Below are 57671 nucleotides of genomic sequence, written 5' to 3'. Positions count from 1 at the left end.
AACAGCCACCAGCAGGCTGCCTTCTATATAGAAGAAGAGGTAAAAGAAGCCTCTGTTGCGACTGCTCAGCAGGTTCAGGGTAAAGCCCTTTCCTATAACAACATTGCCGACACCGACGCCGCGCTGGAATGCGTGAAAGAGTTCAGCGAGCCAGCCTGCGTAATCGTTAAGCACGCCAACCCATGCGGCGTTGCCGTGAGCACCTCTATTCTGGATGCCTACGATCGCGCCTACAAAACCGACCCGACCTCTGCGTTCGGCGGCATTATCGCCTTCAACCGCGAGCTGGATGCTGAAACGGCTCAGGCCATCATCTCCCGCCAGTTCGTTGAAGTGATCATCGCGCCATCCGCATCCGAAGAGGCGCTGAAAATCACCGCCGCGAAACAGAACGTGCGCGTACTGGTTTGCGGCCAGTGGGCAGAACGCGTGCCGAGCCTGGACTTCAAGCGCGTGAACGGCGGCCTGCTGGTTCAGGACCGCGATCTGGGTATGGTGACAGAAGCCGACCTGCGCGTGGTGACCAAGCGTCAGCCGAGCGAACAGGAACTGCGTGATGCGCTGTTCTGCTGGAAGGTCGCCAAGTTCGTCAAATCCAACGCCATCGTCTACGCGAAAGAGAACATGACCATCGGAATAGGTGCAGGCCAGATGAGCCGCGTCTACTCCGCGAAAATCGCGGGTATTAAAGCAGGCGATGAAGGTCTGGAAGTCAAAGGCTCCGCCATGGCTTCTGACGCCTTCTTCCCGTTCCGTGACGGTATCGACGCGGCAGCCGCGGTAGGGATCACCTGCGTGATCCAGCCTGGCGGCTCAATCCGCGACGACGAAGTGATTGCCGCCGCCGACGAACACGGCATTGCGATGATCTTCACCGACATGCGCCACTTCCGCCATTAATTCCCGGAGCTGAAAATGAAAGTATTAGTAATTGGTAACGGCGGACGCGAGCACGCTCTGGCGTGGAAAGCGGCGCAGTCTCCGCTGGTGAAAACGGTCTTCGTGGCACCGGGCAACGCCGGTACTGCCCTGGAGCCGACGCTACAGAACGTCGCCATTGGCGTAACCGACATTCCGGCGCTGCTGAGCTTTGCCCAGAGCGAGAAAATCGACCTGACCATCGTCGGCCCGGAAGCGCCGCTGGTGATTGGCGTCGTTGATGCCTTCCGCGCTGCTGGCCTGACAATCTTCGGCCCAACGCAAGGTGCCGCGCAGCTGGAAGGCTCCAAAGCCTTCACCAAAGATTTCCTCGCGCGTCATAACATCCCGACGGCGGAATATCAGAACTTCACCGAAGTGGAGCCGGCCCTGGCCTATTTACGTGAAAAAGGCGCGCCGATTGTTATCAAGGCCGACGGTCTGGCAGCCGGTAAAGGCGTGATCGTGGCGATGACCCTCGAAGAAGCAGAAGCCGCGGTTCAGGATATGCTGGCGGGCAACGCCTTTGGCGATGCGGGCCACCGCATCGTGATCGAAGAGTTCCTCGACGGTGAAGAGGCCAGCTTTATCGTGATGGTCGACGGCGAGCACGTTCTGCCGATGGCCACCAGCCAGGACCACAAGCGCGTGGGTAATGGTGATTCCGGCCCGAATACCGGTGGGATGGGTGCCTACTCCCCTGCTCCGGTAGTGACTAACGAAGTACATCAGCGCACCATGGATCGCGTCATCTGGCCTACCGTGAAAGGGATGGCGGCGGAAGGCAACACCTACACCGGTTTCCTTTATGCAGGTCTGATGATCGACAAGCAGGGTAACCCTAAGGTTATCGAATTCAACTGCCGCTTTGGCGATCCGGAAACGCAGCCCATCATGCTGCGCATGAAATCTGACCTGGTGGATCTGTGCCTGGCGGCCTGCGAAGGCAAGCTCGACGAGAAAACCTCAGAGTGGGACGAGCGCGCGTCTCTGGGCGTGGTGATTGCTGCGGGTGGTTACCCGGGCAACTACAACACCGGGGATGAGATCCACGGACTGCCGCTGGAAGAGATTGACGGTGCGAAGGTGTTCCATGCCGGTACGAAGCTGGCTGAAGACGATCGCGTCCTCACCAACGGCGGACGCGTGCTGTGTGCGACCGCGCTGGGTCATACCGTGGCAGAGGCGCAGAAGCGCGCCTATGCGCTGATGGCGGATATTCACTGGAACGGCAGCTTTAGCCGTCAGGATATCGGTTATCGCGCGATTGCACGCGAGCAGGGCGAGTAAGGGAGCCGTCTGTTCCCCTCACCCTAACCCTCTCCCCTAAGGGGAGAGGGAACCGCTCGCGGCACAATTAGAAACTCTTCTCTGTCGGCTGCCAGGTGCAGAAGTCTTCGTTCGCCACCAGCAGCAGCTGAGAGCCTTCCGGCGCTTCCAGCCACGCCACACTCACCTCCACTGATGAATGACGCTGACGGCGTTGAATGTGTTCTGTTGCCCAGGATTCGAGCTCGGGCTTGACCGTCTGCCCTTCGCAGGTGGTTACCGTTCCATCGGCATGCCAGCGCCCCTGGCGCAGCACAACGCGGCCCAGACGAAGCGCATCGCTGGTCTGGCGGATTTGTTCGGCACGATAACGGTAGAGGGCGATTTGATCGCTGGAAAGCTGCTGTTTTTGACCGCTGACTTCACGCTGCATAAAGCTCAGCTCGCCATGGTCGTCAAAACGCACTTTCACGTGTTCGGGGGTCTTGCTGTAGACGTTCAGTTCAATCAGCGACAGGTCATCTCCCTGCCAGCGATATTCCGCCGTCGACGTATTGCCGTTATGCCACGGGCTGAAGGCAGAAAGCAGATGCACTTCGCCGCCGGAATCTTTGCGCCAGATCCTGACCGCACCCTGGTTGTCCGCGTAACCGCTGGCGGTAAACGGCGGCAGGGAGGTGTCGTGGCTGCAGGCGGACAGCAGCAGCATGCCTGCCAGCGCGAGCGTTCCACGCCAGAAAGACAAAAGGGGCGTTACCGCCCCTTCGCTAAAACTGTTCACTGCCACGCGTCTTACTTAACAGCGTCTTTCAGTGCTTTACCAGAAACAAATGCCGGCACGTTAGCTGCGGCGATTTTGATTTCTTTACCGGTCTGCGGGTTGCGGCCAGTACGCTCAGCGCGGTGGTTCACTTTGAAGGTACCGAAACCAACCAGTTGTACAGCATCGCCTTCTTTCAGAGACTCAGTAATAGCAGCCAGGGTAGATTCCAGAGCAGCTTTAGCCTGCACTTTAGACAGATCAGCCTTGTCCGCAATTACATCAATCAGTTGAGTCTTGTTCATAAGTTATCCTTTCAATGTGTTTATCGCTTGCTAAGCATCGAGTGCGACGAAAATGCCAAAAAAGCACTCTCCTGCATACACGCACCGATAGCCACTTTTTTTCGCCCCCCAAATGTAGACCAGACAAGGGGCGAAAGGGAAGAGTCGAGGAGCGACAAAACGGGCGTTATCTCAAGTTTTCTTATCTCATTGGTTAAAAATTATACCAATATTGCTCTCAGCAGCCTCTCGTAAGTCCGCGCGTAGCCCTTTTATCAGCTCGATATCGCGTTCTTCACACTCTGCCAGCAGGCGGAAAATTTCCCACTGAATGTCCCATTCTTGCTCAACTGCCGGGTTAGCACGCAGCTCTTCGTCGGTCATCTCGCGACCTTCCTGGGTCATTTCCAGCATCGCGACGGTCGTAATAGATGCCTTACTGACTTCAATAGCGTGCTCCAGCGTTTCACCGCTCAGACGGGAGTGAAGCAGTTCGCTTAACGCCACGCAGGCATCAATCGCCGGGTAGACACCGTACAGGTCAAAATCATCCGCAGCCGGAATCGCCTCTTCCAGCTTTTCCAGCTGGGAGTCGAAGTTCACCTTCGCGTCTTTCACCGTCAGCGTTTCCCAGATCAGATCCAGAATGCGGCGGTAGATATGGCCATCACCAAAGCCCGTCTCCTTACAGAACGCGGCATAGTTGGGATACATGCGCTCGCACAGGCAAGCCATAAACGTCACGTGCTGCCAGCTTTCAACTTTCTCAAGGCGCAGGTGAATCGGGTTTTGTAGCATGATGATCTCTCGAAACGAAAATTAGGCGCAGTTTACCTGAATCATCGCTGAATTTCCTGCCAACGAACAAAAGCCGGACGCGAAGATGCCACGGCGTCTGCCCAGCGCGTCGGCTCCGGCAAGCGGTAGCCCTTCATGCAGCGCTGCACCCACGCCAGGGCGCTGTCCATGCTCACCCGGTGCCCGGTAGCGATAAAGAGCGGATTACAGCGCGCCTTGCTGCGCCAAACCCACGCCAGCTGCTCGCCTTTATGGATAAGCGGCGCCAGCGCGCCCGGCTCGGCTGAAAGAGGTTCAAAGGCGCCGCACAGGCGTTTCTTGGCGACGCCAATGGTCGGCACATCCACCAGCAGCCCAAAGTGGCTGGCAACGCCTAAACGGCGCGGGTGTGAAATACCGTGTCCGTCGACAAACAGCAGGTCAGGTTTTTGCGAGAGTTGCTCCCACGCTGCCAGCAGCGCGGGATATTCGCGGAAGGAGAGAAAGCCCGGAATGTACGGCATGGTGGTCGCGATACGCGCAACCTTGTACTCCACCAGCTCAAGCGAAGGGTATTTCAGCACCACCATCGCCGCTCGCGTCACTTCTCCGCCCTGCTCGAACCCGACGTCTGCTCCGCCAATGTACTGCGGAGGATCTTTATCCAGACGATCCTCGCGGATCACCGATGAGGCCAGTTCGATTTGCTGAGCGCGTAGCGACGCGAGATCCATAATCACTCCTTACTTGTGATACTGGGCAGAAAGCCGATGCACCGCCTCCACAAATACGCCTGCGTGTTCTGGCGGCACATCCTGATGGATGCCGTGGCCGAGGTTAAAGACGTGGCCTTCCCCCTGGCCGAAACCAGACAGTATAGTCGACACTTCTTCTTCAATGCGGGCAGGCGGCGCATAGAGCATGGACGGGTCCATGTTGCCCTGCAGCGCCACTTTGTCGCCCACGCGGCGGCGGGCATCGGCAATATCGGTCGTCCAGTCGAGGCCCAGCGCGTCGCAGCCGGTTGCCGCCATCGCTTCCAGCCACTGACCGCCACCTTTGGTGAACAGCGTCACCGGCACGCGGCGACCTTCGTTTTCACGCAGCAGGCCGTCAACGATTTTGTGCATGTAGTACAGGGAGAACTGCTGATAATCGCGCCCGGTCAGCACGCCACCCCAGGTATCGAAAATCATCACCGACTGCGCACCGGCCTTAATCTGCGCGTTCAGATAGAGGGTAACGCTCTTTGCCAGCTTATCGAGCAGCGCATGCAGGGCCAGCGGCTCGGCGTACATCATCTTTTTAATCATGGTGAAGGCTTTGCTGCTGCCCCCTTCCACCATATAGGTCGCCAGCGTCCACGGGCTGCCGGAGAAGCCAATCAGCGGCACTTCACCTTTCAGCTCGCGGCGGATGGTGCGTACGGCGTTCATCACGTAGCCCAGCTCGCCTTCCGGATCGGGGATCGGCAGCTTATCCACGTCGGCTTTGCTTTTGATTGGGGAGGTGAAACGCGGACCTTCACCGGTTTCGAAGTACAGGCCAAGGCCCATTGCATCCGGAATGGTCAGAATATCCGAGAAGAGGATCGCAGCATCCAGCGGGAAACGGCGCAGCGGCTGGAGCGTGACTTCACAGGCCAGCTCGGCGTTTTTGCACAGCGACATAAAATCGCCCGCCTGCGCGCGCGTGGCTTTGTACTCTGGCAGATAGCGTCCCGCCTGGCGCATCATCCACACCGGGGTGACATCAACGGGCTGGCGCAGCAGCGCACGCAGATAACGATCGTTCTTCAGTTCGGTCATTTTTGCAGTTCCTTAAGCGTCATGGCCTCAGTGTAACACTACTCATACTCGGCCCGACACATCGCCACGGTATCTTCTATCAGCCGACGCGCCACGGTGCCCGGCGGAGGCAACAGCGGTAAATCGTCGTAGCGATACCAGTTCGCGTCCAGCAGCTCTTTCTGGTCAATAACGATCTCGCCGCTGTCGTATTCGGCCATAAATGCCGTCATCAGCGACTGCGGGAACGGCCACGGCTGGGAGGTGACGTAGCGCAGGTTCTTCACTTTGATCCCGCTCTCCTCCATCACCTCGCGCGCCACCGCCTGCTCCAGCGTTTCGCCCACTTCGACGAAGCCGGCCAGCACGGTGTGAATGCCGTTGCGATGGCGGGTATGCTGCGCCAGCAGGATGGAATCCTCCCGGCGGATAGCGACGATGATGCACGGCGCAATCTGCGGATAGTAGCGTTCGCGGCAGTGGCTGCAGAGCATCGCCCACTCGGTTTTGCTCGGGCGCATGGTATGACCGCAGTAGCCGCAGTATTTATGCGAGCGGTAAAACTCTGCCAGCTGCACGCCGCGCCCCGCCAGCTGGAACAGTCCCACGTCCAGATCCAGCACCTGGCGCACGGATCCCATATCCTGGCGGCGGGACTGTTGGATCAACCACACGGGCTCACCCTGCCACTCGCCGATCTGTAGCGCTGGCTGGCCAACAAGATCGAATGCCTCAGCTGCGCCATAGGGGATTTCCCCGGCAGGAAGCCATAATTTTTGTTCGTGACTGACGATCCACCAACCAAGATCTGATTTTTCAATAATACGATCCATATCTATTGCACTACCTTCGCTTCACTGACATGTTGTTAGCATTGTGGTTACATTCTGGATAAGCAGATTCAATCCTACATTTTGCGGAGTCGACCATGTTAAACCAGCTGGAAAGCCTGACTGAGCGCGTTAGAGGAAGTAACAAACTGGTGGATCGCTGGCTACATGTACGCAAGCATCTACTCGTGGCTTATTACAATCTGGTCGGTATTAAGCCTGGCAAAGAATCGTTTATGCGACTGAATGAAAAAGCGCTGGATGATTTTTGTCAGGGCCTGGTCGACTATCTGTCCGACGGCCATTTCAATATTTATGAACGCATTATCCGTGAAATGGAAGGGACAACACCCTATTTAGCGGCCAGCAAGCTCTATCCGCTGCTGGAAGCCAACACCCAGCAGATCATGGATTACTATGATTCCGCGCTCGAGAACGCCATCGATCACGATAACTATCTTGAGTTCCAGCGGGCGCTATCCGACCTCGGTGAAGCGCTGGAAGAGCGATTCACGCTGGAAGATAAGCTGATCGCCCTCGTGCTGGACAATGATGTGAACATCAGTAGCGAAGAGAACGTCGCGCGCCCTGCTTGAGTTCTTCATCGTTAACGAGTAATTTACAACCATTCGCCCCTCTCACGAGGGGGATTTTTCTTGTCGGAGTGCCCAGCGCCTGAAAGCGCGGGCTGAGACCGTTAATTCGGGATCCGCGGAACCTGATCAGGCTAATACCTGCGAAGGGAACAAGAGTCACACTGCTGTTGTATCGCCTGAGGGCGATCCTCTCTTGCTTCATCCGTCGTCTGACAAGCCATGTCCTTCACTTTTGGAATGAGCTATGTCTACTGCAAAACTGACCCGCCGCGAACAGCGCGCACAGGCCCAACACTTCATCGACACGCTGGAAGGCACCGCTTTCCCGAACTCGAAACGCATCTATATTTCCGGCTCGCAGGCCGATATCCGCGTCCCAATGCGCGAAATTCAGCTCAGCCCGACGCTTATCGGCGGCAGCAAAGATAACCCGCAGTATGAAGACAACGAAGCCGTGCCGGTATACGACACCTCCGGCCCGTACGGCGACCCTGATGTTGCCATCAACGTCCAGCAGGGTCTGGCGAAGCTGCGCCAGCCGTGGATTGATGCGCGCAACGACTGCGAAGAACTGAGCGTACTCAGCTCTGCCTACACCAAAGAGCGCCTGGCCGACGACGGTCTGGACGAGCTGCGCTTTACCGGCCTGCTGACGCCAAAACGCGCCAAAGCGGGCAAATGCGTGACCCAGCTGCACTACGCGCGCCAGGGCATCGTCACGCCGGAGATGGAGTTCATCGCCATCCGCGAAAACATGGGCCGCGAGCGCATCCGTAGCGAAGTGCTGCGCTATCAGCACCCAGGCGAGGGCTTTGGCGCTCGCCTGCCGGAGAACATCACGCCGGAGTTTGTGCGCGACGAAGTGGCCGCAGGCCGCGCGATTATCCCCGCCAACATCAACCATCCGGAGTCCGAGCCGATGATTATTGGCCGCAACTTCCTGGTGAAGGTCAACGCGAACATCGGTAACTCGGCCGTGACCTCCTCCATCGAAGAAGAGGTGGAAAAGCTGGTCTGGTCCACGCGCTGGGGTGCGGACACGGTGATGGACCTCTCCACCGGCCGCTATATTCACGAAACCCGCGAGTGGATCCTGCGTAACAGCCCGGTACCGATTGGCACCGTCCCGATTTATCAGGCGCTGGAGAAGGTCAACGGCATTGCCGAAGACCTCACCTGGGAAGCGTTCCGCGACACGCTGCTGGAGCAGGCTGAACAGGGCGTGGACTACTTCACCATTCACGCGGGCGTGCTGCTGCGCTACGTGCCGATGACGGCGAAGCGCCTGACCGGCATCGTCTCGCGCGGCGGTTCCATCATGGCGAAGTGGTGCCTGTCACATCATCAGGAAAACTTCCTCTACGAGCACTTCCGCGAGATCTGCGAAATCTGTGCCGCGTACGATGTCTCTCTGTCGTTGGGCGACGGCCTGCGTCCGGGCTCTATTCGCGACGCGAATGACGAAGCGCAGTTTGCCGAGCTGCACACGCTGGGTGAACTGACTAAAATCGCCTGGGAGTATGACGTGCAGGTGATGATTGAAGGTCCGGGACACGTGCCGATGCAGATGATCCGCCGCAACATGACCGAGGAGCTGGAGCACTGCCACGAAGCGCCGTTCTACACCCTCGGGCCGTTGACCACCGATATTGCGCCGGGCTATGACCACTTTACGTCAGGCATTGGGGCGGCGATGATCGGCTGGTTCGGCTGCGCCATGCTCTGCTACGTAACGCCGAAAGAACACCTCGGCCTGCCGAACAAAGAGGACGTGAAGCAGGGGCTGATCACCTACAAAATTGCTGCCCACGCGGCGGATCTGGCCAAAGGCCACCCGGGCGCGCAAATCCGCGATAACGCCATGTCGAAGGCGCGCTTCGAATTCCGCTGGGAAGACCAGTTCAACCTGGCGCTGGACCCGTTCACCGCCCGCGCCTATCACGACGAAACCCTGCCGCAGGAATCAGGCAAAGTCGCGCACTTCTGCTCTATGTGCGGGCCGAAGTTCTGCTCGATGAAAATTAGCCAGGAGGTGCGCGACTACGCCGCCGCGCAGACCATTGAAGTGGGGATGGCGGACATGTCCGAATCCTTCCGCGCCAGAGGCGGCGAAATCTACCTCAAAAAAGAGGAGGCGTAATGTATAAGCCCGATTTCCCGCCCGTCCCCTACCGTTTAGGGCTCTATCCGGTGGTGGACAGCGTGGCCTGGATAGAGCGCCTGTTGGGGGCAGGCGTTCGCACCCTCCAGCTGCGCATCAAGGATAAACGCGACGAAGAGGTGGAAGCGGATGTGGTTGCCGCCATCGCGCTTGGGCGTCGGCATAACGCCCGCCTGTTTATCAACGACTACTGGCGGCTGGCGGTTAAGCACCAGGCTTACGGCGTGCATCTGGGTCAGGAGGATCTGGAAACAACGGATCTGAGCGCTATCCGCGAAGCCGGGTTGCGTCTTGGCGTTTCAACACACGATGACATGGAGATCGACGTGGCGCTGGCGGCCCGTCCCTCTTACATCGCGCTGGGTCACGTCTTCCCGACGCAAACCAAGCAGATGCCCTCCGCACCGCAGGGTCTGACGCAGCTGGCGAGCCACGTTAAACGCCTTGCCGATTACCCTACCGTCGCCATCGGCGGAATCAGCCTTGAACGCGCCCCGGCGGTGCTGGAGACCGGCGTCGGCAGTATCGCCGTCGTCAGCGCCATCACCCAGGCCGCAGACTGGCGTCTCGCCACCGAACAGCTGTTACAGCTGGCAGGAGCGGGTGATGAACGATCGTGATTTTATGCGCTACAGCCGTCAGATCCTGCTGGAAGATATCGCCATCGACGGGCAGCAAAAACTGCTCGCCAGCCGGGTGCTGATTGTCGGTCTGGGCGGGTTAGGCGCGCCCGCCGCGCTTTATCTGGCTGGTGCGGGCATCGGTACGCTGGTGCTGGCCGACGACGACGAGGTTCACCTCAGCAACCTGCAGCGACAAATCCTCTTTACCACCGAGGATATCAACCAGCCGAAAGCGCAAATCACCCGGCAGCGCCTGAACCAGCTCAACCCGGATATCGAGCTGATTGCCCTGCAGGATCGGCTCAGCGGTGAAAGCCTGCGCCGTGAGGTCGCCCTTGCCGACGTGGTGCTGGACTGCACGGACAACATGGCGACGCGCCAGGCGATTAACGCCGCCTGCGTGGCAAGTAATACGCCGCTTATCACCGCCAGCGCGGTGGGTTTCGGCGGGCAGATGATGGTCCTGACCCCACCGTGGTCGCAGGGCTGCTATCGCTGCCTGTGGCCGGATGATGCAGAGCCGGCGCGCAACTGCCGTACGGCGGGCATTCTTGGTCCGGTGGTCGGCGTAATGGGCACAATGCAGGCGCTGGAAGCCATCAAGCTGCTCAGCGGCATGGAGACGGAACGCAATACGCTGCGGCTGTTTGATGCCCGCTCCAGCGGCTGGCGCCATCTGGCCTTACACCGCGCCAGCCGCTGCCCGGTATGCGGAGGTCGCGATGCGCATTCTGTTTAACGATGAACCGATGAGATGCGACGACGGGCTCACCGTTGCGGTACTGCTCGACAAGCTGCGTCAGCTCAGGCCGGGAACGGCGCTGGCGCTCAATCAACAGATCCTGCCGCGCGAGCAGTGGGAACATCAGCAGGTCAATGACGGCGACCAGATCCTGCTGTTTCAGGTTATCGCAGGGGGCTGAGATGTTACGTATTGCCGATAAAGTCTTTAATTCACATTTGTTTACCGGAACCGGAAAATTCGCCTCGCCGCAGCTGATGGTGGATGCCATTCGCGAAAGCGGCAGCCAGCTGGTGACGCTGGCGCTCAAGCGCGTGGATCTACGTCATCACAGCGATGCCATTCTCGCTCCTTTACTGGAGGCTGGCGTCACGCTGCTGCCCAACACCTCCGGTGCCAAAACGGCCGAAGAGGCAATTTTTGCCGCACAGCTGGCCCGCGAGGCGCTCGGCACCCGCTGGCTGAAGCTGGAAATTCATCCTGACGCCCGCTGGCTGCTGCCCGACCCTATCGAAACGCTGAAAGCGGCTGAAAAGCTGGTGCAGCAAGGGTTTATCGTCCTGCCTTACTGCGGCGCCGACCCTGTCCTGTGCAAACGGCTGGAAGAGGTCGGCTGCGCCGCCGTCATGCCGCTGGGCGCCCCTATTGGCTCCAACCAGGGGCTGGAAACCCGCGCGATGCTGGAAATCATCATCGAGCAGGCTACCGTACCGGTGGTGGTGGATGCGGGCATCGGTGTGCCCAGCCATGCCGCGCAGGCGCTGGAAATGGGCGCCGACGCGGTGCTGGTCAACACGGCCATCGCGGTTGCCGACGATCCGGTCATGATGGCACGTGCGTTCCGCATGGCCGTTGAGGCTGGCCTGCTGGCAAGGGAGTCCGGCCCCGGCTCGCGCAGTTTCCAGGCGCAGGCCACCAGCCCGCTGACCGGTTTTCTGGAGGCGATCTCATGAGCACGTTTACCGAGCGCTGGCGGCAGCTTAGCTGGGACGACATTGCCCTGCGCATCAACAGCAAAACGGCGGCTGACGTGGAGCGTGCGCTAAATGCCCGCCATCTGACCCGCGAGGATCTGATGGCCCTGCTCTCCCCGGCGGCCAGCGCGTACCTCGAACCGATGGCCCAGCGAGCGCAGCGGCTCACACGCCAGCGTTTTGGCAACACGGTGAGCTTCTACGTGCCGCTCTATCTCTCAAACCTGTGCGCCAATGACTGCACCTACTGCGGTTTTTCCATGAGCAACCGCATCAAGCGTAAAACGCTTGATGACGATGAGATTGCCCGGGAGTGTGCGGCCATTCGTGAAATGGGTTTTGAACATCTTCTGCTGGTCACGGGCGAACATCAGGGAAAAGTGGGAATGGACTATTTCCGTCACCACCTTCCCGCCATTCGTCGTCAGTTTGCGTCGCTGCAGATGGAAGTGCAGCCCCTGGAACAGGAGGAGTACGCGGAGCTCAAAACCCTCGGGCTGGACGGGGTCATGGTCTACCAGGAAACCTACCACGAGGCGACGTACGCCCGGCACCACCTGAAGGGCAAGAAACAGGATTTCTTTTTCCGCCTGGAAACGCCGGACAGGCTGGGTCGCGCGGGCATCGACAAAATCGGTCTGGGCGCGCTGATCGGGCTCTCTGACAGCTGGCGGGTGGATTGTTATATGGTGGCGGAACATTTGCTGTGGCTCCAGCAGCACTACTGGCAGAGCCGTTATTCCATCTCCTTCCCGCGCCTGAGACCTTGCGCGGGCGGGATTGAACCGGCTTCGCTGATGGATGAACGCCAGCTGGTGCAAACCATCTGCGCGTTTCGCCTGCTCGCCCCGGAAGTGGAATTATCGCTCTCAACGCGTGAGTCCCCGGCGTTTCGCGATCGCGTCATCCCGCTTGCGATTAACAACGTCAGCGCGTTTTCTAAAACGCAGCCTGGCGGCTACGCCGACGATCATCCTGAGCTTGAGCAGTTTGTGCCGCATGACGGACGACGTCCGGAAGCGGTCGCCGCAGCCCTGACGGCTCAGGGTCTTCAGCCTGTCTGGAAAGACTGGGACAGCTGGCTGGGAAGAACCTCGCAATGATGCTGAAACGCACTGCAACACCATAAAAAATTGTCGAGGCGCTACGAAAAGGCAAAACCGGATGATTGTCAGCGATCGTCCGGTTTTTTATTGTCACACGGTCAGCAACGGATGCTGACCAGGGCGAAAAGCTTCTTCCTCGTTTCGCCCTGCCTCTGGTTCATTGCACAAACGGCCTCAGCCAGTTGAATAAGTATTTTCTTAATGGTTCTTAAGATAAATCATCCCACCAGAAATCGGGTGCCGTATAATTCACCGCTAACCGCAGGACAGCGACTATGCTGAGAGGATATCGGCAGACGAAAAGTATTCACCATCAGGAACGATGTACAGCTCATGGCACTTCACAGCAAAAAGCTCTCTTTTACCCGGCCAATCATGCTCAGCTTCGCGGGGATCCTCTGCAGTTTTGCGGTGATCGCGATCGCGGTGACGCTTTCGCAACGAAAGGATTTTCTTGAGGATTATCACAAGATTAACAGCAATTTCACGCACAACCTGGCGGTGAACTACACCGAGTCGATCCTGCGTGAAAACGACTATATCCTGGGCCGTGCCGCGATGTACTTTTCGCGTAACGACAGGCTAAACGAGACGCTCAACGTCAACCCGACGCAAGGGCTGCAGATGGTGATGCATTTGCAGAACCTGATGCCGACCGTGTCCTCCATCTCGCTGGCAGATACGCAGGGGCATTATCTCCGCGCACCGGAAGTACTCCCCACGGAGAAGAGTAAAACCTTCGATCCCCGGACGCGGCCCTGGTTTGTCGCTCAGGCCGAAGCCAGTATCTTCAGCCACTATACTCGCCCTTACATGGACTACTTCACCGGCCATCCGACGGTCACGCTCTATAAACCCTTGATTTCACCGGAAGGCCGACTAAAAGGAACGATCGCGTTTCATCTCGATTTGACGTCAATGGGCTACACCCTGCGTCAGATGGTGGCGCCCGTTCAGGGGGAATTCTTCGTCGTCGAACGCGACGGCGCCGTTGTGCTTCACCCGGACACCGGCGCGCTCTTCAAACAGTACGTGAGCGAAGCGCTGATGGACAAAATGACCAGCGGCGAAGGCCACCTTTATGACAAGAAAAGCAACGCCTGGTATTACTACTACTCGTTTACCAATCCGGACTGGTTTGTCATCTACCGGGTCTCTGGCGAGACGCTCACCGATATCACCCGCCACGAAACGACGATTGTTGGCTGGGGGTTTGCGCTGGCGGCCATCATCATCATCCTCTTCGGCTTATACCTCCGCCACGCCTCGCGTAGCGTGCTGATGCACATTATCAATGCCATCAAAACCGGCGACGTCAGCGAGGCGCCGCGGCTGGAGGCGATGCTGAGCCACACTATCCAGTCCAATAAAGAGCGTGAGATGGCCTATGTGCGCCAGGCCACTCACGATGCGCTGACGGGCTGTAAAAACCGCCGCGCATTCGATAGTGATATCGCGGAGCTGCTGAATGCCCATCAGCCTTTCGCGCTGGCGCTGGTGGACATTGATAACTTCAAGTCGATTAACGACACGCTGGGCCACCTGACCGGTGATATCGTTCTGCGCAACGTGGCCCGCGAGGGGATCCAGATCATGCAGCCACATCACGTCTCGCTTTACCGTTACGGTGGAGAAGAGTTTGCGGTAATTTTCCAGGCTGAGCAGATGACGTCTGCGCTCTCATTGCTGGAGGCGTGGCGTATCGCTGTTGAAAAACGCGTCTGGCGAGAAGAAAACCTGCGGGTGACGTTCAGCGGCGGTCTTGGGGAGTGGCATTTTGAACCGCTGGATCAATTTGTCGGCAGCGTTGATAACGCCCTCTACAGCGCCAAGCAGCAGGGTAAAAACCGCATTAACCGAACGTCCATCAGCTAATCCCCCTCTTTCACCCTGCCCGTTTCGACGGGCCGGGTACCCGACAATGCAAAATTGTAACCGGTTTCAGAAAATCGCCGGTTTCTTTGTGATGCCTGACACACAATCGCGGTAAACCGGTTGTTGAAGCGGTCTGCACGGGATAATTATCAATAAACACATGTAGATCGAGGCTGATTATGAAGAACATCGTTTTATGTTGTGCAGCGGGAATGTCAACCAGCATGCTGGTTCAACGTATGAAAGACGCCGCGCAGAAAAAAGGGGTTGAAGTCACCATTAAAGCCGTTCCGGTTGCGGAGTTTAAAGACAACATCGCGACGGCCGACATCGTATTGCTGGGGCCACAGGTTAAATACGAGCAGGCTAAACTTCAGGCGCAGGCCGAGCCGCTGGGTAAAAAGGTCGCGGTGATCGACATGATGGATTACGGCATGATGAAAGGCGATGCCGTACTGGAAAAAGCGCTCAAACTTCTGGAGTCATAATGGAAGACTTAGAAACTACGATTATGGAACTGCTGGTCAACGCAGGCGCGGCGCGCAGTGCGGCCCTGACGGCGTTACAGATGGCGCGTAAAGGTGAGTTTGACGAAGCAGAAAAAGCGATGGAAGAGTCGCGCGAATATGTGAAGCATGCGCACACGATCCAGACGCAGCTTATCGGTCTTGACGAAGGGACCGGGAAGCTTCCGGTTAACCTGATCACCGTCCACTCTCAGGATCACCTGATGAACGCGATGGTCATTCAGGATTTGGCGGGCGATATGATTGAGCTTTATCGTCGGATCCCGTTGGTAAACTGATAACCTACAGATGTAAAAAAACCCGCCGAGGCGGGTTTTTTATTGTCGGGTGGCGCTGAGCTTACCCGACCTACGAGGCACATACCCGGTAATGTTCATCACCGGGCATCAACGATTACTCGTTGTCGGAACCGCCCAGACCTGCGTTCAGCAGTTCTGCCAGGCTCGCGGATGCATCTTCAGCAGTCACCTGCGGTGCAGCTGGCAGTTCGCCCGCAGCACGACGACGCATACGATCCTGATGGTACGCATAACCGGTACCAGCCGGGATCAGACGACCCACGATTACGTTCTCTTTCAGACCGCGCAGTTCATCACGCTTACCAGCAACAGCGGCTTCGGTCAGGACACGAGTCGTTTCCTGGAACGATGCAGCAGAGATGAAGGACTCGGTTGCCAGAGACGCTTTGGTGATACCCAGCAGATCGCGCGAGAAGGTCGCACCGATTTTGCCGTTCGCTTCCAGATCGCGGTTAGCAATCTTGACGCGTGAGTATTCAACCTGCTCGCCTTCCAGGAACTCGGAGCTGCCTGCGTTTTCGATGGTTGCTTTACGCAGCATCTGACGAACGATAACTTCGATGTGCTTATCGTTAATCTTAACGCCCTGCAGACGGTAAACGTCCTGCACTTCGTTGGTGATGTAACGCGTTACCGCGTGTACGCCACGAAGACGCAGAATATCGTGCGGAGCTTCTGGACCATCGGAAACCACGTCACCACGTTCTACACGTTCACCTTCGAACACGTTGAGCTGACGCCACTTAGGAATCATCTCTTCGTACGGTTCGCTGCCATCTACTGGAGTGATAACCAGACGGCGCTTCCCTTTGGTCTCTTTACCGAAGGAGATGATACCGCTGATTTCAGCCAGGATTGCAGGCTCTTTCGGACGACGTGCTTCGAACAGATCCGCAACGCGTGGCAGACCACCGGTGATGTCCTTGGTACCGCTGGATTCCTGTGGAATACGCGCCAGAGCATCACCCGCACCGATCTGAATGCCATCTTCCAGCTGAACGATCGCTTTACCCGGCAGGAAGTACTGCGCAGGCATGTCGGTACCAGGGATCAGAACGTCGTTACCCTGAGCATCAACGATTTTCAGTGCAGGACGCAGATCTTTACCACCGGTAGTACGTTCAGCAGAATCCAGAACCACCAGAGAAGACAGACCGGTCAGCTCGTCGGTCTGACGAGTAATGGTCTGGCCGTCGATCATGTCAGTGAAGCGGATGAAACCACTTACTTCGGTGATAACCGGCATGGTGTGTGGATCCCAGTTTGCAACGGTTTCACCGCCGGCAACCTGCTCGCCATCACCTTTCGCCATAACCGCACCGTAAGGCACTTTATAGCTCTCTTTGGTACGACCGAATTCGTCGATCAGTTTCAGCTCGGTGTTACGTGAGGTCACAACCAGCTTGCCAGCGGAGTTAACAACAGACTTCGCGTTGCTGAGCTTGATGCTACCTTTGTTTTTCACCTGGATGCTGGATTCAGCAGCCGCACGAGATGCCGCACCACCGATGTGGAACGTACGCATCGTCAGCTGTGTACCCGGCTCACCGATGGACTGTGCCGCGATAACGCCGATTGCTTCACCTTTGTTGATGATGTGGCCACGCGCCAGGTCACGACCGTAGCAGTGCGCACATACACCAAAGTCGGTGTCACAGGATACAACGGAACGTACTTTCACGGAGTCAACAGAGTTCGCTTCCAGCAGGTCACACCAGTGCTCGTGCAGCAGCGTGTTGCGTGGAACCAGAATGTCCGCAGTACCCGGCTTCAGAATGTCTTCCGCGGTCACACGACCCAGAACGCGATCGCGCAGTGGCTCTTTAACATCACCACCCTCGATAACCGGGGTCATGGTGATACCTTCGAGGGTGCCACAATCGTCTTCGGTCACAACCAGATCCTGGGCAACGTCAACCAGACGACGCGTCAGATAACCGGAGTTCGCTGTTTTCAGTGCGGTATCCGCCAGACCTTTACGAGCACCGTGCGTGGAGATGAAGTACTGGAGTACGTTCAGACCTTCACGGAAGTTCGCGGTGATTGGCGTTTCGATGATGGAGCCATCTGGCTTCGCCATCAGACCACGCATACCTGCCAGCTGACGAATCTGTGCTGCGGAACCACGCGCACCGGAGTCGGCCATCATGTAGATGCTGTTGAAGGAAACCTGCTGCTCTTCTACGCCGTCACGGTTAATCACGGTTTCGGTCTGCAGGTTATCCATCATCGCTTTGGATACACGATCGTTCGCCGCTGCCCAGATATCGATAACTTTGTTATAGCGTTCGCCCGCGGTAACCAGACCAGACTGGAACTGCTCCTGGATCTCAGCAACTTCGGCTTCCGCTTCAGAGATGATCTCGTGTTTCTTCTCTGGGATGACCATGTCATCGATACCAACAGATGCACCTGAACGCGCTGCATAAGCAAAGCCGGTATACATTGTCTGGTCAGCGAAGATAACGGTCGGCTTCAGACCCAGAATGCGGTAACAGGTGTTCAGCATTTTGGAGATCGCTTTCTTGCCCAGCGCCTGGTTGACGATGGAGAAAGGCAGACCTTTCGGTACGATCATCCACAGAATGGCACGGCCAACGGTCGTGTCTTTCAGGCTGGTTTTCGCAACGAATTCGCCGTTTTCATCTTTTTCGTATTCGGTGATACGCACTTTAACGCGCGCATGCAGAGAGGCCAGGCCAGCGCGATAAATACGCTCAGCTTCTTTCGGGCCAGTCAGCACCATGCCTTCGCCTTTGGCGTTAACACAGTCACGGGTCATGTAGTACAGACCCAGTACAACGTCCTGAGAAGGAACGATGATAGGTTCACCGTTCGCTGGGGACAGGATGTTGTTGGTAGACATCATCAGCGCACGCGCTTCGAGCTGGGCTTCCAGCGTCAGCGGTACGTGAACAGCCATCTGGTCACCATCGAAGTCGGCGTTATATGCCGCACAAACCAGCGGGTGCAGCTGGATAGCTTTACCTTCGATCAGGACTGGCTCAAATGCCTGGATACCCAAACGGTGCAGAGTTGGTGCACGGTTCAGCAGTACCGGGTGTTCGCGGATAACTTCGTCCAGGATATCCCAAACGACAGCTTCTTCACGCTCAACCATTTTCTTAGCGGCTTTGATGGTGGTGGCGAGGCCACGCAGTTCCAGCTTGCCGTAGATGAACGGTTTGAACAGCTCCAGTGCCATTTTCTTCGGCAGACCGCACTGATGCAGACGCAGGTATGGACCTACGGTGATTACAGAACGACCGGAGTAGTCAACACGCTTACCGAGCAGGTTCTGACGGAAGCGACCCTGTTTACCTTTGATCATGTCGGCCAAAGATTTCAGAGGACGCTTGTTAGAACCGGTGATCGCACGACCGCGACGACCGTTATCCAGCAGGGCATCTACCGCTTCCTGCAGCATACGTTTTTCGTTGCGTACGATGATGTCCGGCGCAGCCAGATCCAGCAGACGTTTCAGACGGTTGTTACGGTTGATCACGCGACGATACAGATCGTTCAGATCGGACGTTGCGAAACGCCCACCATCCAGCGGAACCAGTGGACGCAGATCTGGCGGCAGAACCGGCAGAACGGTCAGGATCATCCACTCTGGTTTGTTACCAGACTGAACGAACGCTTCCAGCAGTTTGATACGCTTGGTCAGCTTTTTACGTTTGGTTTCGGAGTTGGTTTCGTTCAGCTCTTCACGCAGCTGCTCGCACTCTTGCTCCAGATCCATGCTCTTCAGCAGGGCCTGAATAGCTTCCGCACCCATCTTCGCGTCGAATTCGTCACCGAACTCTTCCAGCGCGTCCAGATACTGCTCTTCAGTCAGGATCTGATGACGTTCCAGGTTCGTCATCCCGCCTTCGATAACCACATAAGATTCGAAGTACAGAACGCGTTCGATATCGCGCAGCGGCATATCCAGCAGCAGACCGATACGGGACGGCAGAGATTTCAGGAACCAGATATGAGCGGTCGGAGACGCCAGCTCGATGTGGCCCATGCGCTCACGACGCACTTTGGTCTGGGTCACTTCAACGCCGCACTTCTCACAGATCACACCACGGTGTTTCAGGCGCTTGTACTTACCGCACAGGCACTCGTAATCTTTTACTGGCCCGAAAATACGCGCACAGAAAAGGCCGTCACGCTCAGGTTTGAACGTACGGTAGTTGATGGTTTCCGGCTTTTTAACTTCACCGAAAGACCATGAACGGATCATGTCTGGCGAAGCCAGAGCAATTTTGATCGCATCAAACTCTTCGGTTTTAGTCTGCGCTTTCAGAAACTTTAATAAATCTTTCACGGATTTGCTCCCGTCGGAGTTAGCACAATCTGGTGCCGGGGGTTAACCCGGCACCAGTGACCTGTTTGAGCGAGAATTACTCGTCTTCCAGTTCGATGTTGATACCCAGCGAACGAATCTCTTTCAACAGTACGTTGAAGGATTCTGGCATGCCCGGTTCCATCTGATGGTTGCCGTCCACGATGTTTTTATACATCTTGGTACGACCGTTCACGTCATCAGACTTAACGGTGAGCATTTCCTGCAGGGTGTATGCCGCGCCGTATGCTTCCAGCGCCCACACTTCCATCTCCCCGAAGCGCTGACCACCGAACTGTGCCTTACCACCCAGCGGCTGCTGAGTAACCAGGCTGTAAGAACCGGTAGAACGAGCGTGCATCTTGTCGTCGACCAGGTGGTTCAGTTTCAGCATGTACATGTAACCTACGGTTACCGGACGCTCGAACTGTTCACCGGTACGGCCGTCAAACAGCGTAATCTGACCAGACGTTGGCAGACCACCCAGTTGCAGCAGCTCTTTAATTTCAGCTTCTTTCGCACCATCGAAGACCGGCGTTGCGATTGGCATACCTTTTTTCAGGTTCTCAGCCAGACGCAGCACTTCTTCATCGCTGAAGGTATTCAGGTCGACTTTCTGACGCACGTCGGTACCCAGATCGTAGGCACGCTGGATGAATTCGCGCAGTTTCGCGACTTCTTCCTGCTGCTTCAGCATGGCGTTAATCTTGTCGCCGATACCTTTCGCAGCCATACCCAGGTGAGTTTCCAGGATCTGACCGATGTTCATACGAGACGGTACGCCCAGCGGGTTCAGTACGATATCTACCGGCGTACCGTTAGCATCGTGCGGCATATCTTCGATCGGGTTGATCTTAGAGATAACACCCTTGTTACCGTGACGACCTGCCATCTTATCACCAGGCTGGATCTGACGTTTAACGGCCAGATACACCTTAACAATCTTCAGCACGCCTGGTGCCAGATCGTCGCCCTGAGTGATTTTGCGGCGTTTCGCTTCGAGTTTTTTCTCGAACTCGTGTTTCAGTTCGTCATACTGCTCAGCCAGCTGTTCCAGCTGATTTTGTTTCTCTTCGTCGGTCAGGCCCAGTTCCAGCCAGCGATCGCGTGGCAGTTTGTCGAGCTTCTCAGCTTCAACGCCACCGGCAACCAGCACCGCATAGATACGGCTGAACAGACCCGCTTCGAGGATCTGCAGTTCTTCAGACAGGTCTTTCTTAGCCTGTTTGAGCTGCATCTCTTCGATTTCCAGCGCACGCTTATCTTTCTCAACGCCGTCACGGGTGAAGACCTGAACATCGATAACCGTACCGGAAACACCGTTTGGTACGCGCAGAGAAGAGTCTTTAACGTCAGACGCTTTCTCACCGAAGATTGCACGCAGCAGTTTCTCTTCTGGCGTCAGCTGGGTTTCACCTTTAGGCGTAACCTTACCAACCAGAATGTCGCCGCCGGTCACTTCCGCACCGATGTAAACGATACCGGATTCATCCAGTTTGGAGAGCGCAGCTTCACCCACGTTAGGGATGTCAGCGGTGATCTCTTCTGGCCCCAGCTTGGTGTCACGAGACACACATGCCAGTTCCTGAATGTGGATGGTGGTGAAACGATCTTCCTGAACCACACGCTCGGAGACGAGGATGGAGTCTTCGAAGTTGTAACCGTTCCACGGCATGAACGCTACGCGCATGTTCTGACCGAGCGCCAGTTCACCGAGGTCGGTGGACGGACCGTCTGCCAGCACGTCGCCGCGCTCAACTGGCTCACCCAGAGATACACAAGGCATCTGGTTGATACAGGTGTTCTGGTTAGAACGGGTGTATTTGGTCAGGTTATAAATGTCGATACCTGCTTCGCCCGGATACATCTCGTCTTCGTTAACTTTGATAACGATACGGGATGCATCGACGTACTGAACAGTACCGCCACGTTTAGCAACCGCAGTAACACCGGAGTCAACGGCAACAGCACGTTCCATACCGGTACCAACCAGCGGCTTATCAGCGCGCAAAGTTGGAACGGCCTGACGTTGCATGTTCGCACCCATCAATGCACGGTTGGCGTCATCGTGTTCCAGGAACGGGATCAGGGACGCACCGACGGATACCACCTGCTGGGTGGATACGTCCATGTAGTCAACCTGGTCGCGGCTGAACAGGCTTGATTCGCCTTTGCTACGGCAGGTAACCAGATCTTCTACAAAGTGGCCTTCGTCATCCAGGTTGGAGTTCGCCTGAGCGATAACGTAGTTGCCTTCTTCAATAGCAGACAGGTAATGAATTTCGTCGGTTACAACACCGTCAGTCACTTTACGGTACGGGGTCTCGAGGAAACCGTATTCGTTAGTCTGTGCGTACACGGACAGGGAGTTGATCAGACCGATGTTTGGACCTTCAGGCGTTTCGATTGGACATACGCGACCATAGTGCGTCGGGTGTACGTCTCGAACTTCAAAGCCTGCACGTTCACGGGTCAGACCGCCTGGGCCGAGTGCAGAGATACGACGTTTGTGCGTAATCTCAGACAGCGGGTTGTTCTGGTCCATGAACTGAGACAGCTGGCTTGAACCGAAGAACTCTTTCACTGCTGCAGAAATCGGCTTGGCGTTGATCATATCCTGAGGCATCAGGGTATCCAGATCGCCCAGAGACAGACGCTCTTTCACCGCACGCTCTACACGTACCAGGCCAACGCGGAATTGGTTTTCCGCCATTTCGCCTACGGAACGGATACGACGGTTGCCGAGGTGGTCGATATCGTCCACTTCGCCTTTACCGTTACGGATATCGATGAGCTTCTTCATCACTTCGATGATGTCGTCTTTACTCAGGATACCGGAACCTTCGATTTCGTCGCGCAGCAGAGAACGGTTGAACTTCATACGACCAACCGCGGACAGATCGTAGCGGTCTTCGGAGAAGAACAGGTTCTCGAACAGGCTTTCCGCCGCTTCGCGAGTTGGTGGCTCACCAGGACGCATCATGCGGTAGATTTCTACCAGCGCGCTCAGACGATCGGTAGTTGGGTCGACGCGAATAGTCTCAGAGATATACGCGCCGTGGTCCAGATCGTTGGTGAACAGCGTTTCGATACGTTTGTGGCCAGACTGGCTCAGCTTAGCCAGCAGATCCAGGCTCAGCTCCATGTTCGCTGGGCAGATCAGCTCACCCGTTGATTCATCAACGTAATCTTTCGCGGCTACTTTTCCTGCAATGTACTCAACCGGAACTTCGATGAGTTTGATATCATCTTTTTCCAGCTGGCGGATGTGGCGCGCGGTGATACGGCGACCTTTTTCCACATACACTTTGCCGTCGGCTTCGATGTCGAACGACGCGGTCTCACCACGCAGACGTTCCGGCACCAGCTCCATCTGCAGCTTGTTGTCGCGGATTTCAAAGATCACTTTCTCAAAGAACAGGTCAAGGATCTGTTCAGTGGTGTATTGCAGCGCACGCAGAATGATGGTTGCAGGCAGCTTACGACGACGGTCGATACGGACAAACAGGTTGTCTTTCGGATCGAACTCGAAGTCCAGCCATGAACCACGGTAAGGAATGATGCGTGCGTTATACAGTACTTTACCGGAAGAGTGTGTTTTACCTTTATCGCTGTCGAAGAAGACGCCCGGGCTACGATGCAGCTGGGAAACGATAACACGCTCAGTACCGTTGATAACGAAAGTACCGTTGTCCGTCATGAGTGGAATTTCACCCATGTAGACTTCTTGTTCTTTAATGTCTTTTACGGTGCCTTCCGGCGCTTCGCGCTCGTAGATCACCAGACGCAGTTTTACGCGCAGCGGTGCGGAATAGGTCACGCCACGGATCTGACATTCCTGAACGTCAAACACCGGTTCGCCAAGGCGGTAGCTGACGTACTGCAGCTCGGAGTTACCGCTGTAGCTCTGAATCGGGAACACGGAACGGAAGGCTGCTTCCAGACCGTACTGCCCTTCAGGATCTTGCTCGATAAACTTCTGGAACGAGTCAAGCTGGATAGAAAGGAGATATGGAATGTCCAGAACTTGTGGACGTTTACCAAAATCCTTACGAATACGTTTTTTCTCGGTATAGGAGTAAACCATAGGGTTCCTCAGCTCGCTGACAAGTCGACCCATCTGTCCGACGAAGGGACAGTTTGTGCAACACCATTTTGTGGACCGGAAAATTGAATACTTTCCGCAATACCTGTTGCTATCACGCTTAAATCATTTCGTCGCGATTTACACAGAGCGAGCACCCTGTCGCAATATATTAAGTCGTCGATAGAAACATGCATTGTCAGGACAACCAGCAGTCAAACAGTGTGAAATGCTACTGATGCCTTACAGCGCAAAAAGGCTGGTGACTAAAAAGTCACCAGCCATCAGCCTAATGACTTAGGCTGCAACCAGAAAAGTTGGCTTATTTAACTTCAACTTCAGCGCCAGCTTCTTCCAGAGATTTTTTCAGTGCTTCTGCGTCGTCTTTGCTCACGCCTTCTTTCAGCGCAGCTGGAGCAGATTCTACCAGGTCTTTAGCTTCTTTCAGACCCAGGCCAGTTGCGCCACGTACTGCTTTGATAACAGCAACTTTGTTAGCGCCAGCAGCTTTCAGAATTACGTCGAATTCAGTTTTTTCTTCAGCAGCTTCAGCCGGGCCCGCAGCTACAGCTACAGCAGCAGCAGCAGAAACACCGAATTTTTCTTCCATTGCAGAAATCAGTTCTACAACGTCCATTACGGACATAGCTGCAACTGCTTCAATGATTTGATCTTTAGTGATAGACATTTAAATTGTTCCTGAAAATCAGAATAAGTTTATACGTAAGCGAATGCTTTATAAAGATAACTGCGATTAAGCAGCTTCTTTCGCATCGCGAACAGCAGCCAGAGTGCGAACCAGTTTGCCAGCCGAAGCTTCTTTCATGGTTGCCATCAGGCGTGCAATTGCTTCTTCGTAGGTCGGCAGGGTTGCCAGGCGATCGATTTGCGATGCCGGGATCAACTCACCTTCAAAGGCTGCAGCTTTGACCTCAAATTTTGCATTCGCTTTCGCGAACTCTTTGAACAGACGAGCAGCAGCGCCCGGGTGTTCCATAGAGTATGCAATCAGGGTCGGACCAACAAACGTGTCTTTCAGGCACTCGAACTGAGTACCTTCAACTACGCGACGCAGCAGGGTGTTACGAACAACACGCATGTATACGCCAGCTTCACGACCTGCTTTACGCAGTTCAGTCATTTTGTCTACAGTAACGCCACGGGAATCCGCAACTACTGCAGACAGCGCGCCTTTGGCTACTTCGCTGACTTCAGCAACAATCGCTTGTTTGTCTTGAAGATTTAAAGCCATTAGCTTTGCTCCTGGATGTTTGCCGGAACTCATGTTCCGGAACTCACTTCACTCTTCCCAACGGAAAGAGCGTCTTAATACGGTGAGCAGAAACAAGCCAGAGTATCCAAAAATAATCTTAGCGTTCTGTCACCGTCTACGCAGGGGATTAAGTCTCTTGCGAAACACCTGCGGTCTTCGACGGAGGCCTGGATTAGGCCAGGCTCCAACGAACAAATCTTTTAGCCGCTAACTTTCGTTAGCAAACGTGGGGGTAAGATTGTAGACAAAATCACCGCCCACGTAAAGGCATTAGTTTGCAGCAGCGCTCAGGCCAGCCTGGTCAACTGCAACACCTGCACCCATGGTGGTGGAGATGCTAACTTTCTTGATGTACACGCCTTTCGCCTGAGTTGGTTTTGCTTTTTTCAGCGCAACCAGCAGAGCTTCCAGGTTTTCTTTCAGTTTGTCAGCGTCAAAGTCCACTTTACCGATGGTGGTGTGGATGATGCCGTTTTTGTCGTTACGATAACGAACCTGACCTGCTTTAGCGTTCTTAACCGCTTCAGCAACGTTAGGAGTTACAGTACCCACTTTCGGGTTTGGCATCAGGCCGCGTGGACCCAGAACCTGGCCCAGCTGGCCAACAACGCGCATTGCATCTGGAGAAGCAATAACAACGTCAAAGTTCATTTCGCCTTTCTTGATCTGATCAGCCAGATCTTCCATACCTACCAGTTCAGCGCCGGCAGCTTTAGCAGCTTCAGCGTTTGCACCCTGAGCAAATACAGCTACGCGAACGGAACGGCCAGTACCGTGTGGCAGTACAGTTGCGCCACGAACGTTCTGATCGGATTTACGAGCGTCGATGCCGAGGTTAACAGCAACGTCAACGCTTTCAACGAACTTAGCAGTTGCCAGTTCTTTCAGCAGAGCGATAGCTTCGTTGATGTCGTACTGTTTGGTCGCATCAACTTTGTCACGGATCACGGACATGCGCTTGGTCAGTTTAGCCATTTCTTAGTCCTCCACTACCAGGCCCATGGAACGTGCAGTACCTTCGATTGAGCGAGTCATCGCTTCAATGTCGGCACCAGTCATGTCGGCAGCTTTGGTCTGCGCGATTTCCTGCAGCTGAGCGCGGGAAATTTTACCCACTTTGTCTTTGTTCGGTTTACCGGAACCAGACTTGATACCAGCCGCTTTCTTCAGCAGAACTGCTGCTGGAGGGGTTTTGGTAACGAAAGTGAAAGAACGGTCAGCGTAAACAGTGATTACGACTGGGATTGGCAGACCTTTTTCCAGGGATTCGGTTTTGGCGTTGAACGCTTTACAGAATTCCATGATGTTCACACCCTGCTGACCCAGAGCTGGACCAACTGGTGGACTTGGGTTCGCCATACCAGCTGCAACCTGCAGCTTGACGTAGGCTTGTACTTTCTTAGCCATTCTAAAATCCTCTGATTGGGTAATAGCGCCTCAGGGAGGCTCCCCGTGAATAAAATTCGTTTTACGGGCCGGGGCCCATAAAAACAAAAGGCGCGAAATTGTATTCCAATCTCGCGCCCTGTGCAACGATTAAATCGCCGCTTTTTTGATCGCTGCTTAGGCTTTTTCGACCTGCGCAAAGTCCAGTTCTACCGGGGTCGCACGACCGAAGATAGAAACAGAAACTTTCAGGCGGGACTTCTCGTAGTCCACTTCTTCAACGACGCCGTTAAAGTCAGCAAACGGACCGTCGCTAACACGAACCATTTCACCCGGTTCAAACAGCGTTTTAGGACGCGGCTTATCACCCACCTGCTGCAGGCGGTTCATAATCGCATCAACTTCTTTGTCGCTGATTGGCGCCGGACGGTCAGACGTGCCGCCGATAAAGCCCATCACGCGCGGTACGCTGCGCACCAGGTGCCAGCTCGCGTCGTTCATCACCATCTGAACCAGCACGTAACCCGGGAAGAATTTACGCTCGCTTTTGCGACGTTGGCCGCCACGGATCTCAACCACTTCTTCGGTCGGAACCATAACTTCGCCAAATAACTCTTCCATGTTGTGTAATTTGATATGCTCACGCAGCGACGTTGCTACGCGGCCTTCAAAACCGGAAAACGCCTGAACGACGTACCAACGCTTTTTAGGGGCTTCAGACATCTTAGAACCTCAGGCCAGTAATAAAGGAAACCAGGCGAACCAGAATACCATCCAGTCCCCACAGGATCAGTGACATTACAGCGGTAACCGCCGCTACGATCAGCGTGGTGTGCAATGTTTCCTGGCGAGTCGGCCAAATGACCTTGCGGACTTCGGTACGCGCTTCACGTGCAAAAGCAACGGTTGCTTTACCTTTAGTCGTCAACAGCGCGACACCGCCCGCTGCAGCAATCAGAATCACCACTGCCAGCGCGCGGAGCGGCAGCATCATGTCACGATAAAGATAGTTGCCAACGATTGCCACAATCAGCAGCACGGCAACAGCGACCCACTTCATCGCTTCCAGGCCGCGCCCGCTCCCTTGAGCTTCGGTATTCGCACTCATAAACCAACCTGTCAGAAGAATTCTACAAATAATTTCACCCCGCGATTGCGAGGCGAGCCAAATCGAAATAATCCCTTTATGGATTATACGCTCTCTGCAGAGCCTGTCTCAGCAATGATTATGACAAAAATAATCACTGATGAGCCAGGTTCTGATGTGAAAGCGTGCAAAAAGGGCATCAAATGATGCCCTTTTCATGCGCATTGCGTCAAATGTTATCAGCGATTAGCCGAGAACTTTAGCAACCACGCCCGCGCCAACGGTACGGCCACCTTCACGGATTGCGAAACGCAGACCGTCGTCCATCGCGATTGGGTGGATCAGCGTCACAACCATCTTGATGTTGTCGCCTGGCATTACCATCTCAACGCCTTCTGGCAGTTCGATGGTACCGGTCACGTCAGTTGTACGGAAGTAGAACTGTGGACGGTAGCCTTTGAAGAACGGAGTATGACGGCCGCCTTCGTCTTTGGACAGAATGTACACTTCAGATTCGAACTTGGTGTGTGGCTTGATTGAGCCTGGCTTCGCCAGAACCTGACCACGTTCGATTTCTTCACGTTTGATACCACGCAGCAGAACACCAACGTTCTCACCAGCACGGCCTTCGTCCAGCAGTTTGCGGAACATTTCAACGCCAGTACAGGTAGACTTCGCAGTCTCTTTGATACCAACGATTTCAACTTCTTCGCCAACTTTGATGATACCGCGCTCTACACGACCGGTAACAACGGTACCACGACCGGAGATGGAGAATACGTCTTCGATTGGCAGCAGGAATGGCTTGTCAATCGCACGCTCTGGTTCTGGGATGTAAGAATCCAGGAAGCCAGCCAGTTCGATGATTTTCGCTTCCCACTCAGCTTCGCCTTCCAGCGCTTTCAGAGCAGAACCACGAACGATTGGAGTATCGTCGCCTGGGAAATCGTACTGAGACAGCAGTTCACGAACTTCCATCTCTACCAGTTCCAGCAGCTCTTCATCATCAACCATGTCGCATTTGTTCAGGAACACGATGATGAAAGGAACGCCTACCTGACGACCCAGCAGGATGTGCTCACGAGTCTGAGGCATTGGGCCGTCAGTCGCAGCAACAACCAGGATCGCGCCGTCCATCTGCGCAGCACCGGTGATCATGTTTTTAACATAGTCGGCGTGGCCTGGGCAGTCTACGTGTGCGTAGTGGCGAGTCGGGGTGTCGTACTCAACGTGAGAGGTGTTGATGGTGATACCACGAGCTTTTTCTTCTGGTGCGTTATCGATCTGGTCGAATGCGCGAGCAGAACCACCGTAGGTTTTTGCCAGAACGGTAGTGATTGCAGCGGTCAGCGTTGTTTTACCATGGTCAACGTGGCCGATAGTACCGACGTTAACGTGCGGTTTTGTACGTTCAAACTTTTCTTTAGACATCGATTGTCCCTCTAAGACACGGATAAATCGGTGATATCACCACATCAACCAGGCGAAATGCCTGAATTGTTGAATACAGTAAAATTGAAACAGAGAGAAACGGGAAGGAGAAGTGAAGTGGTGCTGATACCCAGAGTCGAACTGGGGACCTCACCCTTACCAAGGGTGCGCTCTACCAACTGAGCCATATCAGCACGTATTGGAGCGGGCAGCGGGAATCGAACCCGCATCATCAGCTTGGAAGGCTGAGGTAATAGCCATTATACGATGCCCGCATCCTGAAACTCGGCTACCCAGTTCTTTCTGTAACAAAAAAAGAGATTTCTCTCTTTTTCAGTTTGAGCTGGCTAATTTTTCCAACCAGCTCCGGCGGCATTTACGCTGCCAGAAAGTGGTGGTGGGGGAAGGATTCGAACCTTCGAAGTCTGTGACGGCAGATTTACAGTCTGCTCCCTTTGGCCGCTCGGGAACCCCACCGGACTTGATGGTGCCGACTACCGGAATCGAACTGGTGACCTACTGATTACAAGTCAGTTGCTCTACCTACTGAGCTAAGTCGGCATCAAGTAGCGCGCATTCTATGGATACCTGCGCGGTCATGCAACTAAAAATTTGCATAAAACGTTCTTTCGCTCACATTTTATGCGAAGAGCGCATCAGACGCTGTAAAAGTAGTCATTTGAGGTCAAATATTCAACATATCAGCGTGATTTGCACCGTATTCACCGTAGCGTGACGGCTTCCGCGTTACGCAGCGCTTTCCATCTTTTTTCTTATTATTCCTGTCATCTGGTGTTAACCTCCTGCCCATTGTCCAAAATTAACTGTGTGATGAGCCACAATCCGGCAGTGTGATGCTGGCTCACTGAAGCATGCTTATGAGCAAAAAAGAGCAAACGTTAATGACGCCTTATCTTCACTTTAACCGCAGCCAGTGGGCTGCCCTGCGTGATTCCGTCCCTATGACGCTGACGGAAGGTGAAATCGCACGGTTAAAAGGGATAAACGAAGATCTGTCCCTGGAAGAGGTGGCAGAAATTTATCTCCCCCTCTCTCGCTTGCTTAACTTCTATATCAGCTCGAACCTGCGTCGTCAGGCCGTGCTGGAGCAGTTTCTCGGGACGAACGGTCAACGCATTCCTTATATCATTAGTATCGCAGGCAGCGTGGCCGTGGGTAAAAGTACCACCGCGCGCGTCCTGCAGGCGCTGTTGAGCCGCTGGCCGGAACACCGCAGCGTGGAGTTGATCACGACAGACGGCTTCCTGCACCCGAACGAGGTGTTAAAAGAACGCGGACTGATGAAGAAGAAAGGCTTCCCGCTTTCTTATGATATGCACCGTCTGGTGAAGTTTGTCTCTGACCTGAAATCCGGCGTGCCGCACGTGACTGCGCCAGTCTATTCGCACCTGATCTACGATCGCATCCCGGGTGGGGATAAAACCGTGGTCCAGCCGGACATTCTGATTCTGGAAGGTCTGAACGTGCTGCAGAGCGGGATGGACTATCCTCACGACCCGCATCACGTATTCGTCTCGGATTTCGTCGATTTCTCTATTTATGTCGATGCGCCGGAAGACCTGCTGCAAAACTGGTACATCAACCGCTTCCTGAAGTTCCGCGAAGGGGCGTTCACCGACCCGGATTCCTATTTCCACCACTATGCTCAGCTTTCTGAAGAAGAAGCAGTCAACGTGGCCACGGGACTGTGGAACGAGATCAACTATGTGAACCTCAAAGAGAACATCCTGCCGACGCGCGAGCGTGCGAGCCTGATCCTCACCAAGAGCGAGAAGCACGCCGTCGACCAGATTCGCCTGCGGAAATAATCAAGCAGACATAAAAAAACCGGCTTAGCGCCGGTTTTTTTTCATTATGCCTATGGTTTCTCGCCATTTTCATCCTGATCGACCGCGAAGCAGGCAACCAGCTGGCCGCCATAATCCTTCAGCTGCGGCTGGAGCTGAGTGCACGGGCCAAAGCGGCGACTGCAGCGGGCGTTGAATGCGCATCCCGGAGGTGGATTCAGCGGACTTGGCAGCTCACCCGTCAGCTTAATGCGCTCACGACGATCGTCCGGGTTCAGACGCGGCGTCGCAGACAGCAGCGCCTGGGTATACGGGTGACGAGGGTTATTAAAGATCTGGTCTTTAGTCCCCTTCTCCACGCAGCGCCCCAGGTACATCACCATCACTTCATCAGCAATGTGCTCTACCACCGACAGGTCATGGGAGATAAACACGTAAGAGAGCCCCAGCTCCTGCTGGAGATCCATCATCAGGTTCAGCACCTGCGCACGCACGGATACGTCGAGGGCGGAGACCGGCTCATCGGCAATCACCACGTCCGGATCGAGCATCAGCCCGCGCGCGATAGCGATACGCTGACGCTGGCCACCGGAGAACATGTGCGGATAGCGATCGTAATGCTCGGTTTTGAGGCCGACCTTCGCCATCATCGCCAGCGCTTTTTCACGGCGCTGCTCTTTGCTCAGATTACTGTTGATCAGCAGCGGCTCTTCCAGAATCTGCCCGACTTTTTTACGCGGGTTCAAAGAGCCATACGGGTTCTGGAACACAATCTGGATTTTCTGGCGACGCAGCTTCTGCGCCTGCGGATCGTGCTTGAGCAGATCCTGCCCCTGATAATAGAGCTCCCCGCCGGTCGGCACTTCAATCATCGTCAGCAGACGGCCCAGCGTGGATTTACCGCAGCCTGACTCCCCCACCACCGCCAGCGTTTTACCGCGTTCGAGGTTAAAAGAGACGCCGTCCAGCGCTTTCACCAGGCGTTCAGGGGCAAACAGTCCCTTCTTCACCGGGTAGTATTTTTTCAGATCGATGGCCTGCAACAGCGGTTGTTGCGTGGTGGCCTGTTGCGTACTCATAGTGTTGGCCTCCCGGCATCATCGAGTGGGTAGTGGCATTTCGACTGACGACCGTCAGCAAGCTGGTTCAGCTCTGGCTCTTCTGCCCGGCATTTATCCGTCGCATACGGACAGCGCGGATTGAGCAGACACCCCTGCGGACGGTCATATTTACCCGGTACCACACCCGGCAGCGACGCCAGACGCGCTTTGTCCTGGGCAAACTCCGGCAGAGCGCGTAAAAGCGCCTGGGTATACGGGTGACGCGGCGCGCGGAAAATATCGTGTGAATTTCCGGTTTCGACCACCTGACCGGCATACATCACGATGATTTTGTGCGCGGCTTCAGCCACCAGCGCCAGATCGTGCGTAATCAGCACCAGCGCCATATTCTCTTTCTGCTGCAGCTCCAGCAGCAGCTCGATGATTTGCGCCTGGATGGTCACATCCAGCGCCGTCGTCGGTTCATCCGCAATCAGCAGTTTTGGTCGACAGGCAATCGCCATCGCGATCATCACGCGCTGGCTCATCCCACCGGAGAGCTGATGCGGGTAAACGTCCAGCCGCGATGCCGGGTCAGGAATACCCACCTGGTTCAGCAGATCGATCGCGCGCTGACGACGGGTTTTCTTATTCCCGCCCTGATGCACCTTAATCGCTTCCATAATCTGGAAACCAACGGTGTAGCAGGGGTTCAGGCTGGTCATCGGGTCCTGGAAAATCATCGCCACTTCCGCGCCCACCAGCTGGCGGCGCTGTTTCTCAGAAATGCGCTTAAGGTCCTGACCGTTGAACTGCAGGTTTTCCGCCATCACGCGGCCCGGGTAATCAATCAGCCCCATGATCGCCAGTGAGCTCACTGACTTACCGGAACCGGACTCCCCGACAATGCCAACCACTTCGCCCTGATTTACGCTGTAGCTGATGCGGTCCACGGCGCGAAACGGGGTGCCTTCGTCGCCGAAGTGCACCGATAATTTATCTACATTTAATAACGCCATCTCGTGCCTCTTACTGCTTCAGTTTGGGATCAAGCGCATCACGCAGGCCATCACCCATCAGGTTAAATGCCAGCACCGTCAGCAGGATTGCCAGACCCGGGAAGGTGACAACCCACCAGGCGCTTTGTGCGAACTGCAACACGTCGGAGAGCATGGTGCCCCACTCCGGTGTTGGCGGCTGTGCACCCATGCCCAGGAAGCCAAGAGCGGCCATATCAAGAATGGCGTTAGAGAAACCGAGCGACGCCTGAACAATCAGCGGCGCAAGGCAGTTAGGGAAGATATTAACGAACATCTGGCGCATCGCCCCGGCACCCGCCACGCGAGACGCGGTGACGTAATCGCGGTTCACTTCCACCAGCACCGCCGCACGCGTTAAACGCACGTAGTGAGGAAGCGCCACGAAGGTCAACGCCAGCGCGGCGTTACCAATCGACGGGCCGAAGATCGCCACCAGCACCAGCGCCAGCAGCAGGCTTGGCAGCGCCAGCATGATGTCGACGATACGCATGATGATGTTATCAACGATGCCGCCGAAGTAACCGGCAACCAGGCCGAGGACGACGCCCATGATCAGCGACAGCACAACAACGAGACAGCCGACCAGCAGCGACAGGCGCGCGCCGTACATCAGACGCGACAGCACGTCGCGGCCCACGTCATCGGTACCCAGCAGGTGCGCCAGGCTGCCGCCGTCCTGCCACGCAGGCGGCGCGAGCAGCGCATCGCGGAACTGGTCCGCCGGGTTATACGGTGCGAGGAAGTTCGCAAACACCGCGATCAGGATCATGATTACGACATACACCAGCCCTACCACCGCGCCTTTATTGCGCTTGAAGTAGTGCCAGAACTCCTGCAGCGGCGTCATCGGAACCGGTGCAGCGACCACTTTATTTTGAGTGACTTGTGACATGATGGTCCCTTACTTCTTATGACGAATACGCGGGTTCACCACGCCGTACAGCAAATCGACCAGCAGGTTGACGAGGATAATCATCGTCGCGACCAGCAGTACACCGCCCTGCACAACCGGATAATCACGGCGTTGCAGCGCGTCAATCAGCCAGCGTCCAAGACCCGGCCAGGAGAAGATGGTTTCGGTCAGGATCGCCCCCGCCAGCAACGTCCCCACCTGGAGACCGATGACGGTTACCACCGGCAGCATGGCATTACGCAGCGCGTGAACGATGATGACGCGCATACGCGTCAGGCCCTTGGCGCGCGCGGTGCGGATATAATCCTCACCCAGCACTTCCAGCATTGATGAACGGGTCATACGCACGATCACCGCCAGAGGAATGGTGCCCAGTACCATGGCAGGCAGGATCATGTGCGCCACGGCATCAATGAAGTTGCCCTCTTCGCCCCAGATAGCCGTATCAATCAGCATAAAGCCGGTGAGCGGGTTGCTATCATCCAGGAAGACCATATCACTGACGCGCCCGGAGACCGGTGTCAGGTTAAGCTGCACCGATACCAGCATGATCAGCATCATGCCCCACCAGAAGATAGGCATGGAGTAGCCGGTCAGCGCCAGGCCCACGGCGGTATGGTCAAAAATAGAGCCACGCTTGACGGCAGCCAGTACCCCGACAGGAATACCCACCGCAGTGGCGAAAATCATGGCGCAGACGCCAAGCTCCAGTGTCGCTTTAAAACGCGGCACGAACTCGTCCCACACCGGAAGACGGCTTTTCAGCGAAATCCCTAAATCACCGTGCAACACGCCCCAGATATAGTGGAGGTACTGCTGCCACATCGGCTTATCGAGACCGAGCTCCGCCAGCAGCTGTGCATGGCGCTCAGGGGAAATACCACGCTCGCCCGCCATAATCATTACCGGGTCGCCGGGGATCATATGGACGAAGGCAAAAGTGAGAAGGGTGATACCGATAAACGTGGGGATAACAAGTCCCAGACGTCGGAGGATGAACTGCAACATAACCCGGATTCTCTCTGATGACGCACGACCAGTGGCGTGACGTCTGTATTGCTCACAAATGTAAATTCCCTCTCCCTCTGGGAGAGGGTTAGGGTGAGGGGATGCATGCACGACCCTCACCCCTGCCCTCTCCCAGAGGGAGAGGGAGAACACCCTACTTATTATTCAACAGATACGTTTTCGAAGTGGTGTTTGCCCAGTGGATCAACCACGTAGCCCTTCACTTCTTTACGCACTGGCTCGTACACGGTGGAGTGAGCAACAATCAGCGCCGGAGCCTGATCGTGCATAACAACCTGAGCCTGCTTGTACAGTTCAATACGTTTATTGTGATCGTCGGTCGCACGCGCCGGCTGGATCAGGTCTTCAAACGGCTTGTAGCACCAGCGAGAGTAGTTAGAACCGTCTTTCGCCGCCGCGCAGCTGAACAGGGTAGCGAAGAAGTTGTCCGGATCCCCGTTATCACCGGTCCAGCCCATCATTACCGCCTGGTGCTCACCCGCTTTGGCGCGCTTCAGGTACTCGCCCCACTCGTAGGTCACAATCTTGGCCTGAACGCCAACCTTAGCCCAGTCAGCCTGAACCATTTCCGCCATACGGCGTGCGTTCGGGTTGTACGGACGCTGTACCGGCATCGCCCACAGCTCAACGGTAAAGCCTTTGTCCTGGCCAGCTTCTTTCAGCAGCGCTTTCGCTTTCTCAGGATCGTAGCTGTAGTCTTTAACGTCGTCGTTATAGCCCCACATGGTTGGTGGGATCAGGTTTTTGGCAGCAACGCCAGCGCCCTGGTAAACGGCCTTGATGATCGCTTCTTTGTTCACCGCGTAGGTCAGCGCCTGACGCACTTTCACGTCATCAAACGGTTTCTTCTCGGTGTTGAAGGAGAGATAGCCCACGTTCAGGCCAGCCTGCTCCAGCAGGTTGATGTTCTTGTCCTGCTTCATGCGGGCGATGTCAGCCGGGTTCGGGTACGGCATCACCTGGCATTCGTTTTTCTGCAGTTTTGCGTAACGCACGGAAGCGTCAGGCGTGATGGAGAAGACCAGACGGTCGATCTGCGGCTTGGTGCCCCAGTAGCCTTCGAAGGCTTTATACAGAATACGGGAGTCTTTCTGGTACTGGAGCAGCTGGAATGGACCGGTACCGATTGGGTTCAGGTCGACTTTCTCCGGCGTACCGGCTTTCAGCATGTTGTCCGCGTACTCTTTGGACAGAATTGAGGCGAAGTCCATGGCCAGGTCAGCCAGGAATGGTGCTTCCGGGCGAGTCAGCACGAACTGAACCGTTTTATCGTCCACTTTTTTCACTTCAGCAATCAGGTCTGGCAGACCCATCCCTTCGAAGTATTCATAGCTGCCGCCAGACACTTTGTGGTACGGGTTCTGCGCGTTTTTCTGACGGTCGAAGGAGAACACAACGTCGTCGGCGTTAAAGTCGCGCGTTGGTTTGAATTCTTTGCTGTCCTGCCACTTCACGCCCTGGCGCAGGTGGAAGGTATAGGTTTTACCGTCTTCGCTGACGTCCCACTTCTCGGCCAGACCCGGAATCACTTCCGTGGTACCGGTTTTGAATTCAACCAGACGGTTATAGATCGGTACAGAGCTTGCGTCGTAAGTCGTACCAGAGGTAAAGAGCTGTGGGTTAAAGCCTTCCGGCGAGCCTTCAGAACAGTAAACCAGGGTTTTTGCCTGTACGCTTGCTGCCACGGTCATAGCCACCAGGCTCAGACCAAGCTTCAGCATCCCTGACTTCTTCAAGGAAATACTCATTATTCTGCTCCAATGTGATGTTTTGCTTTGTTGTGTTACGCCGCCAGACCTTTATTTATTTTTTACCCGGTCCGGTCGGTGATGCCCGAAGGCTTTAAAGGGATGGAGAATCCTTTCAGAAGAGCGTTTGAGTTGCAGCGCAGATCGTCCCTGAAATGCCCCTCATGCCCTACAATCTGTCAACAGAATGTGAAAACGTCAATACAGGTGACGGGGATTTACGCTGAGTGTGAGAAACCGCAAACAAAGATTAAAAAAACTATGTGCGCCAGTTTTCAGCAGGGAAATTTATGCTACTCGCTCTCTTGCAGCACAACTCTCTTCATATTTCGCAACAATCAGTGATTAACTTTTATTCAGAATGGGTAAATTTTCTTGCAGAACGGTGATTATCTGAGCACTAAATACCGCGAACGTTAAAACGCACAGCGAAAAATGCTGAGGTTATCCATAAGCAACGCGAAAAAAGATCAATCTATATATAAAAAAATACAATGGATTATGTCACAAAATCGTTAGCAGGCAGGGAGAAGCAGGTCTAAGGGGCGTTTTGGATACTCTGACGGGATAAGGTCATAATGCAAAAAGGGCTAACCTTGCGGTTAGCCCTTTTCAGAATGTGGTCGGCGAGAGAGGATTCGAACCTCCGACCCACTGGTCCCAAACCAGTTGCGCTACCAAGCTGCGCTACTCGCCGAATGCGGAGCGCATCTTACTGCTGAGGTGCGCCCCCGTCAATCCCTTATTTTCAAAAAGCGATTCAACTGGCGATATTCTCGCCAGAGCAGCTACTGCGCGGCTTTTGCGGTGTTATCAGGGAGTTTACACCAGTTGTTGTTTTCGTTAATCCCACCATTCGGTGAGGTATAGCCGAGACAACCCATAATGGTGTCGTACAGCTCAACGTGACGACGCGGCACCTTCATTTCCGCCTCTTTCTTCAGTTGAGCAAACATCTTCGCCTTCTCCGGATTTTCAAGATACTTATCCGACATCCACATGATCATCGGCACGCGGAACTGCTCTGGCGGTGCCAGCTTGCGCGGTGTACCGTGCAGATGCTCTTTCTCGTTGATGGATTCACCGTGGTCTGCCGCATAAATCACAATCGCTTTCTTATCGCGCAGCTGGTCAATCACCCTGCTCAGGAAGGTATCCACATACAGAACCGAGTTATCGTAGGCGTTGATCAGCTCCTGCTTGCTGCAGTCTTTATTAATGCCCACGCACTCAGGCTGCCACTTCGCGAAATCACGCGTGTAGCGCTGGTAATAGCTGTAATGCGACCCTTTGGTATGCAGAATCACCAGATGCTTGCCCTGTGGATGGTTCTTGAGGGACTGTGACATCTCTTCCAACAGCAGCATGTCGTCGACGTTTTTACCGCGGTTACGCGGCTCGGCACCAATCTGCTCGCGGTACGCGATGTTATCTGCCAGCGTGTTGGTGTAGAACCACATCTCACTTTGCATCGCGAACAGGTCAGAGCTAAATCCAAGCTGCTTCAGCACGGCAAACACGTTTTGCTCTTTCAGCGTGCGTTGCGGGTTATCGCTTGCACCGCCTTCACGCACAAACATGCAGCGCAGCGAGAGCTTAGTTGCGGTATCGCAGGAGTAGCCACGGTAAGCCACCAGGTTCTTTTCCTGCGCCAGCTTTGGCGTGGTATCCCGGTCATAGCCGAGAATGCCCATGTGATCCCAGCGCGTCGTTTCACCAATGACAAAGACGACGTACGTATCATCAATCCCGTCGGCTGGCGGCTGGTAGGTGAATTTTTTCAGTGGATTAATCAGAGACTTCACATCACTGGATTCATCCGCCTGAGCCCAGGCATAAAGACCTAACGCTGACAGCCAGTTAGACGGCAAATAGGAGTTTGCCACCACGCCGCCATAGCTTGGCATATCCACGCCCGTCGCTTTTTCAACGCGTTTTTGCTGCGTTTCCATCAGGCGGATAGGCGCCCACACCAGCAGACCGGCCAGCAGAACGACAACGATATTGCGGATCCGCTGGCCACGCGTGCGCAGCTGGCGTAACAGCGTATAGCGGCAGGTATTGCTCCAGATAAAGAACAGCGGGATCAGACAGGTTAAAATCGTCCAGACGATAAAGCCTTTCCCGACCACCTCTTTCGAGAGGTCAATATCCGTGGTCATCACCGAGGCAACGATACCGTAGCCAATGACCACGTTCATAAAGGTCATGTAATAGCTTGCGGCGGCGGAGATAATCACCACCAGCGAGGCCAAAATTTGCCATGTCCGGCGGCCAAAAAGAGAGAGCAGGCGTAACAGGAAAAAGGTAGCCAGAACAGAGCCAAACACTTCAATCACGGCGAAAATCGCATTGCTTACGGTGAGGTGTTCAAAATAGCCTTCCACTCTTCTGAACAGCACCGCGCCATTCAGAAACAAACCGATATAGACAGCCAGCATCAGACACAATCGTTGCTGGGTAAGAGACCTAATATATTTCATGCAAACAACCCTGGGGGAAGGGGTATAAAGACCCGTCGAATCTCATGGAGAAAGCAGACAGAGTAAGTAGGTGCGGGAGAAACCGTTATCAGAAACGTCTACAACCGCGATAAGTAGACCACAGCGGCAAAAAAAAGTGGCAGCAGAGAGTGTGATCGATGAAGATTTTTACAAAAAAATCATCTCCTGAAGAAAAAGGCCACAGATGCGACCGGTAAAAAGGGAGAAGGGCCAGCGAACTGACCCTCAGTGATTACTCGTATACCACGCTAAAATTCACCGTCGCATTCGCCGCGCCGACGGTGGCATCGGTCTTCACCAGAACGTAGCTGGCGATATAGTTGAGCTGGTTTGTACCATCAAACCAGACGCTATGCTCAACCGGCGTCGTATTGGTACTGACCGGATACTGCTGCACACCACCTTTGGTTTTGATCTTCAGCCCAACCCCGGTTGCACCACCGCTGTCCAGGGCGAAGAGGTCAGGATTCGTCGAATCCGCCGTTCCGTCCATCGTCACGTACACCCGCGCAACGTCCTGACAGTTTTTCAGGCCAATCGAGAAGCTTTGCTGGTTTAGCTCCCGTCCGACCGTAACCGGCCTTTGTAAGACGACTGACCCCATATCGACATCGATATTGTCTTTCACCAGCTCACAGGTCCCCTGGCGGATGCTGATGGTGAAATGCACATCCCCCGCAGAACCAATGTTCTGCGGTGTCGCCATCGCGACCGTTGAAACCAGTAACCCACAGCCTGCTAAGGTATTGATGATTTTCATTGTCGTTACTCCACATCAATACGCAGGGTGGCGATGCCTTCGTAATCACCCGTTGTCGGCATTTTACCGGTGGTGCTAATCGGTTCGAAGGTCAGTTTAGTAGACGCGACGCGGTGGGTATCATCCACCAGTTCTGACATGCTCATTTCCTGTTCAAAAGCAACGCTATTTGGGATCAGGACGTTGCCGCCTTGGCCTTTGATAATGGCACCGATATCAGGGTTACCCATGCTAATAGCATTGCTGTCGTTCTCGTTAGGCGTGCCTTCAATATGCAGAAAGATTTTTACGCCATCCGAAATATTGGTGCATTTGAATTGCAGCTCTTTGGTAATGGACGCGGCACCTGTGGGCATCTGCCCTTTTCGGTCCTTAAAGTCATGCGCCTGGAACTCACCAAACGGAATTTCCAGCGTGCTGCCGGTGGACAGTTCGCAGCCCTGAGGGACAATCACTCGTCCACTGATATAAATCGACGCTAAGGCAGTAGCACCATAGACACCCGGCTTTTTAGTACCGAAAAGGTCCATAAGTTTTGTTTGCGGGATAATCTGCTCCCCGACAAACGGGTGAGTTATTTGTAAATTTATCGTTCCAGTACTGCCAGTAATATACTCCCCAGTCTCACAGTCAGAGGTTCCATTTGGTGATTTATTGGACAGATCGGTAAACGGAATATGGACAAGACCGTTATTCCAGACCATTACCGAGCCCGCAAATGCCAAATATTTGTTAATCTGAAAGTACTGATAACCACCAGCAACATTCCCTAAAGGCAGATCGCTTGTTGCCTTATAATATTCTGGAGGATAAGGTGTTTGGCGATCGGCTACTGCAGGGCATTCACAGGTTCCCTTATATGTCCCACCAATATTCCATGAATAGAAGTTATCGATAATTGCCCCAGTCGTGTTCTTTGAGGTATCGGTAATCGTTTGATCAAATGTGGGGGAATAAACTTTCGTTCCTTCAATCGCCTCGCAGGGCCCCCAATCCGCTGCCACTGCCCGACCGGCAAACAGCACTGACCCGCACATCAGGCCTGCGATTAAAATCAGTTTTTTAAACATGCCCTTATCCTTCCCTGTTACCGGCAGACGGCATTCGCCATCACCACGCCGGCATTATCCTGTTGTTCTGGTAACGTAAATGCTACGCGGCATTGCTGCGACTGGCCTTTACCCCAATTCACCTGCAGCGCGCCTTTCTCTGGCATCCCGCTGATATAAAGCTGTCCGTCTTCCCCGACGATGCTGCTGGACTCTTTTTTGGTATCCAGAAGCGTGGCGGTGGCGCCGAACGGTACCGCTTTGCCGTCGGCCTGGGTCAGGTTCATCAGCACGCGATAGCCCACGCGGGTATCAAAGCGGGCCCGAACAATCGCGCCGCGCGTCGGCACCACGTTGACGGAGGCAGTGTCCAGGTCAACCTTGCTGTTGAGGCTGTCGCTTCGCAGTGAGACTTCCGTTTCACGGTACGGAGTGAGGTAAGGCACAACCGCGTTACCCATCCAGTCCACTTCCACACCGCCGTTGTTAATGACGTGCGCACCGCGCGCGCCCGGCGCGGAGATAATCGCCATGGATTCGCCCAGCGGCTGAGAAAGGGTAATGCCTTCGCCGTGGGCGATAACCCCGCCGCGCAGACCGTAGTTCACCTGCTGGCCGTCACGGTTGTAGTTGTAACCCAGGCTGGCGCTACCCACGCCGCCCTGGTAATCCAGGTTCACGCTACCGCTGTTACCCACCCCGTTGCTGCCGTAGCCTTCCTGCACGCTATAGTTCAGGTTGCGGTCTTCCAGCGCGGTACCGCTCACGCCCAGCTGCTGGTTGGTGCGGCCATGCTGATCGGTGGTGAGGCGATAGTTACTCCACATGCGTCCCAGTGGAATGGAGAGGGAGAATGACAGCAGACGATCGCTCTCATCCCACTCCGGGCTTTTCGTCCAGGTGTAGGCGATGCTGTAGTTCACGCGGCCAATACGGCCGTTGTAACCGGCGTTCAGCGAGCGCTGTTTACCCTCATCGTTCCAGTAGTCCTGCTGCGTGACGTTAAAATAGACAGAGCCCCAGGTGCCCAGCTGCTGCGTCACGTTGCCCTGAATCTGGCTGCGTTTGTGGTACTGGCTATACGAGCTGTCCGCATCGCTGCGTACATCGGTTGCTTCCTGGAAGGTGTAGTAGCCGCTGGTCGAATACTTGTAGCCCAGCAGGCGGAAATCGGTGCCGCTGTTAAAGCTCTTGGAGTAGAGGAAGCGGTAAGACTGACCTTCCGAGCTCTCATCGTTGGCCAGATTGCTTTTCGCCTGGGTCACGTCAATGGAGACCGCACCGATGTAACCGAAGTTTTTACCTAAACCGCCCGCCAGCGAGTAATAGTCGTCCGAGAAGATCGACCCGCCGTAAACGGTAAAGCCGTATGGCAGACCGTACATGGCATCCAGCTGCCCGAACTTCGGCTCGGCGCTGCTATAGTTCCCGGCACGGTATTCCCCTGCGGAGAGGCTGTACTTCAGATGGCCTTCACGCTGGAGGATCGCCACCGCGGAGAACGGCTGTACGAACTTCTGCTCGCTGCCATCCGCTTCTTTAATGGTGACCGTCAGGTCGCCGCTGTTTGAGGTGGGGTACAGGTCATTAATTTCAAACGCACCCGGCTGAACAAACGTACGGTAGATAACGTAATTGTTCTGCTCAACGGTCACTTCGGCGTTACTTTTGGCAATACCGCGGATGACCGGCGCAAACCCGCGCTGGCTGTCAGGCAGCATCTCTTCGTCCGAGGTTAGCTGCGCACCGCGCATCTGAACGCTGTCAAAAATATCACCGGACGTAGAGGTATCCCCCAGCGTCAGCTGTGATTTCAGCGGCACAATGGCGCGGCTTAAGGATGTGCCGATATTATCCCATTGGTTTTTGCCGTCGTTTCTTGTCCAGGTGCTGTAGTTACGTAACCGCCACGCGCCCAGGTTCATGCCACTGCGCAAGTTCAGATAGTAGCTGTCGCTGTTGTAGCTGGTATCACTGTCGTGGGCGTCATAGCTGGCGTTGCTGCCGGAGAAGTTATAATCCAGCAGCAGGGCATTTACCCCTTCGTCCCACTGGGACTCCGGTACCGTACCGCGCGCCGTCTGCTTCATCGCGGCCTGCGGGAAGCTCATGATCAGCGTCTGGTCCGCAAAATCGAAATGGCTGGCGGCTTGAGGGATAATGTCGTCAAAGGCCACGCACGCTTCCGGCGGCGCCATTTTCAGCGCCGGGAAGCTTTCAATACGCACGCCCATGTCCTCAAGCTGCACGCGGCTTAAGCACGGCACCAGGCTTTCACCCATTTTTGTGCGCTGAGCCTCTGTCGCAGCCTTAAACTCGAGGGTACGAGACTCCATTTTTTTGTCGTTGACCACGACCGACACGCGGTATTTACCCGGCAGCTGTTCGGCTTTACTGGATTCATACATTGAAAGGTCAACGTGCTGGTCAATACCCGGCACATCTTCCAGAAAGCGCGGGTTAAATGTTCCCGCATACGCGGGGAGCGTACCCGCAACGATCAGCGCAAGCGCGGACAGCGGGAAACGCAGGGTCTTATTGACCTGAGGAAGATGCGTCCATGGCATAGTAATAAACCTTCAAAACGTATTAATTAACGCGCTGAGTCAGCATGTCGCCAGCCGTACCGAAGTCATTAATTATGTTGTATTTAACTTCGCTTACCTTGCCTGTACCGGCTGGCAGTTCAATATTCAACGAGCCTTTTGCTGGAACCATTCCCGCTTTTTCAATATCACGGCCGTTGGCATAAAATTTATTAAAAGTGAGGTTAAAGGCAGAGGGGTTTTCGACTTTGATCTGGTTTGCCCCTGCGCGTGTAAACTGCAGTTTGCTCCAGCCATCCATGCTGTTGCCTTTCAGGCCAGCCGGGCGATAGAACAGTTTTAAACGGGTACGCACGGCAATTTGCAGAACGTTTTTACCTTCCGCATCTTCACTTTTGGCAGGAATAGATTTCACGTTAATCCAGTAAACGGACTCACGATCCTGCGGCAACGTATTAGCGGTATTTACAATACGTAAGACGTTATTTTTCGTCGGGCTTAATTTAAATAACGGTGGGGTGATGATAAATGGCGTCTTTTTATTACCGTTAACATCATCAATCCATGACTGAATGAGAAATTCATCCGAGGTGCTTTTGTTGTTGACCGTCAGAGAAGCTTCCTTTCTGCTGCCGTCATAAATAACACGCGTGCTGCTTAATGCCACGCCGCCTGCAAAACTGTTTTGTGAAATCAGCGCCAGCGCCAGTGCTGCGCAAGATATCAAACGTGAGCGGTTCATGCTTCTCTCCCTGAGACTCCGCTGGAAAAAATGGCAACGGGATTTCCGTTGCCATTCGCTTTTTAAGTAAAGGATGACCCTTAGTTGTAGGTCAGGTTGAAATCAACTTCTGCGTTACCGTAACCAGTAGTAACAGCATCTTTGGTCGCAACGTAGTTAGCGGTGTAGTACAGCACGGTCTGGCCAGCAGCCAGGGTGGTGGTGGATTTACCGGTGTTCATGTCAACCATGGTGTTGCTGTTGTCATAGATACCGATGCCCACGCCAGTTGCGGCACCCGCTTCAGTGTTAACAGAAACCAGTTTCGCATTGTCTGCGTCAGCCACGCCCGCGAAGCTCACGTCAACTTTGGTTTTAGAGGTGATGTCGCAGTCTTCCAGTTTGATCTGGAATGGTTTGGAAACAGATTTGTCACCAGCGGCTTTGAAGACTGTTTTCTTAACCTGACCCAGCACAACTTCCTGGTTCTGAGAGTCAGTAGAAATTACGCATGGCGCGTCAACGATTTCACCGGAGAATCGAACGGTGCCGTCACCAGATTCAGCCGCGAAAGCAGAAGTGGAAACTACAGCGAGAGCAGACAGTGCAAAAATAACCTTTTTCATTAAAAACTCCATTTATGACGGTAGATGACAGAACGTATCCTTAGGAATAATCTGCATTTTGTGAGGAAATGGAGTATATAAAGGGGAGTTTGTATTTTAAAATTAGAATAAGTAAAGCTGTTTTTTAGTCAAAGTTAAAACCAAGTAAATTCATAATGATATAAGCGCGTTCGTACAACCCTCTTTTCCATTAGGAATAAATCAATATAATTTATATATTGTTTTTGGCAATATATAAATCAGTCAGATGAATCACCTTCTTTATTTAACGTAGCTCGGGTGACAATTAATTATGTATTTGTGCTAAATCAAAAAAAAGCGCCCGATGGGCGCTTTATATCTGGCATATCGTATGTTACGCATGTACTTCTTTGAATACTTCACGCTGCGGTTGACGAATCGTAGTGGACAGTGCCAGGGAGATAATCAACAAGGCGAAGATCACACAGAAGGTCACGTAGAACCCACCGAACAGGGAAGCAATCAGCGAGCCGCAGATACTGCCGATCCCGAAGCCCAGATAGATCACGCCGTAGTTTTTCGCCAGATTGTTCAGGCCAAAGAACTCGCTCACCAGCGACGGGAAGACGGTAATGGTGCCGCCGAAGTTAAAGGCCACGCAGGCAATCGCCGCGAAGAAGGTAGCTTCATTCAGCGGAGCGAACAGCAGCGCCGCCATGCCGACCAGCGAAACCACCTGCCCAATCGTAATCACACGGATGCGGGCGATTTTGTCAGACAGAATACCGAGGACCAGACGACCGGAGAGGTTAGCAATGGAGATCACGGTCACCGCATTGGCCGCCGTGGCCGCATCCAGCTTCACCATCCCCTGCGCGATGTCCTTCGCCACGCCGATCACATACAGACCGCTCATGCAGGCCGTCAGGAACATCACTGCCAGCATCCAGTACTGCGGCTTACGCATGGACTGCGCGAGGGTGAAGTCGTTCTCCACCACGCCGTTAACGGATTTGACCTCCTGCTGCGGCGCATCGGTCATCAGCGTGGCGCCGAACAGAATCATCACCAGCACGATTGCGCCCCAGATCATAAAGGTATTTTCCAGGCCAACGGACGCCAGCAGGTGGGAGTCGATAAATTTGAACCCGAGGCTGCCCAAGCCATAGGATCCGATGGCGAATGCGGAGATTAAGCCTTTACGCTCCGGGAACCACTTCACGCAGTTTGACAGCGTCAGCAGGTAGCCTGCGCCATCGGCCAGCCCCACCAGCACGCCGGCGCTCAGCCACAGCATCATCAGGTTGCTGGAGTGCGCCGTCAGGAAAAAGCCCAGCCCCAGCAGTATGCCGGACGCCATGGTCACACGCTTCACGCCAAAACGCTCCTGCAGCTTGCCCGCGACGGAAGACGAAATCGCCAGACCCAGGCTCAGCAAACCAAAGGAGAACGCAACCTGGCTGACCGGTGCGCCGAGTTTGTCGGAAAGCGCGCTGTTGAACAGGCTCCAGGTATAGACCGACCCCAGCGCAAACTGGGTGACGATGGTGCCAAAGAGCGTGAGCCAGCGCGTGCGGTTATAAGTTGATGTGTTCATGGCAGTTGTCCTGCAAGAGAAATTAAGGAAGTTCGCTGAGGACAACGATAAACAAAACCTTAATACGCCTGGGGGAAAACGGCATGAAATGCAGGCGGAACGGAATGAAATGCCTGGAATCGGGAATGAATGGCCTGGCCCGGGAATAAAGCGACGACGTGTTAGTACCCGCTATCGCCGTAAAGCCCGTGGTTATTGTATTCGAGATGTTATCGTAACGTTTAAAAAAGTAACAACGTTAGAAATTCGCGCTGACGCCGAGGGTGTACAAAAACTCCTCACCGGCGGTGGTGTGTTCCCCCTGAGCCAGCGACGCATAGGCCGCCATGTGGGTATTAAAGGGAATATCCGTTCCCACGGTGACGTCCATCCAGCTACCGTTTTGGGCAGGGGCTGGCGTTTGCGGCATGCCAAACTGCGATTTCCACTGGTTTTCACCAAACTGCTGGTTATAGCCGATCTGCGCCCAGGGACGGAGATCGCCGTACTGGGTATTCACGCGCCACCCCAGCGTGCTGACGCTGGCATGCCAGAGCGGGTCGGTGAGTGCCTGCGTCGACGCGCTATCACCAAACTCGTTAATCATTATGGGAGCCGTGCCGTCGTACCGCCACGCCACCACCGGGCCGGTAGTGATATGCGCTGAAACTGGAAAATTCCAGCCCACGCTCATCGCCCCCTCCGTCGTGCTGCCAGACGGTATATTCAGGGCAAGACCCGGCGCGTTTTGCGAAGACTGAATACGCTCAGCCAGAATATCCTCATAACGCGGTTGGTGATCCGCGTCCCATGTATAGCGTTCCGCCGTATTATTTTGGGCGTCTGAAACGATATATTCCTGTTGCCAGGCAGACGCTGTATTACAAAAAAACAGGCAGGCTGAAATTCCCACCAGGCCAGAAGCAGCATGGCGACCACTGATTTTTTTTATCATCATCAACGCGACCCCAGAGAGAGCCGAATTCGGCGATATTTGTCGTTATTCAGGAAGAGCTTATAGCCCTGTATTAACTATTGTCTTTATAGTAAACACGTCAAGCCAGTCAGAACGAAAATTTTGCGAAATCAGTATCAATAAGGGAGATGACGGATGGAACGTTGCGGTTGGGTAAGCCAGGATCAGCTTTATATCAACTATCACGATCGGGAATGGGGCGTGCCGGAAACGGATGGCAAAAAACTTTTTGAGATGATCTGCCTTGAGGGCCAGCAGGCGGGTTTATCGTGGATTACGGTACTGAAGAAACGCGAAAACTACCGCAACGCCTTCCACCAGTTCGATCCTGTCGCCGTCGCCGCCATGACCGACGAGGACGTGGAACGCCTGGTGCAGGATGCCGGCATCATCCGCCATCGCGGTAAAATCCAGGCCATCATCGGTAACGCACGCGCTTACCTGGCGATGGAACAAAACGGCGAATCGTTCTCAGATTTTGTCTGGACGTTTGTGAACAACGCTCCGCAGGTCACCCAGGCCGCCACGCTCGCGGAAATCCCGGCCTCGACCCCGGCCTCGGATGCCCTCTCGAAGGCCCTGAAAAAACGCGGCTTTAAGTTTGTCGGTTCCACCATCTGCTACGCCTTTATGCAGGCCTGTGGCCTGGTCAACGACCACGTTACCGGCTGCTTCTGTCATCCGGGAGGCCATCATGATCCGCAAATGGCAAAGTGAGAATACCACGCCGCTTCTGAGCCTGTGGCTTGAAAGCACCACGGAAGCGCATCCGTTTATCGAGCCGGGTTACTGGAAAGAGAACGAGGCCATGGTGCGGGACGTTTACCTGCCGTCGGCGGAAACCTGGGTCTGGGAACAGGACGGCGAACCTTGCGGATTTATCAGCGTAATGCAGTCTCAGTTTGTCGGCGCGCTGTTTGTCGCACCGTCATGCATCGGGAAAGGCATCGGGCGCGCGCTGCTGAACCATGTTCAACAGCGCTTCCCGCACTTAACGCTGGAGGTGTACCAGAAAAATGTCCGGGCGGTGAATTTCTACCATGCTCAGGGCTTTCGCATTGAAGACAGCGCCTGGCAGGATGACACTCAGCACCCGACGTGGATCATGAGCTGGCAGGCGGATCAAACGCCGTTAAGGTAAGCGCGGGTCCCTGATATTTCTCGACCCAGGCCAGGGCCGTATTCCCTGCGCAACCGTTCCCCAGCTTCGAGCTGGGGAGATCTTTGGTCAGCACGTTAACCGCCCCGTTTTTACAGATACCGCCTTCGGCGGGCTCAAGGTCGGGCCATGCGCCCTGATGAATGCAGATCACGCCCGGCTTAATCCCGTCGCTCACCACCGCCCCTGCCAGCACCTGCCCGCGCGAGTTCCAGACGCGCACCACGTCGCCGTCCACGATCCCGCGGGCTTTCGCATCGAGGGTGTTCAGCGTGATCGGCTCTCGCCCGGCGACCGCATACTGCTCGCGCAGGGACGTATAGTTAAGCTGGCTGTGCAGACGGTGCGCGGGATGCGCTGACAATACCTGCAGCTGTTCCGGCTGGGCGTTGCCGTGCCACTCGTCCGGCTCGAGCCACATAGGGTGTGGCGGGCAGTCGGCATAGCCAAAGCTGGCGATGCGCTCGCTGTGGATCACGATCTTTCCGCTCTCGGTTTTCAGCGGGTTGTTCTCCGGGTCGCGGCGGAAATCGGCAAAACGGACAAACTTCGCGTTTTGTTCGCTCTCCGGCATCTCGACGATCTGGTTCGCCTCCCAGAACTCAGCAAAGGGCGGAAGCGTCACGCCCTGCGCCGCGCCGCGCTGTCCGGCAATCTGGTAGAAGGTCTCCAGCCATTGCAGATCGCTTTTCCCTTCGGTAAAACGCTCGCGACCGCCCGCTTCCCACAGCTCGCTCAGTTCAGCAAACACGTCAAAATCATCACGCGCCTCATCGCGCGGGGCGACAACGCGCTTCATCGGGACCATATGCTGGTTGCTGTAGTCGCCGGTCATGGTGAGATCGTTACGCTCAAACGAGGTGGTCGCCGGGAGCACGATATCTGCATGCTTAGCCGAGCCGGTCCAGAAGCACTCTGAGATCACCACCAGCTCCGGCTTTTGCCAGGCGCGGATCAGGCGATTGGTATCCTGATGGTGCGTGAAGTTCGACCCGCCCGCCCACCAGACAAATTTAATATCCGGGAAGTGGCGGTCCAGACCGTTGTGCTGATAAAAACCGCCGGGGTTTTCCAGGGCTTCAACAATCCGCGCCACCGGGATTTTATCCACGGCATCCACGCCGCCCTGCACCGAGCCTTGCAGAGACGCCAGCACCGCCGCTTTACGCGTTGGGTTACCGCCGTTCGCAAAGTGATAGGAGAGACCAAAACCCCCGCCCGGCGTGCCGATCTGCCCAAGCATTGCGGCAAGGGTGACCAGCATCCAGTGTTTTTGCTCGCCAAACTGCTGGCGCTGCATTCCCCAGCCGGACATTAACATCGTGGTATTTTTATGGAACAACGCCGCCAGTTCGCGGATTTTGTCCGCAGGAACGCCGCAAATATCTGCCGCCCACTCTGCCGTTTTCGCTACCCCATCGGATTGGCCCGTCAGGTAGTCGGCAAATTTATCGAAGCCGGTGGTATAGCGCGTCAGGAATTCGACGTCGTGCCAGCCGTTTTCAACCAGCGTATGGGCGATACCCAGCATCATCGCCACGTCGGTGCCCATATGCGGGGCGATCCACTCGGCGCTGTCGCCGAAGAAATCCATGGTTTCAGAGCGCATTGGGTCAATGCAGATGATGCGCTTGCCGCTTTTGCGCAGCGCGTCGAAATACCCAATGCCCTGCTCGTCGCTGGCATTCCAGGCAATTTTCAGCGTGTTGAGGGGGTTAGCGCTCCACAGCACCACCACGTCGGTATGCGCCAGCACCAGCGGCCAGCTGGTCTGCTGCTGGTACACTTCGTTCCCGCCCACGACGTACGGCATGATCGCCTGCGCCGCGCCGGTGGAGTAATCCCCCAGATGGCCGGTATAGCCTCCCGCCAGGCTCATGTAACGCTGCAGCAGCGTCGAGGCCTTATGCAGCACGCCGTTAGAACGCCAGCCGTACGACCCGGCGAAAATGGACGACGGACCGTAACTGTCGCGAATGCGCCTGTGCTGGGCGTGGATCAGCGCCAGCGCGTCATCCCAGCTCACGCGAACAAACTCATCCTGACCGCGAATACCCTGAGGCTTGTCCGGCGAGACCAGAAAACCTTTACGCACCATCGGCCAGCGCACGCGCGTTTTGCTATGCACCTGATCGCGAACGACGGTCTGTAACGAGTTGGGATGTTGTGTTGGCAGTGCCCCGCGGGACGACAGGACATTTTCGCCATCGGTTTCGACCAGCATCGGCCCCCAGTGGGCGGCGGTCAGAATGGTTTTCGTTGAGGTGCTCAAGCGTGCGCTCCTGGTTGCGTGCAGGTTTTACGGCCTTCTTGCTGAGGCAGTTTATGGTTTGTCACAAATTTCAGAGTTATACCCGGAATTTTCTCCGTATCTGGACGTCATAATCAACTGCCACGCTCGCCGTGGCAAAGAATAAAAAGGATTAAGGAAAGAAGATGAAAAAACGCGTACTCGTTATTGCCGCTCTGGTGAGCGGTGCACTGGCTGTTTCTGGCTGCACAACCAACCCTTACACCGGTGAGCGCGAAGCGGGTAAATCCGGCATTGGCGCAGGTATCGGCTCGCTGGTCGGCGCAGGCGTTGGGGCGCTCTCCTCCTCCAAGAAAGATCGCGGCAAAGGCGCGCTGATTGGCGCAGCGACGGGCGCGGCGCTGGGCGGCGGCGTAGGCTATTACATGGACGTGCAGGAAGCGAAGCTGCGCGACAAAATGAAGGGAACCGGCGTGAGCGTAACGCGCAGCGGCGATAACATCATCCTGAACATGCCGAACAACGTGACCTTCGACAGCAGCAGCGCGACGCTGAAACCCGCGGGGGCGAACACCCTGACCGGCGTGGCAATGGTGCTGAAACAGTACAACAAGACCGCCGTTAACGTGATTGGCTATACCGACAGCACCGGCAGCCAGGATCTGAACATGCGTCTGTCCCAGCAGCGCGCCGACGCTGTGGCCAGCTCGCTGATTACCCAGGGCGTTGAAGCGAACCGCATCCGCACCAGCGGCATGGGCCCTGCCAACCCTATCGCCAGCAACAGCACGGCGGAAGGCAAAGCGCAGAACCGCCGCGTTGAGATTACGTTGAGTCCAATTCAGTAGGTAAAAGCAAAACGGCAACGCTCGTTGCCGTTTTTAGTGTTTGCGCCCTCTCCCGTGGGAGAGGGTTGGGGTGAGGGCATCAGACCGCAACCTCCGGTAAGCGCAGCGCCACCGGGCAAATTACTTGATTCGCCAGATTTTCCCGCTAAGGTATTCACACTAAATTCAGGGAAATCAGCGATGAGCAAACCAGCCCGGGCCACCATCAGCGACGTGGCGAAAGCCGCCAAAACCGGTAAAACCAGCATTTCGCGCTACCTCAACGGCGAGAAACACCTGTTGTCCGACGCATTGCTGGCGCGTATTGAACAAGCCATTGCCGATCTCGACTACCGTCCCAGCCTCATGGCGCGCGGGCTCAAACGCGGTCGCACCCGCCTTATCGGGCTTATCATCGCCGATATCACCAACCCCTATTCCGTTAACGTGCTCAGCGGTATCGAAGCCGCCTGTCGCGAGAAGGGTTTCACGCCGCTGGTCTGTAATACCAACAACGAAGTCGACCAAGAGCTGCATTACCTCGATCTGCTGCTCAGCTACCAGGTCGAAGGAATTGTGGTTAACGCGGTAGGCATGCGGGAAGAGGGTTTAAACCGCCTGCAGCAGTCCTCCCTGCCCATGGTCCTCATCGACCGTAAAATTCCGGAATTTGCCTGCGATGTGGTCGGGCTGGATAACACCCAGGCCGCCACGACCGCCACCGAGCACCTGATCGAACAGGGCTTCGAGGCGATTCTTTTTCTGAGCGAGCCGTTAGGGATGGTCAACACCCGCCGCGAGCGCCTGAGCGCATTTCGCGCCACGCTGGAGCGATATCCCGGCGTGATCGCCGAAAATGCCGAAACGCCGCTTCACGAAGCCGACCAGCTCGACAACACCCTGCGCCAGTTCCACACGCGCCATCGCGGGATGCGCAAAGCCGTTATCTCCGCCAACGGGGCGCTGACGCTTCAGGTCGCCCGCTCGCTCAAGCGCATTGGCCTGCACTGGGGCAGCGATATCGGTCTGCTGGGGTTTGATGAACTGGAGTGGGCGGAGCTGGCGGGCGTCGGCATTACGACCCTCAAACAGCCCACCTGGCAGATTGGCTATTCTGCTGTTGAACAAGTGGTTCGACGCATTGAAGGCACCAGCGATGCCGTTCGCGAGCAGGTCTTCTCCGGCGAGCTGATCGTTCGCGGCTCCACCGCGCGTTAATTTTCCCTTGTGATACCGATCATAAATTCGACATCCTGACCTTTTCTTTGGAACCGGTTCCATCTAGCGTAATAGTATTGATATGTTGCGATGGAGTCCGAAGATGGGCAGGAAAATTATGGTGGTCACCGCCGCGTACGGTGCGGAACAGGTGCGACAGGCAGGCGGTCAGCGGGCAATGCTGCCCGTGATTGCAGGCGCAGGGGCAGACGGCGTGGAGATCCGCCGGGAACTGTTCAGCAGTGAAGAGCTGCTGGCGCTGCCTGCGCTGGGAGAATCCATTGAGCTGCTCGGCCTGCTGGCGTGCTACTCCGCCCCCGCCGCCCTGTTTATGCCCGACGGCACCCTCAACCCGGACCTGACCCACTATCTCTCTGAGGCCAGCACCCTGAACGCCCTGTGGCTGAAGGTTTCCCTGGGCCATTTCCGCGACGCGCAGCCTCTCGACGCCCTGCGTAGCCTGCTGAACGCAAGCGGCATGGCGCTGGTCGTGGAGAACGATCAGACCGACTGCGGTCAGCTCGCGCTCATGCAGCGCTTCCAGGCCGCCAGCCGGGAAATGGCGCTCCCCGTCACGCTGACCTTCGACATGGGCAACTGGCTGTGGGTTGGCGACTCGCCCGAAGAGGCCGCACGTCATCTTGCCCCTGCGGTGAGCTATATCCACGTTAAAGCCGCCGTGCCGCATAAAGACAACTTCCGCGCCGTGGCACCGGACCACGCCGATGCGCGCTGGCTGGATCTGCTCGGCCAGCTGCCTGCCGATGCCCCGCGCGGTATCGAGTTCCCGCTGGAAGGGACGGATTTAACCGCCGTTACCCGCCGTTACGTCAACCTGCTGCGCGAGGAGTAAATCATGCACAAGACGCTGGATGTCATCACGATCGGCGAAGCCATGGCGATGTTTGTCGCCACTGAAACGGGCGAACTGAGCGCGGTAGAGCACTTTATCAAACGCGTGGCAGGCGCAGAGCTCAACGTCGCGACCGGACTGGCGCGTCTCGGCCTGAACGTCGGCTGGGTCAGCCGCGTGGGGGACGACAGCTTTGGCCATTTCGTCCTCGACTCGCTGAAAAAAGAGGGTATTGATGCCGCAGGGGTTACCCTTGATGGACGCTTCCCTACCGGCTTTCAGCTTAAATCTAAGGTCGAAAATGGAACCGATCCCATCGTGGAGTATTTCCGTAAGGGATCGGCCGCCAGCCACCTCTCTGTCGCGGATTTCCACGCCGACTATTTCGCCTCCGCGCGCCACCTTCACCTGAGCGGCGTGGCGGCAGCGCTGTCTGCCAGCTCGTATGAACTGCTGGATCATGCGGCAGACACTCTGAAAGCCCAGGGAAAAACGATCTCTTTCGATCCGAACCTGCGCCCGGTGCTGTGGAAAAGCGAAGCGGAAATGGTCGAGAAGCTCAACCGTCTGGCGTTCAGAGCGGACTGGGTTCTGCCGGGCCTGAAAGAAGGGATGATCCTGACGGGTGAAAATACGCCGGAAGGCATTGCCGATTTCTACCTCAATAAAGGGGTAAAAGCGGTGGTGCTGAAGACCGGTGCCGATGGCGCATGGTTTAAGACGGCCAACGGCGAACAGGGCGCGGTCGCAGCGGTGAAGGTTGAGAACGTTGTCGATACCGTCGGCGCGGGCGACGGTTTTGCCGTGGGCGTGATTAGCGCCCTGCTGGAAGGCAAAACGCTGCAGCAGGCCGTCGCGCGGGGCAACAAGATTGGCTCGCTGGCCATTCAGGTGCAGGGCGACAGCGAAGGATTACCAATGCGAGCAGAGCTTAACGAATAAACATCCCCCTCACCCTAACCCTCTCTCCTCTGGGGAGAGGGCCGGGGTGAGGGGCATAAATCGCACTCAACAAAACAAGCCACCGTGTACCCTACAGACAACGGCGGTAACAACCTCAACAACAGAGGCAAGCCTATGAACAGTTCGACCAATGCAGTAAAACGCTGGTGGTACATCATGCCAATCGTGTTTATCACGTACAGCCTGGCGTACCTTGACCGTGCCAACTTCAGCTTCGCGTCCGCGGCGGGGATCACAGAGGACCTTGGCATCACCAAAGGTATCTCCTCCCTGCTGGGTGCCCTTTTCTTCCTGGGCTACTTCTTCTTCCAGATCCCCGGCGCGATTTACGCGGAACGCCGCAGCGTGCGTAAGCTGATCTTCGTCTGCCTGATCCTGTGGGGCGCCTGCGCGTCACTGACCGGCGTGGTGAACAATATTCCTGCCCTGGCCGCCATTCGCTTTATCCTCGGCGTCGTTGAGGCGGCGGTTATGCCGGCGATGCTGATCTACATCAGCAACTGGTTTACCAAATCTGAACGCTCGCGCGCGAATACCTTCCTGATCCTCGGTAACCCGGTAACGGTGCTGTGGATGTCGGTGGTGTCTGGCTACCTGATCCAGTCCTTCGGCTGGCGCGAAATGTTTATCATCGAAGGGGTCCCGGCTGTAATTTGGGCATTCTGCTGGTGGGTGCTGGTGAAAGATAAACCTGCCCAGGCGAAATGGCTTTCCGAAGATGAAAAAGCGGCGCTGCAGGCGCAGCTGGATAAAGAACAGCAAGGTCTGAAGGCGGTTCGCAACTACGGTGAAGCCTTCCGCTCGCGCAACGTGATCCTGCTCTGCGCGCAGTACTTTACCTGGAGCATTGGCGTGTACGGCTTTGTGCTGTGGCTGCCGTCGATTATCCGCAGCGGCGGCGAAAACCTCGGCATGGTAGAAGTGGGCTGGCTCTCTTCCGTACCGTATCTGGCCGCGACCATCGCCATGATCGTCGCATCATGGGCATCGGATAAGCTGCAGAACCGTAAGCTGTTTGTCTGGCCGCTGCTGCTGATCGCTGCCTTTGCGTTCATTGGCTCCTGGGCCGTCGGCGCGAATCACTTCTGGGCCTCTTACGCCCTGCTGGTCATTGCAGGTGCCGCCATGTACGCCCCGTACGGTCCGTTCTTTGCCATCATTCCGGAAATGCTGCCGCGTAACGTGGCGGGTGGCGCGATGGCGCTGATTAACAGTATGGGTGCGCTGGGTTCGTTCTGCGGCTCCTGGTTCGTCGGTTACCTGAACGGTGCCACAGGCAGTCCGTCCGCATCGTACATCTTTATGGGGGTGGCGCTTTTCGCCTCCGTGTGGCTTACTCTGATTGTTAAGCCTGCTAATAATCAACAACACCCTGTCGGCGCTCGCCACGCCTGAACCCTTAAAAATCAACGGAGATTAGCATGAAGCCGTCCGTCATTTTGTATAAAGCACTGCCGGAAGATCTGCAGAAACGTCTTGAAGAACACTTCACCGTCACGCAGGTGAAGAACCTGAGCCCGGAAACCGTGGCGCAGCACGCCGAAGCGTTCGCCAGCGCCGAAGGCCTGCTGGGTTCAAGCGAGAAAGTGGATGTCGCCCTGCTGGAGAAAATGCCGAAGCTTCGTGCTACCTCTACCGTTTCCGTGGGTTACGACAACTTCGATGTGGACGCCCTTAATGCCCGCAAGATCCTGCTGATGCATACGCCACATGCCCTGACGGAAACCGTGGCCGACACGCTGATGGCGCTGGTACTCACCACGGCGCGTCGCGTGGTGGAAGTCGCCGGGCGCGTGAAAGCGGGCGAATGGACAAAAAGCATTGGTCCGGACTGGTTCGGCGTGGACGTTCACGGCAAAACGCTGGGCATTGTTGGCATGGGGCGTATCGGGCTGGCGCTGGCGCAGCGCGCGCATTTTGGTTTTAACATGCCGATTCTGTATAACGCGCGTCGCCATCACGGTGAAGCCGAGGAACGCTTCAACGCCCGCTACTGCGAGCTGGACACCCTGCTGCAGGAAGCTGATTTTGTCTGCCTGGTTCTGCCGCTGACGGACGAAACGCGCCATCTGATTGGCAAAGAGGCGTTTAAGAAAATGAAGCAGTCAGCCATTTTCATCAACGCGGGTCGTGGCCCGGTGGTGGATGAGAAAGCGCTGATTGAGGCCCTGCAGAACGGTGAGATCCATGCAGCAGGTCTGGACGTCTTTGAGCAGGAGCCGCTGCCGGTGGATTCCCCGCTGCTTTCGCTGCCTAACGTGGTTGCGCTGCCGCACATCGGCTCAGCCACCCATGAGACGCGCTACAGCATGGCGGCCACTGCGGTCGATAATCTCATCGCCGCCCTTAGCGGAAAGGTGGAGATAAACTGCGTGAACCCGCAGGTGCAACGATAGAAACGAAAAAACCCGCCAGAAGGCGGGTTTTTGAATTTTGTGCTACTGGGTTGGAAGCTTACAGGCTTACAACGTTACCAGCTGCTGGGCCTTTAGCGCCGCTTTCGATGGTGAAGGAAACTTTCTGACCTTCATCCAGAGATTTGTAGCCATCGTTCTGGATAGCAGAGAAGTGTACGAACACGTCTTTTGAGCCATCGTCAGGAGTGATGAAGCCGAAACCTTTATCAGCGTTGAACCATTTTACCAGACCAGTCATTTTAGCAGACATAGAAATTACCTTATTAACAAATATATTGAGCCTTCCGGCTTGATGGATTGCGTTACAGATTTTTAAGCGATGAAGGAAGGGTCACAACGAAGGGTATCTATGGATAACAATCTGGACTGCTTTACTAAACTGCTTTAGGTCTGTGTAACAAACCGACGGGGATAGTTATACCGATGTGGTAGAAGAATGACAAGCGTTATTTTCGATAAGCATAAAAAAAACCCCGCCGGAAGCGGGGTTTTTTCGGTTTATTCTGTGGCCGTGACGGCGGCACTCCAGGCCTGGCTAAAGGCCTGATGCTGGGAGGCCAG

52 protein-coding genes, 5 tRNA genes and 1 riboswitch (2 of these 58 running past the window's edge) are annotated in these 57671 nt (G+C 55.4%); of the genes, 21 read left to right on the top strand and 36 right to left on the bottom strand.

Annotation, left to right across the window (positions count from 1 at the left end):
- Both purH and purD read left to right on the top strand, forming a co-directional pair.
- Positions 1–900, top strand: the 3' portion of a protein-coding gene (gene purH, locus GVO84_RS01245) for a bifunctional phosphoribosylaminoimidazolecarboxamide formyltransferase/IMP cyclohydrolase (protein WP_121425949.1). It extends 690 nt beyond the left edge of the window; 900 of the gene's 1590 nt are visible here — the last part of the coding sequence; its start codon lies off the left edge, out of view; it ends in the stop codon at positions 898–900.
- Positions 901–915: 15 nt separating this feature from the next.
- On the top strand, positions 916–2208 hold the full coding sequence (gene purD / locus GVO84_RS01240; RefSeq protein ID WP_159515303.1) for a phosphoribosylamine--glycine ligase: 1293 nt from the start codon (positions 916–918) through the stop codon (positions 2206–2208).
- Positions 2209–2275: 67 nt separating this feature from the next.
- Here the strand turns inward: purD and GVO84_RS01235 are convergent, their stop codons facing one another.
- From GVO84_RS01235 to nudC, 6 genes are all read right to left on the bottom strand, one after another.
- A complete protein-coding gene (locus GVO84_RS01235; RefSeq protein ID WP_159515696.1) occupies positions 2276–2968 on the bottom strand; it encodes a DUF1481 domain-containing protein in 693 nt (230 codons plus the stop codon).
- 11 nt (positions 2969–2979) lie between these two features.
- On the bottom strand, positions 2980–3252 hold the full coding sequence (hupA, locus tag GVO84_RS01230; RefSeq protein ID WP_002445246.1) for a nucleoid-associated protein HU-alpha: 273 nt from the start codon (positions 3250–3252) through the stop codon (positions 2980–2982).
- Positions 3253–3438: 186 nt separating this feature from the next.
- A complete protein-coding gene (locus GVO84_RS01225) occupies positions 3439–4029 on the bottom strand; it encodes a YjaG family protein (RefSeq protein WP_029742042.1) in 591 nt (196 codons plus the stop codon).
- Between the two features lie 41 nt (positions 4030–4070).
- Complete coding sequence (nfi, locus tag GVO84_RS01220) at positions 4071–4742, bottom strand: deoxyribonuclease V (protein ID WP_023309979.1); 672 nt, start codon at positions 4740–4742, stop codon at positions 4071–4073.
- 9 nt (positions 4743–4751) lie between these two features.
- A complete protein-coding gene (gene hemE / locus GVO84_RS01215) occupies positions 4752–5816 on the bottom strand; it encodes a uroporphyrinogen decarboxylase (protein ID WP_029742041.1) in 1065 nt (354 codons plus the stop codon).
- A 38-nt stretch (positions 5817–5854) separates the two neighbouring features.
- Positions 5855–6628, bottom strand: coding sequence for an NAD(+) diphosphatase (gene nudC, locus GVO84_RS01210; RefSeq protein ID WP_121425952.1), 774 nt, complete (start codon positions 6626–6628; stop codon positions 5855–5857).
- Between the two features lie 95 nt (positions 6629–6723).
- On the opposite strand from nudC, the gene rsd reads away from it, so the two are divergent.
- From rsd to GVO84_RS01160, 10 genes are all read left to right on the top strand, one after another.
- A complete protein-coding gene (rsd, locus tag GVO84_RS01205; protein ID WP_159515302.1) occupies positions 6724–7221 on the top strand; it encodes a sigma D regulator in 498 nt (165 codons plus the stop codon).
- 54 nt (positions 7222–7275) lie between these two features.
- Positions 7276–7387: riboswitch (TPP riboswitch) on the top strand.
- A gap of 78 nt (positions 7388–7465) precedes the next feature.
- Complete coding sequence (thiC, locus tag GVO84_RS01200) at positions 7466–9361, top strand: phosphomethylpyrimidine synthase ThiC (protein ID WP_121425953.1); 1896 nt, start codon at positions 7466–7468, stop codon at positions 9359–9361.
- Complete coding sequence (gene thiE / locus GVO84_RS01195) at positions 9361–10002, top strand: thiamine phosphate synthase (RefSeq protein ID WP_159515301.1); 642 nt, start codon at positions 9361–9363, stop codon at positions 10000–10002. Before thiC ends, thiE begins: the two co-directional genes overlap by 1 nt.
- Positions 9989–10744, top strand: coding sequence for a HesA/MoeB/ThiF family protein (locus tag GVO84_RS01190; protein WP_038417715.1), 756 nt, complete (start codon positions 9989–9991; stop codon positions 10742–10744). Before thiE ends, GVO84_RS01190 begins: the two co-directional genes overlap by 14 nt.
- Complete coding sequence (gene thiS / locus GVO84_RS01185) at positions 10728–10928, top strand: sulfur carrier protein ThiS (protein ID WP_121425955.1); 201 nt, start codon at positions 10728–10730, stop codon at positions 10926–10928. Before GVO84_RS01190 ends, thiS begins: the two co-directional genes overlap by 17 nt.
- 1 nt (position 10929) lies before the next feature.
- Positions 10930–11700, top strand: a complete 771-nt coding sequence (thiG, locus tag GVO84_RS01180) for a thiazole synthase (RefSeq protein ID WP_159515300.1) — start codon at positions 10930–10932, stop codon at positions 11698–11700.
- The gene (gene thiH, locus GVO84_RS01175; RefSeq protein WP_159515299.1) at positions 11697–12824 is read left to right on the top strand and encodes a 2-iminoacetate synthase ThiH; all 1128 of its coding nucleotides are present in this window, start codon (positions 11697–11699) and stop codon (positions 12822–12824) included. The genes thiG and thiH overlap by 4 nt, the downstream gene beginning before the upstream one ends.
- A 336-nt stretch (positions 12825–13160) precedes the next feature.
- Complete coding sequence (locus GVO84_RS01170; RefSeq protein ID WP_159515298.1) at positions 13161–14702, top strand: sensor domain-containing diguanylate cyclase; 1542 nt, start codon at positions 13161–13163, stop codon at positions 14700–14702.
- Between the two features lie 179 nt (positions 14703–14881).
- On the top strand, positions 14882–15190 hold the full coding sequence (locus GVO84_RS01165; protein ID WP_023334100.1) for a PTS sugar transporter subunit IIB: 309 nt from the start codon (positions 14882–14884) through the stop codon (positions 15188–15190).
- On the top strand, positions 15190–15507 hold the full coding sequence (locus GVO84_RS01160) for a PTS lactose/cellobiose transporter subunit IIA (protein WP_008503455.1): 318 nt from the start codon (positions 15190–15192) through the stop codon (positions 15505–15507). Before GVO84_RS01165 ends, GVO84_RS01160 begins: the two co-directional genes overlap by 1 nt.
- Before the next feature lie 115 nt (positions 15508–15622).
- Here the strand turns inward: GVO84_RS01160 and rpoC are convergent, their stop codons facing one another.
- The 13 genes from rpoC to GVO84_RS01095 all read right to left on the bottom strand — a co-directional run bounded on the left by rpoC (position 15623) and on the right by GVO84_RS01095 (position 29686).
- A complete protein-coding gene (rpoC, locus tag GVO84_RS01155) occupies positions 15623–19846 on the bottom strand; it encodes a DNA-directed RNA polymerase subunit beta' (protein WP_029741888.1) in 4224 nt (1407 codons plus the stop codon).
- Between the two features lie 76 nt (positions 19847–19922).
- Positions 19923–23951, bottom strand: a complete 4029-nt coding sequence (gene rpoB / locus GVO84_RS01150) for a DNA-directed RNA polymerase subunit beta (protein WP_023334099.1) — start codon at positions 23949–23951, stop codon at positions 19923–19925.
- A gap of 319 nt (positions 23952–24270) precedes the next feature.
- Positions 24271–24636 carry a 50S ribosomal protein L7/L12 gene (gene rplL / locus GVO84_RS01145; protein ID WP_006176746.1) on the bottom strand — a complete coding sequence of 122 codons (366 nt, stop codon included), beginning with the start codon at positions 24634–24636 and terminating at the stop codon, positions 24271–24273.
- 66 nt (positions 24637–24702) lie between these two features.
- Positions 24703–25200, bottom strand: a complete 498-nt coding sequence (gene rplJ, locus GVO84_RS01140) for a 50S ribosomal protein L10 (RefSeq protein ID WP_001207203.1) — start codon at positions 25198–25200, stop codon at positions 24703–24705.
- Positions 25201–25491: 291 nt separating this feature from the next.
- Entirely contained in the window at positions 25492–26196 is a 705-nt protein-coding gene (gene rplA, locus GVO84_RS01135; RefSeq protein WP_006810530.1) for a 50S ribosomal protein L1, read from the bottom strand.
- Positions 26197–26199: 3 nt separating this feature from the next.
- The gene (rplK, locus tag GVO84_RS01130) at positions 26200–26628 is read right to left on the bottom strand and encodes a 50S ribosomal protein L11 (RefSeq protein ID WP_008503452.1); all 429 of its coding nucleotides are present in this window, start codon (positions 26626–26628) and stop codon (positions 26200–26202) included.
- A gap of 156 nt (positions 26629–26784) precedes the next feature.
- Complete coding sequence (gene nusG, locus GVO84_RS01125; protein WP_002438628.1) at positions 26785–27330, bottom strand: transcription termination/antitermination protein NusG; 546 nt, start codon at positions 27328–27330, stop codon at positions 26785–26787.
- 1 nt (position 27331) lies between these two features.
- Positions 27332–27715, bottom strand: a complete 384-nt coding sequence (secE, locus tag GVO84_RS01120; protein WP_014068449.1) for a preprotein translocase subunit SecE — start codon at positions 27713–27715, stop codon at positions 27332–27334.
- 225 nt (positions 27716–27940) lie between these two features.
- Entirely contained in the window at positions 27941–29125 is a 1185-nt protein-coding gene (tuf, locus tag GVO84_RS01115; RefSeq protein ID WP_014068448.1) for an elongation factor Tu, read from the bottom strand.
- A 118-nt stretch (positions 29126–29243) separates the two neighbouring features.
- Positions 29244–29319 (bottom strand) — tRNA-Thr (locus tag GVO84_RS01110).
- Positions 29320–29325: 6 nt separating this feature from the next.
- Positions 29326–29400: transfer RNA gene (locus tag GVO84_RS01105), tRNA-Gly, on the bottom strand.
- 117 nt (positions 29401–29517) lie between these two features.
- Positions 29518–29602 (bottom strand) — tRNA-Tyr (locus GVO84_RS01100).
- Positions 29603–29610: 8 nt separating this feature from the next.
- Positions 29611–29686 (bottom strand) — tRNA-Thr (locus GVO84_RS01095).
- A gap of 317 nt (positions 29687–30003) precedes the next feature.
- Between GVO84_RS01095 and coaA the strand changes: the two genes are divergently transcribed.
- Complete coding sequence (gene coaA / locus GVO84_RS01090) at positions 30004–30954, top strand: type I pantothenate kinase (RefSeq protein WP_121425960.1); 951 nt, start codon at positions 30004–30006, stop codon at positions 30952–30954.
- 50 nt (positions 30955–31004) lie between these two features.
- Here coaA and dppF read toward each other — a convergent pair whose 3' ends face one another.
- From dppF to GVO84_RS01020, 14 genes are all read right to left on the bottom strand, one after another.
- A complete protein-coding gene (gene dppF, locus GVO84_RS01085) occupies positions 31005–32012 on the bottom strand; it encodes a dipeptide ABC transporter ATP-binding subunit DppF (protein ID WP_159515297.1) in 1008 nt (335 codons plus the stop codon).
- Positions 32009–32992 carry a dipeptide ABC transporter ATP-binding protein gene (dppD, locus tag GVO84_RS01080; RefSeq protein WP_008502772.1) on the bottom strand — a complete coding sequence of 328 codons (984 nt, stop codon included), beginning with the start codon at positions 32990–32992 and terminating at the stop codon, positions 32009–32011. Before dppD ends, dppF begins: the two co-directional genes overlap by 4 nt.
- A gap of 10 nt (positions 32993–33002) precedes the next feature.
- Entirely contained in the window at positions 33003–33905 is a 903-nt protein-coding gene (gene dppC / locus GVO84_RS01075) for a dipeptide ABC transporter permease DppC (protein ID WP_023309963.1), read from the bottom strand.
- A gap of 9 nt (positions 33906–33914) precedes the next feature.
- Positions 33915–34934, bottom strand: a complete 1020-nt coding sequence (dppB, locus tag GVO84_RS01070) for a dipeptide ABC transporter permease DppB (RefSeq protein WP_023334097.1) — start codon at positions 34932–34934, stop codon at positions 33915–33917.
- 161 nt (positions 34935–35095) lie between these two features.
- Entirely contained in the window at positions 35096–36703 is a 1608-nt protein-coding gene (dppA, locus tag GVO84_RS01065; RefSeq protein WP_094935112.1) for a dipeptide ABC transporter periplasmic-binding protein DppA, read from the bottom strand.
- A 620-nt stretch (positions 36704–37323) separates the two neighbouring features.
- A tRNA-Pro gene (locus tag GVO84_RS01060) sits at positions 37324–37400 on the bottom strand.
- 91 nt (positions 37401–37491) lie between these two features.
- A complete protein-coding gene (gene eptB / locus GVO84_RS01055; RefSeq protein ID WP_159515296.1) occupies positions 37492–39186 on the bottom strand; it encodes a kdo(2)-lipid A phosphoethanolamine 7''-transferase in 1695 nt (564 codons plus the stop codon).
- 253 nt (positions 39187–39439) lie between these two features.
- On the bottom strand, positions 39440–39967 hold the full coding sequence (gene lpfE, locus GVO84_RS01050) for a long polar fimbrial protein LpfE (RefSeq protein ID WP_159515295.1): 528 nt from the start codon (positions 39965–39967) through the stop codon (positions 39440–39442).
- Between the two features lie 5 nt (positions 39968–39972).
- On the bottom strand, positions 39973–41037 hold the full coding sequence (lpfD, locus tag GVO84_RS01045) for a long polar fimbrial protein LpfD (protein WP_159515294.1): 1065 nt from the start codon (positions 41035–41037) through the stop codon (positions 39973–39975).
- Between the two features lie 17 nt (positions 41038–41054).
- A complete protein-coding gene (gene lpfC, locus GVO84_RS01040; RefSeq protein ID WP_159515293.1) occupies positions 41055–43583 on the bottom strand; it encodes an outer membrane usher protein LpfC in 2529 nt (842 codons plus the stop codon).
- Between the two features lie 22 nt (positions 43584–43605).
- Positions 43606–44304 carry a long polar fimbrial biogenesis chaperone LpfB gene (lpfB, locus tag GVO84_RS01035; protein WP_159515292.1) on the bottom strand — a complete coding sequence of 233 codons (699 nt, stop codon included), beginning with the start codon at positions 44302–44304 and terminating at the stop codon, positions 43606–43608.
- Between the two features lie 80 nt (positions 44305–44384).
- Positions 44385–44909, bottom strand: coding sequence for a long polar fimbrial major subunit LpfA (gene lpfA / locus GVO84_RS01030; RefSeq protein ID WP_201283083.1), 525 nt, complete (start codon positions 44907–44909; stop codon positions 44385–44387).
- A gap of 355 nt (positions 44910–45264) precedes the next feature.
- Entirely contained in the window at positions 45265–46467 is a 1203-nt protein-coding gene (locus GVO84_RS01025) for an L-lactate MFS transporter (RefSeq protein ID WP_023334094.1), read from the bottom strand.
- A 238-nt stretch (positions 46468–46705) separates the two neighbouring features.
- Positions 46706–47404 (bottom strand): autotransporter domain-containing protein, encoded by a 699-nt coding sequence (locus GVO84_RS01020; protein ID WP_159515290.1) that lies wholly within the window; start codon positions 47402–47404, stop codon positions 46706–46708.
- 153 nt (positions 47405–47557) lie between these two features.
- On the opposite strand from GVO84_RS01020, the gene tag reads away from it, so the two are divergent.
- Together tag and GVO84_RS01010 are read left to right on the top strand one after the other, a co-directional pair.
- Positions 47558–48139, top strand: coding sequence for a DNA-3-methyladenine glycosylase I (gene tag / locus GVO84_RS01015; RefSeq protein WP_159515289.1), 582 nt, complete (start codon positions 47558–47560; stop codon positions 48137–48139).
- Positions 48117–48563 carry an N-acetyltransferase gene (locus GVO84_RS01010; RefSeq protein ID WP_023334091.1) on the top strand — a complete coding sequence of 149 codons (447 nt, stop codon included), beginning with the start codon at positions 48117–48119 and terminating at the stop codon, positions 48561–48563. The genes tag and GVO84_RS01010 overlap by 23 nt, the downstream gene beginning before the upstream one ends.
- Here the strand turns inward: GVO84_RS01010 and GVO84_RS01005 are convergent.
- Positions 48526–50805 (bottom strand): molybdopterin guanine dinucleotide-containing S/N-oxide reductase, encoded by a 2280-nt coding sequence (locus GVO84_RS01005; protein ID WP_236545940.1) that lies wholly within the window; start codon positions 50803–50805, stop codon positions 48526–48528. The genes GVO84_RS01010 and GVO84_RS01005 overlap by 38 nt on opposite strands.
- 212 nt (positions 50806–51017) lie before the next feature.
- On the opposite strand from GVO84_RS01005, the gene GVO84_RS01000 reads away from it, so the two are divergent.
- The 6 genes from GVO84_RS01000 to ghrB all read left to right on the top strand — a co-directional run bounded on the left by GVO84_RS01000 (position 51018) and on the right by ghrB (position 57089).
- Positions 51018–51680, top strand: coding sequence for an OmpA family lipoprotein (locus GVO84_RS01000; RefSeq protein ID WP_159515287.1), 663 nt, complete (start codon positions 51018–51020; stop codon positions 51678–51680).
- A 180-nt stretch (positions 51681–51860) separates the two neighbouring features.
- Entirely contained in the window at positions 51861–52877 is a 1017-nt protein-coding gene (locus GVO84_RS00995) for a LacI family DNA-binding transcriptional regulator (RefSeq protein WP_159515286.1), read from the top strand.
- A gap of 103 nt (positions 52878–52980) precedes the next feature.
- Positions 52981–53730 (top strand): sugar phosphate isomerase/epimerase family protein, encoded by a 750-nt coding sequence (locus tag GVO84_RS00990; protein WP_159515285.1) that lies wholly within the window; start codon positions 52981–52983, stop codon positions 53728–53730.
- Between the two features lie 3 nt (positions 53731–53733).
- Complete coding sequence (locus GVO84_RS00985) at positions 53734–54672, top strand: sugar kinase (RefSeq protein ID WP_159515284.1); 939 nt, start codon at positions 53734–53736, stop codon at positions 54670–54672.
- A gap of 135 nt (positions 54673–54807) precedes the next feature.
- The gene (locus GVO84_RS00980; protein WP_023334085.1) at positions 54808–56088 is read left to right on the top strand and encodes an MFS transporter; all 1281 of its coding nucleotides are present in this window, start codon (positions 54808–54810) and stop codon (positions 56086–56088) included.
- Between the two features lie 26 nt (positions 56089–56114).
- A complete protein-coding gene (gene ghrB / locus GVO84_RS00975; RefSeq protein ID WP_159515283.1) occupies positions 56115–57089 on the top strand; it encodes a glyoxylate/hydroxypyruvate reductase GhrB in 975 nt (324 codons plus the stop codon).
- A gap of 58 nt (positions 57090–57147) precedes the next feature.
- On the opposite strand, the gene cspE is transcribed toward ghrB, so the two are convergent.
- Positions 57148–57360: a transcription antiterminator/RNA stability regulator CspE gene (gene cspE / locus GVO84_RS00970; RefSeq protein WP_003860775.1), complete on the bottom strand. Its 213-nt coding sequence runs from the start codon at positions 57358–57360 to the stop codon at positions 57148–57150.
- Positions 57361–57608: 248 nt separating this feature from the next.
- Positions 57609–57671: the end of a DUF3053 domain-containing protein gene (locus tag GVO84_RS00965; RefSeq protein WP_024909075.1), read on the bottom strand. Its footprint extends 648 nt past the window's final position; 63 of the gene's 711 nt are visible here — the last part of the coding sequence; the start codon falls outside the window, past its right edge — the gene reads right to left on this strand; its stop codon occupies positions 57609–57611.

The organism is Enterobacter sp. SM3 (genome assembly GCF_009811935.2).
GTDB lineage: Bacteria > Pseudomonadota > Gammaproteobacteria > Enterobacterales > Enterobacteriaceae > Enterobacter > Enterobacter asburiae_D.
This window is presented reverse-complemented; position numbering and strand designations above follow the sequence as displayed.

Coding starts and splice junctions, on each gene's coding strand:
- purD (WP_159515303.1), top strand. CDS start 916: ATGAAAGTATTAGTAATTGGTAACGGCGGACGCGAGCACGCTCTGGCG.
- hupA (WP_002445246.1), bottom strand. CDS start 3,252: ATGAACAAGACTCAACTGATTGATGTAATTGCGGACAAGGCTGATCTG.
- GVO84_RS01225 (WP_029742042.1), bottom strand. CDS start 4,029: ATGCTACAAAACCCGATTCACCTGCGCCTTGAGAAAGTTGAAAGCTGG.
- nfi (WP_023309979.1), bottom strand. CDS start 4,742: ATGGATCTCGCGTCGCTACGCGCTCAGCAAATCGAACTGGCCTCATCG.
- hemE (WP_029742041.1), bottom strand. CDS start 5,816: ATGACCGAACTGAAGAACGATCGTTATCTGCGTGCGCTGCTGCGCCAG.
- nudC (WP_121425952.1), bottom strand. CDS start 6,628: ATGGATCGTATTATTGAAAAATCAGATCTTGGTTGGTGGATCGTCAGT.
- rsd (WP_159515302.1), top strand. CDS start 6,724: ATGTTAAACCAGCTGGAAAGCCTGACTGAGCGCGTTAGAGGAAGTAAC.
- thiC (WP_121425953.1), top strand. CDS start 7,466: ATGTCTACTGCAAAACTGACCCGCCGCGAACAGCGCGCACAGGCCCAA.
- thiE (WP_159515301.1), top strand. CDS start 9,361: ATGTATAAGCCCGATTTCCCGCCCGTCCCCTACCGTTTAGGGCTCTAT.
- GVO84_RS01190 (WP_038417715.1), top strand. CDS start 9,989: ATGAACGATCGTGATTTTATGCGCTACAGCCGTCAGATCCTGCTGGAA.
- thiS (WP_121425955.1), top strand. CDS start 10,728: ATGCGCATTCTGTTTAACGATGAACCGATGAGATGCGACGACGGGCTC.
- thiG (WP_159515300.1), top strand. CDS start 10,930: ATGTTACGTATTGCCGATAAAGTCTTTAATTCACATTTGTTTACCGGA.
- thiH (WP_159515299.1), top strand. CDS start 11,697: ATGAGCACGTTTACCGAGCGCTGGCGGCAGCTTAGCTGGGACGACATT.
- GVO84_RS01170 (WP_159515298.1), top strand. CDS start 13,161: ATGGCACTTCACAGCAAAAAGCTCTCTTTTACCCGGCCAATCATGCTC.
- GVO84_RS01165 (WP_023334100.1), top strand. CDS start 14,882: ATGAAGAACATCGTTTTATGTTGTGCAGCGGGAATGTCAACCAGCATG.
- GVO84_RS01160 (WP_008503455.1), top strand. CDS start 15,190: ATGGAAGACTTAGAAACTACGATTATGGAACTGCTGGTCAACGCAGGC.
- rpoB (WP_023334099.1), bottom strand. CDS start 23,951: ATGGTTTACTCCTATACCGAGAAAAAACGTATTCGTAAGGATTTTGGT.
- rplL (WP_006176746.1), bottom strand. CDS start 24,636: ATGTCTATCACTAAAGATCAAATCATTGAAGCAGTTGCAGCTATGTCC.
- rplJ (WP_001207203.1), bottom strand. CDS start 25,200: ATGGCTTTAAATCTTCAAGACAAACAAGCGATTGTTGCTGAAGTCAGC.
- rplA (WP_006810530.1), bottom strand. CDS start 26,196: ATGGCTAAACTGACCAAGCGCATGTCCGTGATCCGTGACAAAGTTGAT.
- rplK (WP_008503452.1), bottom strand. CDS start 26,628: ATGGCTAAGAAAGTACAAGCCTACGTCAAGCTGCAGGTTGCAGCTGGT.
- nusG (WP_002438628.1), bottom strand. CDS start 27,330: ATGTCTGAAGCCCCTAAAAAGCGTTGGTACGTCGTTCAGGCGTTTTCC.
- secE (WP_014068449.1), bottom strand. CDS start 27,715: ATGAGTGCGAATACCGAAGCTCAAGGGAGCGGGCGCGGCCTGGAAGCG.
- tuf (WP_014068448.1), bottom strand. CDS start 29,125: ATGTCTAAAGAAAAGTTTGAACGTACAAAACCGCACGTTAACGTCGGT.
- coaA (WP_121425960.1), top strand. CDS start 30,004: ATGAGCAAAAAAGAGCAAACGTTAATGACGCCTTATCTTCACTTTAAC.
- dppF (WP_159515297.1), bottom strand. CDS start 32,012: ATGAGTACGCAACAGGCCACCACGCAACAACCGCTGTTGCAGGCCATC.
- dppD (WP_008502772.1), bottom strand. CDS start 32,992: ATGGCGTTATTAAATGTAGATAAATTATCGGTGCACTTCGGCGACGAA.
- dppC (WP_023309963.1), bottom strand. CDS start 33,905: ATGTCACAAGTCACTCAAAATAAAGTGGTCGCTGCACCGGTTCCGATG.
- dppB (WP_023334097.1), bottom strand. CDS start 34,934: ATGTTGCAGTTCATCCTCCGACGTCTGGGACTTGTTATCCCCACGTTT.
- dppA (WP_094935112.1), bottom strand. CDS start 36,703: ATGAGTATTTCCTTGAAGAAGTCAGGGATGCTGAAGCTTGGTCTGAGC.
- eptB (WP_159515296.1), bottom strand. CDS start 39,186: ATGAAATATATTAGGTCTCTTACCCAGCAACGATTGTGTCTGATGCTG.
- lpfE (WP_159515295.1), bottom strand. CDS start 39,967: ATGAAAATCATCAATACCTTAGCAGGCTGTGGGTTACTGGTTTCAACG.
- lpfD (WP_159515294.1), bottom strand. CDS start 41,037: ATGTTTAAAAAACTGATTTTAATCGCAGGCCTGATGTGCGGGTCAGTG.
- lpfC (WP_159515293.1), bottom strand. CDS start 43,583: ATGCCATGGACGCATCTTCCTCAGGTCAATAAGACCCTGCGTTTCCCG.
- lpfB (WP_159515292.1), bottom strand. CDS start 44,304: ATGAACCGCTCACGTTTGATATCTTGCGCAGCACTGGCGCTGGCGCTG.
- lpfA (WP_201283083.1), bottom strand. CDS start 44,909: ATGAAAAAGGTTATTTTTGCACTGTCTGCTCTCGCTGTAGTTTCCACT.
- GVO84_RS01025 (WP_023334094.1), bottom strand. CDS start 46,467: ATGAACACATCAACTTATAACCGCACGCGCTGGCTCACGCTCTTTGGC.
- GVO84_RS01020 (WP_159515290.1), bottom strand. CDS start 47,404: ATGATGATAAAAAAAATCAGTGGTCGCCATGCTGCTTCTGGCCTGGTG.
- tag (WP_159515289.1), top strand. CDS start 47,558: ATGGAACGTTGCGGTTGGGTAAGCCAGGATCAGCTTTATATCAACTAT.
- GVO84_RS01010 (WP_023334091.1), top strand. CDS start 48,117: ATGATCCGCAAATGGCAAAGTGAGAATACCACGCCGCTTCTGAGCCTG.
- GVO84_RS01005 (WP_236545940.1), bottom strand. CDS start 50,805: ATGCTGGTCGAAACCGATGGCGAAAATGTCCTGTCGTCCCGCGGGGCA.
- GVO84_RS01000 (WP_159515287.1), top strand. CDS start 51,018: ATGAAAAAACGCGTACTCGTTATTGCCGCTCTGGTGAGCGGTGCACTG.
- GVO84_RS00995 (WP_159515286.1), top strand. CDS start 51,861: ATGAGCAAACCAGCCCGGGCCACCATCAGCGACGTGGCGAAAGCCGCC.
- GVO84_RS00990 (WP_159515285.1), top strand. CDS start 52,981: ATGGGCAGGAAAATTATGGTGGTCACCGCCGCGTACGGTGCGGAACAG.
- GVO84_RS00985 (WP_159515284.1), top strand. CDS start 53,734: ATGCACAAGACGCTGGATGTCATCACGATCGGCGAAGCCATGGCGATG.
- GVO84_RS00980 (WP_023334085.1), top strand. CDS start 54,808: ATGAACAGTTCGACCAATGCAGTAAAACGCTGGTGGTACATCATGCCA.
- ghrB (WP_159515283.1), top strand. CDS start 56,115: ATGAAGCCGTCCGTCATTTTGTATAAAGCACTGCCGGAAGATCTGCAG.
- cspE (WP_003860775.1), bottom strand. CDS start 57,360: ATGTCTGCTAAAATGACTGGTCTGGTAAAATGGTTCAACGCTGATAAA.